The sequence below is a fragment of the Spirosoma oryzicola genome, assembly GCF_021233055.1.
Lineage (GTDB): Bacteria > Bacteroidota > Bacteroidia > Cytophagales > Spirosomataceae > Spirosoma > Spirosoma oryzicola.
In genome coordinates this window covers 57,672-115,342 of the sequence record NZ_CP089544.1, presented here as the reverse complement: position 1 = coordinate 115,342, position 57,671 = coordinate 57,672, and the positions used below count along the sequence as shown (strand labels likewise).

Here is a 57,671-nt window from a genome sequence, read left to right as displayed (position 1 = left end):
TTACAGTTAAAGAACATACTGATGATGATATTGTTGAGGCATTAAGGATAAATAAAAGGTTGATCTTGAAAATACACGGCAAAGTTGAAACTCCTAATAATCTCATTTTTACTAGAGAGTCTTATGCGCAGGCACGACAGAAATACAAGTCTATGTATGAGGTCTTAGATGCATTATTGATTACCCATACGTTCTTGTTTTTAGGTTGTGGTACAAATGATCCTGATATTAGATTACTTTTAGAGGATTACAGACACAGATTCAGAAATTCTGGAGATCATTATTTCGTATTATCAAAAACGAGTGCTTCTCCTTCAGTGAAGAATATTCTAGAGCAAACTTTGAAAATTAAATTATTGGAATACTCAACTATTGGAGGGGCCCATACAGTTTTGCTTAATTCATTAGTAAATTTAGCAGATCAAGTGGAGGCTACGCGTACTGAAATTGCTCTTACGCAAGGTTGGTAGTTATAAGTGATATATGTGTATAGTTTGCAAGTGTAGCTAAATAATTGATTAAATATTTTATTTAGTTGATTAAACCTAAAACTATTTAATTATAAGGCAGTTTAACTGCTTATTTTGATCTTATCTGCATTAATTTCCAAGTAAATATTTTCAATAATTTAAGTTAAATCTTTGAAAATACTATGAAATTTAATGCTGGGCTTAACTTGTTAGTTTCTCCTTTATTAACATACTTATATCAAGAAAGATCGCTTCAAATTAGCGTCTTGTTGAAATGCCTTCACAAAATCGCTAGTCATTGTTTAGAAGATGATTGGATGTTTTATCCTTCTATGCCAATCTGTCAGTCAAATTTTATATGATATTTATTCTCGTAACAAAGCCATGACGGACGTTATGGCTTTGTTACTTCTGCTTTTTTGTCTATTTTTAAGTAGATAAAAACAGCAACAAATTAATGAACTCAGATGAGGAAAGAAACGTGGTTCGGCTCCTGGCTTACCAGTGGGCCAAAGGTGATCTGCCTACCCGTCGGCTAACTTATAATGATTACGTTCGGGCCGTAGCCAGCTTGCAATCGATCACCGAGGATCCGGCTCGTACGGCCGTCATCGTCTCGGCCGTCTTAGATCAGGCGAAAGAATTTGGTTGTTCATCGGAATGGGTACAAGATGAGCTCAAGTTTGAGGCCCAGGTGGAAGCTACTGGTGACCGTGCCCACTGGCTGAACCTTGATGTAGCCGCTAATGATGCCAGTGATGAATCGCCGGATTTGTACAATTAACGCCTTTCCCGATTTGATAGCAATGGCTAAAAAAACAACGCCTCATCAGAGCCATTCGCTGGCCGATGAGAAAGTTAGCTCGAATGAACGAAAGTATGTGCTTTACTTTCGGGTGTCGACCAAAAAACAAGGTGAGTCAGGATTAGGACTGGAAGCCCAACGCGCCTATATCAATCACTTTTACAAAGACAAACCTATACTGGCTGAGTTTACCGACATACGATCAGGAAAAACGATTCACAAGCGGCCCGAGCTCCAAAAGGCAATCGCACTTTGTAAAAAGGAAGGGGCTACGTTAGTCGTAGCCAAGATTGACCGGCTGAGCCGTAATACGGAGAATGCTCTTCATATTTATAAGGAGCTCAATGAGCGATTGGAGAGTTGCGATATTCCTAACTTGGACAAGTTTACGCTGACCTTGTTTATGGCCATCGCGGATCGGGAGCGAGTCTTGATCAGTATCCGAACGCAACAGGCCGTTGAAGCTCGACGGGTTCGGCTTGGTGAATGGCGGAGGGGTGGCCCCAATCTTAAAAAAGCAGATGCTGGGTTAAGGGGAGCTCAACTATCCAGGGAGATTGCTGAAGAAAATGAAAATAGCCGTCGGGCATCGGCCTTAATCAGTATGCTTCGCTCAACTGGCAAAACCTACGAACAAATCGCTGAGCAACTGAATCTAGCTGGCTTCAGAACACCGCGTGGTTCGAATTTTCATAAAATGCAGGTTCAGCGGCTTGTCAAACGAATCGAGTCCAATAAAAACGGCCAACTCGTTGCTGAGTTAGCCGACAGTAGGATCGATTAAGGCAACTAACTGATGCTATGTACCTTTCTCGCGCTTCATATAGGTAGAGGCACTGGTGCCTCGTCGGGCTCCCATTTTATGCAGCTGTTGGGCATCAGCTTGTGATAGTAGTTAAAGAGCGGAATACTCGATCTTACCCGTAATCAAAGAAAAGCCCGCTACTCGTTGCGCTTGTGAACAATAGACACAGGTTTTGGCCGTTGGCAGGGCTTTCAAACGAGCTTTGGGAATCAAATTGCCACACTTAATACAGTACAAATAATGGGTATCTGGTCGCTAGTATTATAACCCTAAATCAAGCCTGAAAGTGCCAAATGTTTTGTCATTTAGTATACTATTCATACTAGTTATCTAATTGAATTACAGAATGTTGAGTCTTATGAAAAGTGCCTATTGTTATTGAGCCGGGTGGTACTTATATTTTTACCAGGGGCATCAAGTTTACGTTTATAGAAGAGAGTCACAGTCATATAATGTCTGATGTTCTAAACGTGCTGTACGTCAACGGCAGCCTTGCTTTTTTACAATTCTTAATACGTAAAAAAAACGAGCGTTTAGAAAATGTAAAATTGAATAGACCAACCGTTTGTTGCCTTTTGATGGACCGTTGGGAAAAACATGACGTATCGAAAAAAAGAGATTCCTAACAACGGATTACTTAGCGATTAGAAAACGCAGCCGTTCATTTTTTTGGTTGATCACTTTGTCGGTTGCGGTCGTCACTTCTCCAGTGAAGCCGCAATTTGTTGCCTCGTTGCACTTCCTACCAATAATGGCTTCATTTGTCGGTTCGTATCGATACGCTGCGGTCCGGCACTCCGGCGTGACAATGTGATTAAGTACTTTTTGCCGATTGGCAATTGGCTGACTAAACCCCCTAAAATGAAAGCACTTCTTATTTATTTGATCCTGTCCCTAACTGCTTTGCAGGCATCTGCACAGGCAAAGCAGGAGATTTTTTTTGCCGATGTGACCATCTATGTTGAAGGAGGCAACTATTATCTGACCGGTTCAAAAGGGGGGAACGGCGGGCCACAGGGTTTTGCCTTATTAGAGTCAAAGGACCTCAAAACATGGGCCGTGCCTGCCAAGGCAACTGATTCACTGGGGATGATCCTGACTAAAGGCGACCACACCTTCGGCACCAAAGGCTTCTGGGCGCCCCAAATTCTCAACGATAAGGGCACCTATTATCTTACGTATACGGCCGATGAGCAAACCGCATTGGCCCAGTCAACCTCGTTACTAGGTCCTTACCGACAAAAGGAGGTCAGGCCAATTGACGGCTCCCAGAAAAATATTGATTCCTATCTTTTTAAGGATACCGATGGTACATACTACCTCTACTGTGTACGCTTTAATAAGGGTAATTACCTGTATGTCGCCGAGTTTGATCTGAAAACCGGAACGATTAAGCCCCAAACCCTGAAACGATGTTTTGAGCAAACCCAGGCCTGGGAGGCAACACCTAACTATCAATCCGCCCCCATTATGGAGGGGCCTACGGTTATTAAATTGAGAAATAAATATTACCTGTTTTATTCAGCCAATCATTTCCAGAACATCGATTATGCGATTGGCTATGCCGTGGCTGATTCGCCCTACGGGCCTTGGGTAAAATATAACGGTAACCCCATCATTCATCGCTCGATCGTTGGCGAAAACGGATCAGGCCACGGTGACCTGTTTGAAGGGATCGACAAGCAATTATATTACGTCTACCACATTCACAACTCATCCGACAAAGTAGGCCCTCGCCGGACACGGATCGTACCGGTCGTCGAACAATGGGATGAAAAAGCGGGTGTTTATCGGTTTAGTGTAAAAGGGGATGAGGTCATTGTACCGGTAATGGCCAAAAAATAAGGCGTGTTGTTCATAGCTGATTGAAACCGGTTAAAACTCATTTTAGTGGTTAGCTGGTAACATGTTTTTGGAAATGACAGAATCGAGTCAGCTTACCAGTCGTAGCATTTTCGAAGGAGCGTTGTGAAAATGTTACGAAAATGGATAAATGAACCATAAGAGAATGTTGGGGTACTTATCAACTAGTGTAGTTGAAAGTTCATCAGTCAGGCCACTTCTCTAAACCGGCAGCAATCCGTATAGCTCGTTGGACATCTTCCCAATAGTAGCCACTGTCATAGCCGGTAGACAAGCGATCACAGATGCTCAAGAAATCTGTAGCATCTACCACCCGCTGCTTCTGGATCGCTATTAGATCATGCTGGGAGAGAGGTTGATCAGATAGGTTGTCAATATGGCAAAATTAAGCGTCCAAACGAAAAGCCCCATTGGTTCGACCAGTGGGGCTTAAGATATTTAACACATATAAAACGCTAGTTCGAGCGGTTTAGTGTGGGCTTGAAACAGGGAAGGGTTTATTTAGCAATTTTTAAACCTTGCTTTCAGCGAGTACCAGTTCAAATGACAGGCTCAATTACGGGTCGACAATTAATCAGGCCATGTGAGCGCAAATGGCCACAAAACGCCCCGATATTGTCGTGATTGCCCCTCCTGTTGGTAGATCACCCCGTTTACATTTGTGGAAACCCTAAACCCCTGGATACCCGCATGAGAACGGTAACCTTCGCCATGAATATTAGCCTGGATGGCTATTGCGATCACACGCTGTTCAATCCCAGTGAAGAGGTGCATGAGTATTTCACCAGCCTGCTGGAGGAGGTGGATCTGCTCTTTTTCGGCCGGATTATGTATCAGCTCATGTTTCCCTTTTGGTCTGATGTGGCCAAACACCAATCCGGTACATCCGATGAAAATCGCTTCGCCCAAAAACTGACGGCGATCGATCGAGTAGTGATATCACGAACCTTAGACCAGGTGGAGGAAAATACGCGCATTGTCCGGAGCAATCCAGTCCAAGAGCTGCTGAAGCTGAAGCAACAAGTGGGTAAAAAAATTTCTGTAGACAGTGTCAGTCTGCTGCCGGAATTGCTGGCAGCGGGCCTGATCGATGAATTTCATCTGGTTGTCCACCCGGTACTGGTGGGGAGAGGAAGACAATTAATTGAAGGGGGCAGCCTTCAGGAAAACCTTGATTTGAGGTTAGTTGACACAATCGTTTTCAAATCGGGCGTTGTGGCGCTTCACTACCTGAAACAGTGACGGAAGCTTAGCCGTCGTATTACCTAGATTCGTGTTCTTCTAGCCACCATAAGCGTAACTTCAATTGAAGGGTCGTTTAATAAATGTGAAATCTACCAATCGACATTCTACCTATTGTTATAAGGATAGGGAAGCTGACTAATTTACAATGTAGACTACTTTTCTACTAGTAGAAAAGTGGGAGGGGAGAGGCAGAATACGTTATAGTGAATGAGCATCAATCTGGCCACTTTTCTAAGCCAGCGGCAATGCGCAATGCTCGTTGCACATCCTCCCAGTAGTAGCCGCTGTCATAACCAGTCGATAGGCGATCACAGATGCTCAAGAAATCAGTAGCGTCCTCCACGCGTTGTTTCTGAATGACTATAGGATCGGGCTGGGAGGGAGGTTGATCAGATACGGGTTCCATATCAATAAAGGTAATCAAGATGCCAATAAAAAAGCCCCACCGGGTCTAGCGATGGGGCTTAAGAAGTATAACATATATAAAACGGCAATAGAAGAATTTTATTGTTCAGCTTGAAACAGGAGCGACCTTATTTATCAAATTTTTTCTAAAACGAATAGCTGAACACCGGTTAATCGTTTACAAAAAATTCTCACGAACTCATAGGGTGCTTACTAAAAGATACTTTGATTCAAGAGACGGCAATTTGAGACTCTTGTCTTAAATATGCTGATTCGTCTGATAATGTCGTTACATGGTATTTGGAAACCGGGCGTTTTATAAGATGACTTTTTGATCGAACATGTTGATCAAGCAAATCAGCGCAGGTGAAGGTCGAGTAGTTCCAACTCGCAAGTTTGACTCCTAACTCCCGATTCTAGTGAGAAATGCCGATGAGAGCCTTAACCGTCGAAACGAATCTGATCGAGCGCATCCGACAGCCCACCAGATTTGTTTCGACGATGCCTCAATCCATACTTCCTCGCCTGCTAGTTCGTGCTTACGCCGGTTCAATATGAATCAGCACGTCGTACACTGCGGGTTTTGCCTGTAAAATAGCGGCTTTAACCGTATGAGCAATACGGTGGCCCTGGCTCACCGATAAATCACCCGGAACTAGCACGTGTAAATCAACAAAGTACTCAAAGCCTGTTTTTCGTACCCGGTATTTGTCGATCCCTTTCACGCCGGGTACGCTAAGGGCAATCGTCGCTAATTCCTGCTGCCAGTCGCCCGTCGGTGCTTCGTCCATGATTTCACCGAACGATGGGCGGAAAATGTGATAGGCGTTAAAAATAATGAACCCCGATGCCAGCAGAGCCGCCCAGTCGTCGGCGCTTTCGTAACCAGGGCCACCGATGAGGGCAATTCCAATCCCCATAAAGGCGGTCAGCGACGTAATGGCGTCGCTACGGTGGTGCCAGGCATCGGCTTTAACGGCGCTGCTTTCCACCTCGGCACCGACCTGGGCTATTTTTCGAAAGAGTACTTCCTTAACCACGACGACCCCCGCCAACACGGCCAGTGTCCAGGCTTCGGGCACTTTATGCGGCACCCGGATATTCTGGATGCTTTCAACGGCGATAAGAATGGCAGCACCCACCAGCGCAAACGCCACGACAATGGCAGCCAGCGGTTCCGCCTTGCCGTGTCCATAGGGGTGGTTCTGATCGGGACGACGGGACGCTACCCGAAGGCCAAGCCAGACAAAAGTTGAGGTGATCACATCCGTTCCGGACTCGATGGCATCGGCGATCAGGGCGTACGAATGGCCCAGATAGCCAGCGGTGCCTTTAACCAGCAGCAGCACAATACTAACTCCAATGCCGATGAGCGTAGTTTGCTGCCCTCGCTCGGCCCGGCGTGGCCCGGCCTGGTGCGGTTTTAATGGTTGTTCCATGAGAAAACTAAGATGAATGCGTTACACCGAATTTTACTCGTCAGCTTCTGCGTTTTTGATCTTTAGTAACAGGGCATACGCGTTTTTGATAACCAGATTCGTCTGATTGGTAATTCCCTTCCCATCAATTTGCTGCCGACCCTGATTGACCAAACCCGGTCTCACTTCGGTCATGTGGAAGTCTCCATTGCCTTGATCGGTAAACACATAGGATTTGTTCTGCCAGCGAACAATAGCCCCTTCCGGTACGGTTAGGGCTTCTTTGTTATTGACGGCTACGTCGCCATTCATGAACGTGCCGGGTACCAGAGAGACATTATAATTCTTGAAATGACACTGTACTTCGGCCATCCGATCCTGATTCAGATTTTTGTTAATCAGGATGATTTCGCCGCCATATTTTTTGCTCGGATCGCTGTTGGTGTAGGCCGTGATGGACTGACCAATGGAGAGTTTCGCCAGGTCCTTTTCAAAGACAGTCAGGACCAGGTGAACATCGCGCAGATCGACCAGCTCAAACAGCATGTCCGTTGGCGATGTGTATTTCCCCACGTTGGCATTCACCTTGGCGACGATTCCATCAATGGGCGAATGAATAGCCACCCGGCGTGAGATATTATCGGCCTGCAGTCTGGATGGGTTGATGCCGATCACTTCCAGTTTCTGACCCAGCGCGTTCATCAGAATACGTTGTCCTTCCAGGTCGGCCTGCGCCTGTTGAAAGACCTTGTCGCTGCTGGCCTTGGTCGCGTTCAGGTCGCGCTGGCGGTTAAATTCGCTGACGGCTAGGCTAAAATGTTCTTTAGCCGTCAGGTAATCCTGCTGGAGCTGGATGAACTGCATGTCTTCCAAGTACGCTAAAACCTGCCCCTTTTTAACGCGCATCCCGGCCAGCATGTCCGTCGATTTCAGATACCCACCCAACGGGAAACTGACGCTGATAATGCCCTGGGGTGGTATGGAAACGGTTCCCTGAAGTTTCAAGATGCCACTAACGCTCTCGCGCTGGGGCTTCCCCACGTCTACTCCACTGCTTATGAGCTGCTGGGTGTTAAATGATACCGTTTGGCTGGTGGCTGTCGTGGCCACTTTCTGCGTTACGGGGGGCGTTTGGGTATCGGCTTTTTTCTCGCAGGATACCAGGGTCCATAGACTGATGATACTGATTATGACCTGTTTCATAGCTTACAGATTGTTCAATTGTAGGGATTGGATAACCGCCTGGTTGTAGCTGCTGAGCGCGTTGATGTACTCATTGCGGATGCTGATGGCCTGACCGACCAGAATAACCCATTGCAGGTAATCGATTTCTCCACCCTGGAACTGCTGATCGGCCGTACTAATGATAGTATCCGCGTTTCTCAGACCCTGGCTTTGGTAATAGGTCAGACTTTGGCGGTATTTATGGACCTGCTCAAGCGCGTTTCGGCGGTCGGTTTCCAGTTGGCGCTGAATATAATCGGCCTGTTGCTGACTGCGTTGCCAATCTAGTTTGGCCGCCGAAACACGGGCGTTTTGGGCTTTGAAAAAAAGGGGTATCGCCACCCCCGCACTGACGTAGCCAAAACGGGTACTGCCCGTATAGGTCAGCTCCTGCCCATTGACCAGCTGAGTTCCGATCAGACTTTGGTTATTGTAGCCCACGATTAAATCGGGTAATAGCCGGGATTTCTCAGTCTGGTAACGAAACTGAGCGGCCCGCTGCTGCTGGTTGGCCAGCTCCAGGATCGGCAGGCTATTCGTCGATGAATCAGCCAGGATGAGTCGCTCATCAATCTGGGGGCTGTCTACGCGGGGGGTATAGGTCTGCCCTCCCTGAAGCAGCTGACTAAATTCATTCCGCACAACAACCATGTCTCGGTTGAGCATGGTCAACTGATTAGAAATTTGCTGGCGCTGGGATTCAGCGGCTGTTTTTTCCAGTACGTTGGCGGCCCCCTTCTCGAACCGGGCCTGCGACTTGGCTTCAAACAGGCGAAACAGGGTATCGGCGTAGATCAGCAGCTGTCGGCGCTGAAGCAGGACAGCGTAGTCAAAGTAGGCTTGCCGCACCAGAGCCCGAATATCGGCTTCCGTCAGTTTACGTTGCGCCTGAGCGGCTAGATAGTTAGCCTCAAACTGTTTCCGCTGGTTGGCGTAGACCGACGGAAAACTAAACGCCTGACTCACCCCGATGCGCGTATCGTTACTAACGCTATTGAACTTACCATAGTCGGCACTGAAGACCGTCTTGGCAATGTCCACCGCACTCGCCTGCAGGCGTTCTCCGGCCTGCTCGCTCAGCCGTGCGCTCTGCACCTGTCCGTTCTTGACGAGTGCCAGCGTCATGGCTTGGTTCAGATCAATCGGGTTTATTTGGTCCTGCGCCTGGCTCACGCTTCCCAGTAGCAGGACCAAGAGCAACGCGGCTACTTCTTTGGGAACCACTCGTTTGGGTTTACACTCAACCAGGACATAAAGCGCGGGTAACACAAACAAGGTCAGCAGCGTAGCCGATATCAATCCGCCAATGACCACTGTAGCCAGGGGGCGCTGCACTTCGGCACCAGCCCCGTTGCTCAGCGCCATCGGCAAAAAGCCCAACGATGCTACGGCCGCCGTCATCAGAACCGGGCGAAGCCGGTTTAGGGTGCCGGTCATTACCAATTTCCCGATATCCGGAAGTCGTTCTTCTTCCTTGAGTCGGTTGAATTCCGAGATCAGCACGATACCATTCAGGACGGCCACCCCGAACAAGGCTATAAATCCAACTCCGGCCGAAATGCTGAACGGCATGTCCCGGAGGACCAGGGCAAACACCCCGCCAATCGCTGACAAGGGGATCGCCGTAAAGATCAATGCTCCTTCTTTGAGGGATGAAAAGGTGAAATACAGCAGACCGAAGATCAACAGCAGCGCCACCGGAACGGCTATACTCAAGCGGGCTTTGGCTTGTTGTAAATTCTCGAAAGCTCCCCCGTAGGTAATAGTGTAGCCTGGTTCGAACTGGATGTTAGCCGCTACCTTTTGTTGTAGTTCGTCAACGATGGACTGCACATCCCGACCCCGGACGTTGAACCCCACAATGATCCGTCGGCGGGTATTCTCACGCTGGATCTGGTTAGGCCCCTCAATTTCCCGGATCGTAGCTACCTGATAAAGCGGTATCTGCACCCCGGCGGGGGTAGATACCGGCAGATTCTGCACGTCGGTGATGTTTTTGCGGCCTTCATTCCCTACCCGAACGACTAGATCAAAGCGTTTTTCGCCTTCGTACATCTGGCCCGCCGTAGCCCCGGCAAACGCAGCGTTGATGGTGCGGTTCACGTCCTCAATCGTCAATCCATAACGGGCAATTTCGCTCCGGTTAAAGTCAATGACGATTTGCGGCATACCCGTCACGGTTTCGATGTACCAGTCGGCAGTTCCGTTTACCGTCTTGCTGATGTTGCCCAATTGCAGGGCGTAGGTCGCTAACTTGCTTAAGTCTTCGCCGTAAATTTTGCAGACCACGTCCTGCTTGGCACCGGTCATCAATTCATTGAAGCGCATCTGAACCGGAAACTGAAAGCCCGTCATCACGCCGGGCATGACGTCCTGGGCCGTGGCCGCCATTTTACTGGCCAGCTCAGGAAACGCATGCGCGCTACTCCACTGGGATTTGTCTTTTAGTACGACAATCATGTCCCCGCCTTCAATGGGCATGGGGTCTGTCGGAATCTCAGCGCTACCAATGCGGGAAACGACTTTCTCTACTTCGGGATATTTCGCTTTCAGCGTCTCCGAGATTCGGGTAATGGCATCGATGGTCGTGCTGAGGTTGGTACCAACCAGCAGCCGGGTTTCGACCGCAAAATCACCTTCTTCGAGCTGGGGAATAAATTCGCCCCCCATCCGGCTGAACAACAGAATCGCCACCGCCAGCAGGGCGAAAGCCGCGCCAACAATCAGCTTGCGAATACGTAACGCCCTGACCAGCAACCCCAGATACGCGTTCTCGATCCGGGCCATCGCCCGATCCGAAAGCGTGGGTTTAGGGGTGATTTTTTTGCTGATCAGCAGCGAACTGATCATGGGTACGTAGGTGATCGAGAGGATGAAAGCGCCCAGAATGGCAAAGGCCACGGTCTGGGCCATTGGTTTAAACATCTTGCCTTCAATACCCGACAGGGAAAGAATTGGCAGGTAGACGATCAGGATAATGATCTGGCCAAATACGGCTGCGTTCATCATGCGGGAGGCCGAATCGGTTACCTCCTGGTCCATGTCGTGCTGCGAAATCTGGTTGAGTGTCGCGTACTTTTTGGATGCGTGCAGGTGGTGCAGAATGGCTTCTACGATGATAACCGCGCCATCCACGATCAGACCGAAATCCAGCGCCCCCAGGCTCATCAGATTGCCGCTAACCCCAAATGAATTCATCATGGAGATGGCGAAGAGCATGGACAGAGGGATGACGGAAGCCACCAGCAGTCCCGCCCGCCAGTTGCCCAGGAATAATATCAGCACTAGCACCACGATTAGGGCTCCTTCCAGCAGATTATGTTCGACGGTGCCAATGGCGTTGTTGACCATCTTAGTCCGGTCGAGAAACGGTTCGATTTCCAGACCATCGGGTAACGTTTTCTGTATCTCGGCGATCCGTTTTTTGACGTTCTGGATCACGTCCGACGAATTGCCACCTTTGAGCATCATCACGATACCGCCCGTCAATTCACCCTGACCCGCCATTGTTAATGCCCCGTACCGAATAGCAGCTCCCAGGCGGATTTCAGCTACGTGAGAAATCAGGACGGGCGTTCCATTTGGTGTATTCTTGACCACAATCTGACCCAGGTCCTGCCTGGTTTTAGCCAGCCCGACGCTCCGGATATAGAGAACAGAAGGTCCTTTTTCGATGTAAGCCCCACCCGTATTCTGGTTGTTTCGGCTCAGGGCCGTGAACACATCACTGATCGTGAGGTTGAGCGCTTTCAGTCGGGCCGGATTGACGGCCACTTCGTATTGCTTGAGATCGCCCCCGAATGTAGCGACGTCGGCCACGCCTGGGGTTCCGAGAAGCCCCCGACGGATTACCCAATCCTGGGTCGTACGCAGGTCGGCCAGGGAATACTTTTTCTTAAATCCTTTTTTAGGCCTGACTACGTACTGGTAGATCTCACCAAGGCCCGTCGTCACCGGAGCCAGCTCGGGCTTGTTGGCGTTTTGATTGATATCCACCTGCGCCAGCCGCTCGGAAACCTGCTGACGAGCCCAGTAAACGTCGGCATTATCGTCAAAAACGATGGTGATCAGCGAGAGGCCAAACCGCGATAAACTGCGACTTTCTTTAAGCCCAGGAATGTTACTGATAGCTTGTTCGATAGGGAACGTAATCAGACGCTCGACATCTTCGGCCCCCAGCGACGGCGCCGTAGTAATGACCTGAACCTGGTTATTGGTGATATCGGGAACTGCATCAATGGGAAGCTGACCCATCTGATAGGCACCATAGGCGACCCATATGGCCATGAATACGCCAATGGCCAGCTTGTTCTGCACCGAGAACTGAATGATTTTATAAAGCATGATGGGGATAACTCGTTGAGAAAGAATAGCCGGCGAACCGAGCCACACGCGAAAGCGCATGCCCAGTCGGCAAGCCTACACCACAAAAACGGAGTTAGCCCAACTGCGGAGGCTGAAACAGAAACGAAATGTTGAGGAACGAATACAGGTTCTCGTACGAGAAATGAACCTGTGGCCAGGGGATCAACGACACCAATTCGGCCGGAATCCGCTGGGGCTGGAAGGGGGTTAATGTAAAGACGAAGCCCGCAGAAAGGTGATTATAGAGTGGGATCTTTACACCTTCGTGGGGTAGCTTGGCATGCTGGGAGGAGGCATTGTAATGCATGTCCAGAAACTGCCAGAAGTCAAAGCCACGCGGGGCCGTTTTCTTGTGCAGTTGATAATGCGCCAGCAAGCCGGGAATTTTATACACTTCCTCCACGTCTGTCTGGGGAAACAGACTGCCCACCAACAGCAGGATGCCTAGAAAGAGAGACGTGACGGATTTCATGGCGCAAAGATAGGACTGGATTTGAGAGAAAGCCAACAAACCAGGTGAATCTATCCTTTACTGACTTAATTGGAAGTTTGGTCGACTGGATGAGCTTTACGATTGAGCATACGCTGTGCAATTATCAAGTAGGCTTATGTAACAATATCTTAAGAAAACGCTCCTACCTAAGACATGTGGATATCTATAATTGGGGCGTTTTGGGATATAGTTATAGCGAGGACCTATACGGTGGTTCTTGTGTCGATCATAGCTTTTACAAGCTCTTGCCAATCAATCAGCCTCTAATCCGGTCTACCAGGCGGGTTTATCTGCCGCCTTGAACCGAAAGCGACTTCCTTGTTAGCAGCACGGCCCTCAGGCTTTTCCTGAGGTCCGGATCTAACTTGACTTATCGCTTCTCAGAAGTTTTTGTACCGGGCTGTAAATGCATTGACTTTGGTGGGGAGCATATCATAAAAGTTGGTTTGACTGCCTTCACTGCCCACCAAGTTACCTCGCTCATCATATGAATACGCATTATCACTGGCATAGATGGTACCCCGCTGTTCAGGCTTCAATCGGTCACTGACATAAGCATGCGTAAACTCCTCCCGATTGACCTTGTCCCATTTATTGAGATGCCATTTGGTAACCTTAATCGAGATCAGCTCCTCTTTAGGAAGCTGATCAAAATCGAATTGGGGTTGATCGATGCCCGCCTTGTTTTGCCAAAACGTATAAGCGGTGTTGACAATCAGCGTCTCCTCGCCTGCATAGGTGTAGGTGAGCACTTGCGGTGGCTGTTGGGTCCACTGGCCCGTAAACTGAAAAAACATGAAACTCATATCACCCCGCTCCTCATGCCGGTCAAAACGATAATCAATCAATCGCCCCATATCATAGCTGGGTTTGAAGGGTGTCATGACGGTCATATTGGTGACCCGCCGTATAATTCGCCCTTGGTTGTCATACGTATTGTTCTCAAACAACACCGAGTTTTTGATGCGTCGGCTCAAAATACGATGGCTGGTGTCGAATACATAGTCCCATTGACGGCTAACCACAGGTGCTCCATCAGCTGCGTATAGGGTTTCGGTTAACGGATTATCATACGGATCATAGCTCGCCTCATAAACCGGCTTAGTACCTAATTTTTCCTGAGTGAGCATGCCCGACTCGGTGAAGGTTCGGAAGCGCTCGGAAACAACGGATTTCTCACCCGTTTTGACATTGACGGTATAGGCAATCTCACGGGTGATATTGTTGGTGTTGCCCTGATACTCGTATTGGTTGATTAGTTGTCGGTCGGGGTCAGTGAAGGGTGCGCTTCCGGGACAACAGGATTGGTTACCCAGTTCATTAAAAATCTGGACCGTTTTTTTTACTCGTAGCCGAGCGTCGTATTCCAGCTTAACTGAACTGGTATAAGTACCGGTTGGCGTAACGCCAAATGGGTAAAAGACGGACACGTTGGCCCGTGTTGGTATGCCGTTGGCATCGTAATCGGTCACTTGGTAGGTGCCTGGGAAATTGGTTGTATAGGTTAACACACTTCGGTTCGCTGGGTTGATCTCTGGTGAAACCGATGGATCAGGTTCGTTTTTTTTACAGCTAGTTGTCGCTGCCAGGAAGGCCAATAAGATCAATGCATTTTTCATAAGCGCTTAGTTGAATTACTTCACCACCTTTATAGACCGAGCATAGGCACAAAAGCGTTGCATCGCGCAGGTGATGGACAATGAGCGACTTCTACCCTAAGATCCAATAGTATATAAAGTAACCGTGCATCTACCTTAAAAGCGTCAAATCGAGTAACATCTACTTATTCTCACGAAAGGCTCAATTTTTGGCTAACTGTTGTAAAACAACGGGTAAGGTATTGATACCCCAGTGTTCAATGTATTTCCCGTCGCGTAATCGTACCACGTCAATGACCTCGATACTCACTGACCGATCCGTTGGCGATATGCCCATCAAGCTTCCCGTATGGGTTCCAGTAATGGTTTTGCGCGTGGTCACTAAATCCCCTTCCGCAATTTGATCGTGAATAATTACCTGCATATCCGCCAGAGCGGGGCGAAGGATATTGTTGAAGGTATTGATCATGCCTTGCGGACCATTATCAGTGCCTAATGGGGCGGAATGGTTAATAAACTGGTCATCCATCAATTCGTTGAAACTGTTGATGTTGCCTTCGGCGATCACTTCTTGGTTGAAACGCCTGACCGCTTCTTTATTTAGTTGAGTCTGTAAATCCATTAGTTATACAAGAGTCTATAGGGTAGCCAAAGTACGAAACTGCAAGCTAATAGCCTTTGAAAGATCAGCCTCCTGGAAACGCTCCCAGTTTAGATCATGTAATCTTCATCAGCGGCCGGCTAAACCAGATGTGTACCAGCTACGCCTAATTTCAGACTAAAGAATGGTAGCCTGATGGTTGGGTGAACGGCAGCGGTCTACCCATCAATGCCCTCACCATCTCTAACCGATCCTGCTCTTCTCTCGCAGATACAGAAACAGTGGTAAGCCCGACGAAACGCCCGCTAAAAACAAGCCAACATAGGCTAGCCAATAGTGTTTAACGGGTTGTTTGCGCCATTCTTGTTGAATCAACACTAGGACGATCAGGGCGGAGATAAACACATCCCAGGCAAAAAACGAGGACACGTGATTGACGAAGAGTTGCTCAAAGAACGAACCGAAGTCAAGGCCGTACTCGGTGAGGAAGCCATAAAATTGGGCCAGGGGTAGCAGAGTTCCCAGAATAGCTAACCCCAAATAAATCGATTTCATTGGCTTACTGGCTTGTATGTTAATTAGGTCAGCCAATTTACTAAAAGTTAAGATTCTCAAAAACCGCTCTATTCTTGAACGGTATAAGCCGCTCTACCACGCAAGGACTGAAACCGGATGGTTCACTTAAGTTGACCGTCTTTGGCCCTTCTTAACCCGAGCGGCTTCTACCGCTGGCTTCTCAGCTTGTTTCTGTAATCGTTCATCGAACTCATGAGCCATCACGTCCACCACTTTTACTTGACTCATCAGCGGGTGCAAAGGATTGATCAGAATATTACGCGAAGGCGTGTTCCTGACAATCACCGACGGAATGGCAAAGGCCAAGGCGGGATAGCTAGGAATTAGCTTGGGCAGTAAAAATTGCGGTAGGATTTCAGGATACTTGAGCGCATCCCAACCTGGGGGCAATTCAGATAGTCGGATTTCCTCAATGGCCTCCGGTAGCTCGATGCTTACGCGAACAAACGGCGGCAAATCGCGTACGGGTGTACCATCTAAGTGCACTAGCGTTTCCAGTAAGGCCAACTCGGGTGTCATCGACGTGTAAACTAAGGGAGTACCCGGTGGATTCCAGCGACCACCGTTCAAACGAGCTCCTTCTCCCGTGAGCACTGACTCAATGAACTGCTTCTTTTGGATACGGTAGACTAGAGGCATTGCTTAACTGTAAACGCCATACTCAATGCGGCCTAAGATCTGATCTACTACCTGGAAGCCAGTAGCCGTGTCCAGCAGTTGTAGGGGGGATTGACCTTCCAGAATCTCCAGGGGCCGACGCAACCAGCGGTTGAATTTACCTTGATCTTCGAAAACGCGCAGGCCATGGGCCGATAGGGCTTTAAGCAGCAGCAGTCGTTCAGATTCCACCTTATTCAAGGAGCCACTCACTAAGCGACGAGCCATCGTCCGTTCGTTCATCGATAGCAGGATTGCTAACTCCCGAATCGTCAGCTCTAATAAAGAAGCCTGTTTTCGCACTTCGGCATGGGTTACCCCTGAGCGCGACTGGGCGATGAGCTCGAAAGGGCCGGTTCGCTCAGGTACGATGCGTACCACAACATTGGCTGCCATAAAGATCGGTTGTCGTGCGCTGTTGTCCTTAGCGCCCGGTCTAGCTTTGCGAGCTTTCTCGGTAGTTGCTTTCATGAATAACAATTTGTCAGCAATGTTACTGACATTTTACGTAGCTATAACTCGTACAATCAAAAAAAAGTTTGTAAGTTGTCTGGTATGGAGATTTCGGCGATACTGACCGCGCCACGGTGGCCAGCGGATTTCAGAATCAGCAACTTAATCATTATGCGCCTTGGTGAACACCGCCTGGCGATCAATCACCAAGGCGCGGCCTCGCCTAATTACCTTTCTAACAAGAAATTAATCATCTATTGAGCAGTGATCGAGGCCTCCGATAATTTTTTAGGTCTGCTTCTGAAATGTGACAATAGAAGATAGTTTTCCAAACGGACGCAACCAGCTTTCTATTAGTTGCATCTGTCCCAAAAACTGTAGTTAAGGCCATGGCTTATCAATCAGCCCTACCCTACTGATTGTCTTACGTAGTATATAGTTAGCCACTACTGGTTTAGACTCACTTCCTTTTTTGTATTAAAATAATAGTATGCTATTCGGCTACGCGCGCGTTTCTACTCAAGATCAAAATCTGAACTTGCAATTAGATGATCTCAAAAAAGCAGGTTGTCATAAAATTTTCCAGGAGAAGGTTTCCTCGGCTAAAGAACGACCCCAATTACGAAAGTTACTTGAGATTCTTCGAGAAGGTGATACGGTCATTGTTTGGAAGCTTGACCGGCTGGGCAGATCACTAAAAGAACTCTTCACGCTAGTCAACGAGTTTCAAACCAATGGCATTGGTTTCCGTAGCCTAAATGATGCTATCGATACCACCACTGCACAAGGTCGCTTGGTATTTAACCTGTTTGCATCGCTGGCCGAATTTGAAAGAGATTTAATCCGCGAGCGTACCCTAGCTGGTTTGGCCGCAGCGCGGGCTAGGGGACGAATAGGCGGCCGTCCAAAAGGACTCTCTGCCGAAGCCCAAGTAAAGGCCCGAGCTGTAAAGACGATGTATACTCTTAAAACCCATACGATTTTAGAGATTGGTCAGTTATTTCACCTAAGCCGAGCGACAGTTTACCGCTACTTAGCTTGGCGAGAAGCAAAATAACGGGTGCTTCATCAAATGGGCGTTTTGTAAACAACTTTTAGCCTGCATAATCGAACGGCTTCTGCCACTTAAGAAGGCGCTATAATCAAGCTAAGTCTGTAAAATTGATTTCGATGGATGTCCTGCGCTTAAAGGGCAAACCTAACTCAACGAATGGTAATCGCTACCCGGCGATTTTTGCTTCGTTCGCCTTCCGTTGTGTTGTCGCCAAGGGGCTGTGTACTGCCAAACCCCTCCGTGGTGATCCGCTCATCAAGAATACCCCGCCGGATCAAGTACGTAGCGACTACCTTTGCCCGCTGCTCCGATAAGGCCAGATTTAGCCGAGCATCCCCAACATTGTCGGTGTGGCCGGTAATATGGATGTGCCAGTGTGGATTGACTTTCAGGACTTGAATCAGTTTAGTCAGCTCCGTCGATGCCTCAGCCAGCAGTACGTAGCTGCTCTGCTCAAACTGCACCGTCCGTAAAATCAAGGTAGCGCCGGAGCTGATGGCCAGTGGCGGTTCGGCAGCCACGCGACGGATGAGTATGGTGTCGGCGGCTACCGTCTCCTGATCAGGCAGCCTTTTCGGTGTTTCCGGCGTGGGAATCGATTTCAGCTTAACTGTTTTTAGTTTGGGAGGATGTACCCGTTTAGGTAACGGCAAACGAACGGATCGCTTGGTAGCGGCTGGGCTAATTGGTTTAGGAACCATCTTACTTGGGGGCGCTTGCTGAAAAAAATAGTCGGCGGCTATAGGCTCGCCACTCTCAGAGAACGGATTCAAGGCGGAGTTGGGCGTTGGTGGTGGCTTCCAGTAGAGGTCAATTTCGCCCCACTCGATGGCGTTAAAATAATCGACTCGCAGATCGTAGTAGTGCTCTGCTTCCAGGACAATACTACCCGTATAGTGCTTGTAGGCGTTTAATTTCCAGGACTCTAGCACCAGCTTGTTGCCCACCCAAACTCGAATGCCGTCATTTACTTTGGCATAAAACTCATACACTCCCGTCGTGGGAGCCCGCAGTTTACCCCGCCAACGAATGGAATAATAGGAGCGGGAAAGACCCTTTCCCGGACTGCGTCGGTCCCAGTTGAAACTGATCGCCGGATCGATGCGGGAGAAAGCCTTCTGCTCAAAATTGGTGCCCACATAGTAATCGCCTATCAAGCCAGTCTGAGCCCTTACCGGTTGTGCCAGCAGAACGAGTAGCAGGTACCTATGAAGTACGGTTAGTCTCATAAATAGCTGTCTATAGCAACAGGATGAGTGGCTAGAGCATAAGTGAACGTGACCTTCTCGCTAACAAGTCGATTGGCGATGATTACCGGGTTTGGCCAAACCGTAGCATTTCCTGTTTCTCCAGTTGCTTTTGAATGGCGGGCTTCTCCAGCAAGGCTTCCCGAAGGCGCTTTTCGGACATGCGCTGCCAGTTGTCCCCGTTATGCGGATGACCCGGTTGGCTGGCGTTACCGTAACTGAGCGACACTAGAGCCCGGGGCTGCTCACCAAATTCGGTCACTGCTACGTACGTGTCGCCCGCCCAATCCGCTAATTGCACAAAGGCTTAATTAAGCCTAACGATACATGAACTAGACTGCGTTTCGTGAAGAGTCAAAAATACCTTGTTTTTCCAACATAGGCCGTCAATGGCATGGCAGGCCCTTCAAGTAGTTTACCGTTCTCAACTGGGTAGCTCATCAATCGATACGGTAGCGCTTATACCATCTGCCAAAGTATCCATGATGGACGCTTTACTTAAATTCATTTCCCCCGCCAGTCAGCTGTGTAGATACACAGTGATTCAGGTGATAACCATAGTGACTTCTCCTGGGTAAATGTGGTAGGAGACAAACTGGGGGTTAGCTCATCGTGGCGTTGCCACTGTTGATCCGCCGAATCAAATAGCTTCTGCCACTGACTCCCCTCGACGGGTAAGCAAACGCGTTGCGGAAAGCTGCTGAAATTCAGTAAGCATAGCACGTGTTGATCCTTATGCCAACGATGTAGTGTCAGCGTTCTCTGCGCTTCTTGCGCCGTTACAGCTAGTTGCTCACGATTCAGAGTACGTAGGGCGGGATGATGGAGACGGAGTTTAATCAGTGTCTGGTAATAACGCAGCATAGTTTGATGCGGCTTCTGGTGCAGCCGTTCCCATTGCAGGTGCGACTGCACATAAGTTATTTTGTCCTGCGGGTCGGGTACGGGGTCGTCCCCCTCGTCATGGAAGGCCGCAAACTCTTCCTGACGGCCCTGCCGAACGGCCTCGATGACCGTCTCGTCAGCATGACTCACAAAATACAGAAAAGGATTGGTCTCGCCCCACTCCTCACCCATGAACAGCAATGGTAGATACGGGCTCACTAACACCGCACCAGCCAATAGCTTTTGCATCCCGAAGCTATAGAGCTGGCTGGACCGCTCACCTAGTTTGCGGTTGCCGATCTGATCGTGGTTTTGCGAAAAAACAACAAATTGATGGCCGGGATTATGGGCCGCTTTTCGCCCGAAAAACCGTTGGCGAACAACCGAGTACTGCCCATCAAATATATAAGCATCTTGGTAGGATTTGACCAAATGATTGACGCCGTCATAATCCGCATAATAGCCCCGTTGCGGCTCCCCCGCCGTAACCCGCAGCGCGTGATGGAACTCATCCATCCACTGCGCATCCATACCATAGCCGCCTTCGGCTAGTGAATTGATGAACCGGGGATCATTGAGGTCATTCTCAATGATGAGGTAGTGACGCCGGCCGGTTCGTTCCATTAGTTGATCGACCTGCTGGCGAATCTCCTGCAGGATATGAACGGGACTACAGTCTTTGATGGCATGGACCGCATCCATCCGGAGCGCATCAATATGAAAATCACGCAGCCACATCAGTACGTTCTCGACGACGAATCGGCGCACACCGTCGCACCAGGCATCATCGAAGTTGACCGCTTCGCCCCAAGGCGTGCTGTATTTGCTAGTTAGATAGGGGCCAAACTCCTGAAGATTGTTACCTTCGGGACCAAAGTGGTTATAGACCACGTCCAGCACAACGGCAATGCCTCTCTGGTGGCAGGCATTCGTCAAATGCTGTAAACCAGCCGGGCCGCCATAGGTTGCCTGAGCGGCGAAAGGAAAAACACCGTCGTAGCCCCAGTTGCGGGAATCGCAGAACTGGGCGATCGGCATGAGTTCGATCGCATTGATACCCAATGCGACCAGATGATCTAACTTCTCCTCAATCGCGGCAAACGTTCCCTCTTTTGTAAACGTGCCCGTATGCAGTTCATAGATCAGGTATTGATCAAGATGGGGGTTTTGCCAATGCTGATCCGTCCAACAGAACAAGCCGGTTTCAACGGCTTCTGATGGGCCAAATACGCCCTGGGGCTGGAATAGAGAAGTGGGGTCTGGGTGTTCATTGTGTCCATTGAGGATAAACGTATATAGATCGCCTGGGCTAATTTGGTCGGTTACTAAAGACCAGTATCCGTATTGGTCACGGTTAAGGGGCAATGGGGCCAATTGTTTTTGAAGGTTAATAGCGACCTGGTTGGCCCTGGGCGCCCAGGTAATGATCGTTGCCTTACCGTCCTCGGTAAAGCTTACGCCCAGCGAGCGATGATCATTGGCTAAACGGTAGGAGTTGGCACTTGCTAAAGAAAGTTGGTTCATAGAAGATAGCTGGGGTCACCTAGACCCCGATGCTGTTTTAAGCCTAGTGGCGATTGCTGGAAGCGGTCTGATAGGTATACTGATGCGTTTCTAAGTAGGAACCAGACTCAAAAAGTCTCGTGCAGTCTAACTAATTCCTAGCTAAGAACAAGGTCAAATTACTTACGAAGGTGACTTTGGCATCACTGATGAGAGCAACGACTTATTTTGGATTTAGATTAACTCCTCAATTCGGTGCAATAAACCGGCCCCCTCCGGAACTGATATATCTTGGCCGGTAATCCGATCGCCGGTCAATAGTACCTGGGCGGGGGTACACAGACTAACTAACTGGTCAATGTAGGATTGCACCAGCGAGCGAGCAGGCCAGCCCGACAAAACGGCCACCACATACTTGGGTCGATAGCTTTGGAGCGCTTCAGGCGTGAGTTCCGCTGATTCATGAAGCACAGGTCGCGCAACCGCATAGCCTTGACTGAGCAGCAGATAATGAGCGATCTGGGGCAGTAGTTGAAATCCCCCCGGTTTGGCTTGTACAATCATATAACGTTCGGCCATGCGCCAAGGGGAGGGTAAGCGATCCGTACAGTCAACAAGATGCTGCTCCAGAATCACTCGGGACGACGCCCATTCTTCGACTGTCTCCAGGCCTGACCCCCATACATCTTCTAGGCGTTGCAGGAAGGGTAGTATAAGTTTACGCAAGGTCACAAGGCCTCCTACTCGGTGCCAGTTGGCTTGCAGGAGTTGTCGAAACCCATCCGCATCGTTGTCCACAATGGCCATCAGCAGTTCAACAACGTGATAAGTCAAGGGTTGACTAGCCGTTATGAGCAGACGCGTTCTTGCTTTTAAGTCCGACAAAGGCAGAGCGGCTAGCTGAGCGGTCAAAGAGTGGTGAAGAGTCAACAGGGACAAACAAAGCGCTCGTTGGATATCATCGGGTTCATAGAGCCGGTGCTGGCGGCCATTACGCTTGGGGGAAAAGGCTTTGTAACGTTGCTCCCATACGCGTAAGGTGTGACTTTTGATCTGGGTCCAACACTCGAGCTGTTGAATCGTGAAGGCAATCATACTGAAAGTAAGTTGATGAGCTAGTTTGGAGGAAAGGCAATGATTAAAAGAAAGGCAATATAGTATAGAAATGATATATATATGTTTTTCTTGTACGATTATTGATCGGCCTGTGTTTAAAAGACAACTAATTCTAGCGCATATCGCAAAATTGGACTTAGCCGATTGCTACCTGCTTTTCGATGCTGATTAGACTTCAGACGTTATACAGAGTGTCTGATAGCCTACACGGATTCTTACAAGAGCTTTGTCGCAATTGAGGGGGAGGGGGATGATCGCGAAATCACTCGCCTGACCGACGATCCTGTATTGGCTACTGTGATTAGTAAAGATGGCTGGCTATACATTGGCAAAGAAGCCTATTTGTTTGAGCGAGATAACTTCTATAAGATCAACAACTACAGCAAGGAACGCTTAACTCAAGTGAGCGCAGGAGCCAGAACAGGAGCTGATCTAGCGAAGTATACGATAACTAGAACCTCCACCGCAACGGCTAAAGGAAGGCGTGCCGCAGAGGTCAACTGTCTTCAAGAGTACTGGGTAGGCGGTAACAAGCGTTGGATGGCGGGGGTTATCGGCTCTACTAACTACCAAGGGTTTTACTCGATGGTCTATTGTGTTGCTAAACACCAAAGTCGTTCATTCGGTAGTATTTGGTCTACCTCAGACACGCCTGTTATCAGAACAAGTGGAACAGTGAATGTCGTTTATGAATCGCCATCGGGCGGGCCGGGTTGGAGTTACCAAGCTTCTTTTAATGAAGAAAGAGCGAACACTGGATGGGCCGAAGTATCGTTTCAGTCTGCTTACATTCAAAACGCAACACCTCCCAAGACTTGGAATTATGATCCGATCTATTGGGGAGTAGTCAATAACGCTTATGCTAAATGTACGGACAATGGCAATCCAGAACGTCAATGCACGACTAGCATATAACGTTATTCGTTGAATAGTTACTTGAAGTGCATACCATCAATAAGGGCTACGCGCTTTTGATTTGTTCGGCTTATACTCGATTCCGGCTTCAACTCACGGTTGGCCAGGCCTGAAATTTACAATCAGGTCGTTGGGTAAATAGTTGAACGATTAGTTGTTTGGCTTGGTAGACGTCTAACTTCTGTTTAGGAAAGGAAACAATATTCCCTCTTTCATCGAACCCTGAAATGGGCTTCCACGTCAAGGTATGGGGCAACTGAACGCGAACGGTATAGAGAGTCATAGCTTTGTTGTTTTATAGCGCAACTACCTGTACCCATAAAGGTTACTACGACCGTTTATTTTTATCGATAGGTGAATTAAGTCTCATTAAGACAAGACCGCTAGATCTTCTAGCGGCCAGTACCTGTTAACTAACATAAAATAAATCTTCCTTGTCAAAGCTACAACTTGTCGTCAACCAAGTCAAGTAAGCTTATAACCAAGCCATCGCACACACCCGCCTATCAGGAGTGGCTTTCTGACGGCTATCAAACTATTTCCTTCGTCAACCCGTTGCTTGCTTTATAAGAAGGTATTGATTTACTGTTTAGGTACTATGTTCGGCCTAAACACGCGTGGTTCAATTGCCAAAAGCTCGCTACGTGTTGATACTGAGATTTTTTCAGTATTCCTTTGTTAGCAACTCTATTAGCTGTAGAGCGGCTAATTTTTTCTTCAATGCCTGACTCGCTTTGCGGTTAGGCATTTTTCATGTAATCAATTATCCCCGGATGGGAACAACTTGCGTTCAGTCTTTCTGAACCAGTGCGGCTTAATCGGTTGGATGAACAGAATAGATCCTGAGGGCAAGGTAAATTATGAAACCACTAGTATCAGAATCAATTCTGCAGGCTTCACTAAGACAAAGCCGCCAGAAATCTCTAGCGGCCAGTACAGGAATTTAACCTAAAAAGACACACCCTTTCTGTCGAAAGGATATCCTCCACTTGAATTTATCGCCTTATACTGGATATGTCCAGTAAATTTGTAAGAAGGTATCAATTATCCAAGGGTTTTATAGGGAGACACTGGTTCAGCGAATAAGACACCACTGGCCAGGTGTAGTAACTGCATATCTCTTTGTAATGGATGGGCCGTTAGCCTGCCAGAATAGCTTCCCATTCCCTTTTTAGTTGGGCTAGGGGTTCAGAAAAGCGTTTTCCATCAAAAGCTTCTACTGGTAGGGGTATTAGCCGAGCGTCAACTGATAGCACTAGATGCATAAGTAGCCAGCCCTTTTCCACCAGTATAGACAGCGTATCAAAACACACTTCCATACTCTGGTTGCCAAAACTGACAATCTGCTTTTTGTTTTCACTATCAATTCCAACGATGTAAATAATGATCACTTTCCTATTAATTGACTGAACAACACGGTTAAAATCATCCGGCTTTACTTTGTGTTTTATTTTTCTAGGAAGCGACCCTTTGTGATTATCAACAGAAAGAGTCGTTCTGCAACGCAAAGCGACTCTAACCTTCTTGTAACACATCTAACAATTCACTCCGTGCCATCAAAACGGTTGGGATGTAAACACGTCGACCAGTAATCAATAATCGAGCGCAGTTCTTTCTCCACGGCCTGGATGTCAGGCTTCTTTTCGAAGAATCCTTGTATGGTTAGCTCATAGGCTTCTTCGACCAGGTGTTTATAAACCGGATGGGTAAAGAAGATAAACGGAATCGCTCGCTTGCGTAGGGCAGGGTCCTGCTCAATCTCCTTTCGCAGCTCTAGCCCGCTCATGCCACTTAGGGTCAACTCCGAGATAATTAAAAAGGGTTTCTCCTCCGTGGTTCGCAAATAATCGATTGCCTCTTGTCCGTTATCTAAAAATACGACCTTCCTGTCAGGAATTATCTGCTCAAAAAGAGGCCTATAAAGAAACTGATCATCGGGATCATCATCAATAAATAGAATAGGGCCGTGCTGTTGCATTACTCAGTACTCAGTCAGTTGTAATTACACCTAACATATAAAAACAGCCAATTGATTAGAATTCAATTAGAAAGGCATGTTTAGCAGGCTTTTTGTGTTGTCTACAAGGACTTCATCATACCTTCGTCAATGGCCGTAAAACACCTCATTTTGTTAATAGACGATGAACAAGAGATTGCCGATGTGCTCAACCGGGCGGCTAGTAGTGTATTCCCCGAAGCTGAATTTATGCATGTTACTAGCTTCGCTGAGGCGGTCAGCTACCTGACGGGTCTGGCTGGCAGGGGGCCTCGGTTGATTTTACTGGATAGAGATTTGCAGTCGGGTCTGGACGGCCTTGACTTTTTGGCCTTATTGCGTCAGCACCCCCAGGGGCGGTTAGTGCCGGTAATCATGTTATCCGCTAGCCGTAACGAGCAAGTGGCTCAGAAAGCCTATGAGCAGGGGGCAAATGCGTTTACCACTAAGCCCTTTAGCTACGCCGACTGGAAAGCTTATGTACAGCAACTGCGGGCATACTGGTTCCAAACGGCAACAATTCCACGATTGCACTTTCCCAAAAAAAGTGATAGTTAGTTGCACTATTTGCGTGTATTGTGTCATTAAAACACTTTTGCTGTACCACTGAGGAGATAAGCTACTATTTCTAGATAGAGTTACTTCCGATGCTAGTACTTTTGAATACGGGCCAAGTCCTATTGGCCTGTCTGTCTGGGCCGCGCCCTGCGGTTTAGATATGGTGTGGATAGAAGCGAAAAGCCTGGCTCGTGATGGAGCTAGGCTTTTTTGTCTTAGCAAGCCCTTATCAGATAAAGGATGACCATTTTGTTTAAGAGTAATTAAACGGACCAACCAACTAATATATATTATACTTAAACTAATATTAGGTAACATATAAATAACTATTTTTATCATATGATATTAACCTCTATCAATCTAATGACTACTCCATCTATTACCTCTACCTTAGTAAGCGTGCCAATGCGCTTGCTAACGGCTCCCTTATCATTTCAACGCTTCACCAACCAGCCTGGCTGCCCCCATTGTGGAAGTAAACGCGATAGCTATCGCGTTAGCCGACCTAATTTGCTAAAGAGCGTGCTATTCTTTGTCCCCCTCAAATCATATCGCTGCTTGCGCTGTCGAAAAAAACACCTTCGATTCTAAGTGCCAATCGCAATTAACTTAGCTATAAAGAAAAGCCTGATTCCACCCCGAGTCGGGCTTTTTAATGTCTTGACAGAGTAATCGTTGGCAATAGGCAAGAATCCCGCTGTTTACAGGTTGATAGACAAATGAACCTTTCCCTAAATAACGACTTCTTTTACGTTATTATAGTGCTATATAATATGATTAAAACAATATATTTGATTTAAACTAGTACATAATTTTCTATACTGATCAACTACTGGTAGAGTTTATTGACCCATTAGCAAGTACTATGGCTATTCAATACGCCAATAAATAGAGTCTGTTGATAAGCGTAGCTGCCACCGTACAAACGCCATATCGACTAATCACTTCTGTATTCATATACCTATCTATCCCTAGCCGATCAAGCGTAGTGAATGAACGGGACAATCTATCAAACTACCCCTATGGACAGCCGCTCTCAGGCGTACTAAGTGACTGGATTCAAGCCATCAAGCAATTTCGCTACTGGAATGGCTTGCTACAACGCGCCATTGACAATCAGCTAGCTACTGGTCTTCTAGATGACGATACGAGCCAATGGTTGAGTGAGCTTATTGGTTTGAAGTACCGAATCGCCGATGAGTTACACGAACTGGCAAAGGGATTAGGCGCGCTGGAGGAACCAGCAAGTTTGGCGCTTCAAACATTAAAAATAATTGAAGACACCCAACTCATACTTCACTGGTGTGTAGAGATCAAGCAGCAAATCAAGCGGTAAGCGCTGAAACTTTTTATACTGTAAGTAGCTTACCCGCAGAGAGACACACGATCTGTCCGCAATCTACCTTACCAACTTGGGAGTTTGCCACCCTGTACATTCCACTGCTTGATATAGATGAGCAGTCGCCGCTTATCAACTTAGTAGAACGACTGCATGCAAAGTCTTACTCACACAAAAATTTAGGAAGATGTCGTGATCGATCTGATTAGGGACTGGCTACTATAGCTCGGCTAGTTTAAAGCAGGCATAGTAGGAGGCACTAGGCAACAAAACGGTTTGGTGAATGTGTATTGTCAGGAATCACTGTGCGGTGCCCAAACCGTCTTTCTGCACGCAAACAAGTTTAGGAGCCCCCCCGGCAGGCCGGATCTACCCTCTAAACAATACGATGCTTCGCGTAGCATTAACCTACCTCACCCCACCAGTATTACCGCCACCAGGGCCAACGCCTGTGCCAGGTTTGGTTTGGAATGTTTGGAGATGTGCAGACAGGCCAGCGAGAAGCCTGCGAGCATGAAACAAAAGCCGTGTTGGGAGCCATTCGGTTGGAAAGGTTGTCAATCGCATGAGCTTGCAATTTTGGGGAAAAGAACCACCCTTGCAAATTCGGTCCCCTAGCCGGTTAGGTGTCTGACCAAGACTAGGAACCCAATCAGCACTGGTAGGCTGGTTAGAAGCTGGCCCAGCCGGTTGGACTTATCGTTGGTGTGAAGCAGTAACGAGGCACTGGCCGCCATAAAGAATAAGGCCATCAGGGGATGCATGGCTACCAGGCCGGGAATAGGTCGTTTGAAGAGGTTCTAATCAAATTGCCAGCCAATGCCGTCAGCTCAATGCTCTTGGATAACCATCGACTGATGGTTCTTAACCGAGCGTGCAATCGCATCGGATCGCTAACCGGTGGACTTGTCAAAACGTGCATACAAACGGGTTTGTGTCGAGAAAGCGCTGCGTAGTAGGCTACCAACAGCGTCGTCGTTTCTCATCACAAACTACTTCTTACTTAGAATTGAAAACAAAGATAAACTGATAAAAGATAGCTTTGTACCCTGCATTCTATCTTGTAATTCGTTCATCTATTGATAGGCAATCAGTTCGTGTGCTACGTATACAGGTTACAAGTAATTGTCTCAATAAATACTCCCACACGAGACGAACCAAACTTCATGTAAGGTGGCCTTATATGATTAGCCATTTTGTACATACTGCTTCTGGGAATCGCTAAAATAACGGCTATTAACTAAACTCACCTTTTGTCAGACAGCGCTTGTTTTTGTCTTCCATTCTGTAGTACTTAACTTATTTTAGATTATACAACTGTCTTTACTTATGACTTCTCTCATCAGAAGCACCGCCGACGACACTGCGTTCAAAACGCTTATTAGCCAATTAGATTACGATTTATTACAACGCTATGGGCCTAAACAGAGTCAATACGATCTACACAACACTGGTCTACAAGAAGCTAGGGTTGTTCTCGCTTTTAATGGAAATGAACCGGTAGGTTGTGCTTGCTACAAAATAGCTGAGCCAGCAGGTAGTGTCGAAATAAAACGAATGTACGTGCAGCCTGCTTACCGGCGTTTCGGAGTGGCTCAGCAACTCCTAGCTCAACTTGAGGCTTGGGCTAAGGAAGAAGGTCACCATATGGCTGTCTTACAAACTGCGATTAAACAGCCCGAAGCGATTGCGCTTTATCAACGATGCGGTTATAAATCAATTCCTTGCTACGGCGTGTATGTTGGCGATGATGACAGTGTGTGTATGGGAAAAGATCTGGCTTAAGTCACTAAGTAAATAGGTATGGATTAACATAATATTCACTTCTATAACAGAAATAGATTTGAGTTCAGGTAAGCTCTGATAGACGTTCTCTAGTACCGTCTTAGGAGCGTCACTGGTAGCAATACTAATAAGATTTTCCTCAAGTGAAGTAATAAAGGCGGCCAGTTCGAGTGAGTGATTAAACCAATAGGATGAACTAGTTTTCAATACGCTCATTAGCAGATCCCCCTCGCAGAAGTCACCTTCTGCAAGAATATTAACTTTCAATTTTTCTAAAGCCAAAGGAATTAACCAGGTCAGGCCAATATGCTGACCAATCATAATTCTCAAATCTTCAACCGAGTAGTTTTGTAGCTTCTTATCCCTTAATTTCCGGCAGGTTGCTATCAAGGAAGATTCAGTTAAGTTAGATTGTACTTCTGGCTCCAACTCATTTATAGACTTATCTAAGAAAGCGATCATACCTACAAAGTACTGGCATCTCAATTAGCTCACATAACATAATATGAGTTGTAAAACAGGTCTTGAAAAACTAAATTTAAGCGTGTACATTACCTATCTACAGTTTGCACTATTTTTGTGTACGATGAAAGAACGTCTCTTTATTGTTTTGACTTTTATTAGCATAAGCTTACCATGTTCTGGCCAAGGTACTAGTCTTACTAAACTCTATATTCATCAAGGACGAGCAACTGGCTATATTAAAGAACTTAGAACGACACTAAATCCGGATCTACCCATCAAAATAAGCAATGGAGTTAATGATGGCTATGTGTTAGTTGAAACAGATGCTGACAGTTTAGGTCTGGTACTACATAACGGTAAAATCGCTTATGTTCATTTTGAACTAGGCAAGGCTTATTTTTATCGTATTGTTAGTAGTTCAGGCATTGCTTACCCGACCATGAGTCAAGTGACAGAACAAGAATTTTGGTTAGGTGTGTATTTTACAAAAGCTAGGTACAAACATTATTTTCTTGGCAAAGAATCGAAATTAGATTTATTAGAAGAATCTAACTAACAGTTTATTGATAGTAAAGAGAGCACTATAATTATTTTATAGCTTTGTTATATAACTAACGTGGCTACGGTCGGCCGCGCGGTTGCAAAAGTCGCTCCTGATCGGCATCTCCTATTCTAGGGCTACTGATGAGCTTAGAAACGGCCCAAATCCAGTCGAAATAGCAGGTTTCAGACTTTTGCAACAGCCACCAACTTTATATTATGTGACTTTTTCTAAAAACAGCAAAGCCGTCTCGAATTAGGCGACTTTGAAAAACAATAGTCAACCAAGCTTTTTAATCAACTGAGCTTGACAAAGCAGGCGCTACTTTGGCCTGAATTATCTGCTCCAACTTGCTAGAATTAGCAACTACTTCCGTTAGCACTAGAGCACTGTTAGGAGGAAATAAGTCAGATTTGATATCGCCCTGTAAGTAATACTCTTTCCCCGGTTCTAGAGCTAGGGTTAAAGCAGGTTGAGGCCCTATACCTAGCAAAGGTGGCTTAGTTGTGAACCTAGTTTTGCCAGCGGGCAACGAGATCTGACAATGGCTATTTCGGCCTAATTTACAGATCAACTTTCCATCAGCGTAGACGCGGTACTTAGCCGAAAATAAGCCAAAGACTTTGCCTTGATAGAGATGCACTACTGCCGTTTGCTGAGATTGAGCAAAAAGCATAGTTTGACTGATACTAAAGAAGAGCAAGATTAAAGCAACTTTGTTTCTGTTCATGACACGTTAAATTTAGTTCATCAATTAGCTACTGTTACTAGTGTACTTATTTACTGCTCCAAAATTGTTGTATAAGTGAGGTAGCTGTTGCAGAAGTCAATGTGTAACTCTCAAAGTTCGGTTGATCCGTATTTTTAGCCATCTTATGTCAGGTATCTGACTTGTAAGACCGGCTCTCTGGTATCTACTCAGACTCTTACAACAGCCACTCACATTATGTTCATGAATTATTTCCAGAGCGTAGCTTAACTGCCTGGGTCATTACCCTGAGAATAATCTAGGTTTTCGTTGAATCGCAAGGCTAATCGCTATCTAAGCAAATAGGTGATTCCTATCTGAGGTAAGCCGATTGATTGGGTGTTATTCGATAGATAAATCCAGTCAAATCGATAACTAAAGTCAAGTCGTAAGGATTTTATTGCCTCTATACTTAGGCCAGGATTAAGTTGGGTTGCTTGCGTGGATATACTCGAATAGCTTGCTCTAGCCACATCGTGCGGACTTCGTCTGCCAATCTGATAAGAAACTTCGATAAATGGAGAGAACCAAGTATCTGTAAATTGGTACCGTATATAGGGTCCTGCTGAGAGATCTTTATAGCCAATGCCATCGGACCATTCATTAGACCAAGTTGCATTCAAGCCTACAGCTAGTTGCTTAATTAGAAAATAGCCTGCATGAATTTGAAAGCTGTTTCTATTGCTAAACAAATCTCCTCGACCATATCCGGCTTTTGCGCCTAATTGCCAACTGTGTGAGTGGAACGTAGTTTGAGGTTGACCAGAGGTCAGCTTTTGGGCGTAAGACTGTTGAAACTGAAGGCTTATCAAGAGGCCAAGAAGACAGAAGTATAGGCTAGTTTTCATCCGAAAAGTTCTCATTTTCTTGGAAACGCCTAACTGTGTTACTCAGTATTTGATTAACCGATCAATCAACTTATTTCTGTTGTATACGTGATGTGGCAACAGTCCGCCGCTTAGTCGGGCCGTTTTTGGCCCCATAAGCAGTCCTAAAAATAGGAGATGCCGATCAGGAGCGACTTTTGCAACCGCGCGGCCGACCGTAGCCACATAGATTATACAACAGAGAAAGGAGTTAGCGTTAAGCTGGTAAATCCCTGCACTGATGAATCAGCCTTTACGCTTTTTAATTGTTAGTGGGCTACTAATTAGTCTTTGGGCTTGTATAGAGATTCACTCGGTGTCTCCTCCGTCCGATTCATTGGGGCCTAGTACTCAACCACCAATCTTTACGCCTAGATGTCCCGAGCTGGAAAAGAAAATACTTGGGCCTTGGACATGCACAACCACTCGTTTGCTTAATCCTCGTGGAGGAAGTACAAACTACTCAGGGCGGATAACGCTCAACGCGGATAAGACCCTGGCAGATCCAGATACATTGTTAGGCTATAGGATTGAGGATGAGTTGGTTAATAAAAGAGGATACGAACTGATTGGTGACTCGCTTATACTTTTTGTGGCCGATCGGAGAGAAAGGCAGGTAGGTGCCATCTTGAGGCTCCAAACTAATCAGTGCGACAACCCAAAGTTTGTTTGGACTGGTAGCGGTGGCATTATCACCGAACTAATTCGGTAAGGAGCAGTTGCCAGCTGGATGACTATTTGTAAAATTACTCTCTTAACATACAGCCACTTATACCACAAGTATTGGATTGGACTGTAGTAGCTGGTTCAGACATTTGTCTCGGAGAGGAGTTTCTGGGTATTTTCTCTTAACTTCTCTTGTGTTAGCCCCCTATCAACTGGACAAATTTTCTGAAAAGGCGGCCGTCGCTGCGGTTGTGTCGTAAACTACCTGTGCTTCTTCCCATTTCTGTTGAGGTGTTATAAAGCCAATAGAACGATGAAGCCGATGATTATTGTAATGGGAAAAATAACGCTTCAATAGGTCTTTAGCTTCATAATAGCTGTCAAATACATTGCGCTCAATCACATCATGTTCAAGAATGCGGTGAAACGCTTCAATGTACGAATTCTCCTCAGGGGTGGCAACATGCGTGAATTCTTGCTTGATCTCTGAGCTTTTCAAAAAGTTGCGTACGGAGTGGGCTATGAATTGGCTACCGTTATCATTGCGTAGAATGACACCTTTCAGTTCATGACTCCGGTTAATTCGTCGAAAAAGGTTGATTAAGTCAATTTGACGAATACTGCCTTGGAACAGCCAATCCAGAATTTTACGGCTATATACATCAATGACACTCAACAGATAGTAATTCCGTCGTTCCCCTTCTACCGCACCGGCGGCCCGGCCAGACGTATTTGATATTCCAGCACAGGTATTCCAAGGATTTAATAGCTTCAATTCGTCGGAATTGAACGAACTCTCGCTTGCCTGTCGGCCGGATCGTTTTACCTAAAAATAAATCATGCTCCTGCATGAGCCGGTATACCTTTTTCTTATTGATGAGGTACTCTTTTTTCAACCGCTCGGCGGTCCGATCATAGGTAATGTACTCATAGCCAAGCGCATTGAATTCAACGTCCAGTAAGTGCCGTATACTCATGACTACTTGTTGATTATTTACCCATGATCCGTCCAACTTCATAGTCAACTGGCTGGGACGGGCTCCAGGCTTACCGGATTGGGGTTGGTAGTAATACACGCTGCGAGGCAGGCAAGCCACTGACATAACAGGGTGTGATTGGCGCGGTCTTCAAACTGTTTCATAAGGGCTAGCTTCTCCTGGGTTGAATAGGTGTTTTTTTTAGCAGCTCGCTCTTGATTTCCAATTCCAAAGCCTGTTTGGCTACAATCCGCTTTATGCGTTCATTTTCCTCCGCTCCGGCGGCCCGGTTCGAGTACTCGCAGTTGGGGATCGACACGTGAGTAGGAGTCTTTCAGGCCCTCTTTGCCTTTACTTAAATACTTCATTCGCCACTTACGCAGCAACGAAGGGGAAAGCGGGGTGGCCCGTGCCATTGTACTTGCGACACGTCTCAGCATGGCCGTCACAGATGGCTTCCTGGACGATGGAGTAGCGGTCTTCGGGAGTAAAACTTCGCCTGATTTTGCTCATGGTTTCTGAATGTAGTAGGACTAAACTATTTTTACAATTTTGTCCAGCCATTCAGGGGGTTAAGACACTCTCTCCTAAAGGTAATCTCAAATAAGGCTCCCTCTTGAGACTAATAGAGATTTGCCTCGCCGTAATTCGGGCGTTTCATGGTCCTCCGGCTAGCTCAATAAGGCCTGCCGCTCGGCCTTTACTCCTGGCGCGATGGGTTTACACTCAATGACGCTAATCGGTAGGAAAATCGGAGTAGTATTGTCCTCGAGTAGTTCGATCCGGGTCAGGGAGGGGGCCAGTTGGGCTGACTTATTGATTACCTGAAAGCTGTCCATTAAGCTGAACTCCCAAAGCTAAAACGGCGCACCTTTCCGGTGCGCCCGACACCCTCGACAAAAATCAATATCATCGTGTATTTCACGATCCCATTACTACTTAGCGGGCCTTCACGTTTGGTAAAGCGAGAAATCAACTGACAAACGGGGGCTTAGTTAGCCAGTTACCCCACGTTTCAAGTTCAGGCTGATCAACGGATTAACAGGTTGATCAGCCTGAGTCATATAGCACCATTTATTTTGTTGGTCAGCGAACAAAGAGCGTAAACAGGTAGTCAATAAACCGTTTATTCTAATTTGTTGACTACCTGATTTATATGACTTCATCACGAACCTATCAAACAGATCTCCCGGGTGCTTTCACCACCTGGGCGGCTTTTCAGGATTGGACAATCCAACAGGGGATGGGCGATCTTTCCGTGATCACCTACTTATTGCCCCTTCCCAGCCCGGAGCCCCGCTACAAGGCCCAGCTGCTGACCCCTCATTATTATCAGCGTAAGCTAGTTGATCGGCAAGTTAAAACCGAGCAGACTGCACGTAAATGAGCTAGCTACTCTTTGACAATTTAACGCGTTTGGCCGGTCGTCAGTAGTTGTTCCCACCACAATGAAGAAGGGTCATGAGTTAGAAACCGTTCTTTGAGAGAAAGCTCACCCGGCCCCTATTCGAGCAGCCGCTTTGTGGGCTCAGTTAGGGATCACATCCGGTAGGGGCTGACCTTGTTTAGAATCTACGCTGGCAAATCGAGCCGGCTGCTGCAACCGAAAAGCGGTTGCAGCAGCCGGTTGAACAAAATAGCCGTTGGCGGATCATGGCCACGGAGTCGAAACGGGCTAAACTACTATTCTCCAGCACATTCCGTTAAACGCTTAGTCTACATGACGACCTAACGCATCCGATGAACCAGCAAGGAAAACTACCAAAAATCAAGTAGGCGGAAGAGGGGTTGAATTCGGCTGCCGGCGACAATCCCACAATGAGTCAACGTCAACTCACGTCTATTCAGAAAAAAAGGTGTAGAGTTGATCAACCAACTCGTCAAAAGGTGTATATCTGCTACAAATTAAAGATGAAAAAGGCAACGAACAGATAGCAGTTAGCACAAATCCCCTCAACGTGATTTGTTAGCCAGGCCAGTAGCGGTCACTTGATTTGTTCTCTTATTAATTGGTAAATTAAAGTAGCCTATGGTCACTTCGTTCAACACTGATCTGCGCCGGGCCTTTGTACATCATTGGCCAAATTATGTAGCGGAAGCAATGGGGGTCTCATTATTTATGATCGGCTCGTGTTGTACGGCCGTTTTGTTACACCATCCGGATTCACCAGTTCGTCAATTTCTGGGTGAATCGAAATTATGGCGCCGAACGATTCAGGCCGTCATTATGGGGCTAGTGCTGCTAGTCATCAACCATAACCCAGCTGGAAAAAAATCGGGCTCACTCATTAATCCAGCGATTACGCTATCCTATCGCTATTCAGGCAAAATTTCAACTGTTGACACGGTCTGGTACATTTTATTTCAATGTACCAGCGCCGTTATTTGTGGATTCATAGTTTACCAGTTGCTGGAAAAGTGGTATTCTCATCCTGATGTTAATTACAATCTAAGTGCGCCAAGGCCTGAAACGGGCGGTTGGCCCGTTGCTTTCTTAGCCGAATTTATTATATCGAGTCTACTAATATTCGTCTCGCTGCTATCGCTGCACTCTAAAAAATTTCGCAAGCTCAGCAGTTCATTTGGCGTAGGCTTAATTATGCTTTACATCATTTTTGAAGCCCCCTTTTCGGGCATGAGTACGAATCCAGCCCGTTCTTTAGGCACGGCGGCTGGAGCCTTGGATTTCCACCACTACTGGATTTACGTGGTGGCCCCCTGTAGTGCGATGCTCTTGACCACGTTGGTTTTTCAGCGAGTCTGGAAGCCTAACCGTCCTCTTAGCTCTGCCAGTGAAAAAAGCTGGTTTAGAGTCGATGAAACTCCCCCCAATTTTCCAATCGTTGCTCCTGATTAGCTGGTGCTGTTTGATTCGCTGGGGTAACCTATAGCTCCCGCGGCACGCCCAAGTGGGAAAGCAGTCATGTTGGAGGCAGTTCTCCGGCACTGCTATGCCAAAGGGGCCTGCCCGATAACGTAGGGTATCAGCACGAGGTAACTTTGTGTAGAACGGCATGAAGTTAACCGCTCTTCAATAAGAATCGGATCACAAAAAGGCTCCTAGTTTAGACGATGAAGTGTTCATGTGTCTGTTTCCAGCAAAAACGGTATGCTACCAATCTAGTCTGCTCCCTGGTATTTCGTCACTCTCCCATCGCACTTCTCATACAGCTGCTCAAACTGACCACGCTTACCCGCCCCCGGTAAGCATACATTCATTCCCTCAGCATTCAACTTCTTACAGAACAAATCAGATTTCTTGTAGCCATAAGTCCAAAGGAGGGGTGGGTTCGAGTATGGTAATCTAAGAAATAAACTGGCGCTGTATCGCTATAAGGTAGCCGGACAACGAAACATTCTACTTTGACAAGGCGATAGATTAATCGAATGATAATTAGAAAATGAACTTGACTATTGTATGCAACAACCTACTTACCCGCAAGCGGAACAACTCCAGAGTGAAGTACAACCCTTCCCGGCTATACAGGCCAAAATGACCCCTGAGCCCGATAGCGACTTAGCGACTTACCAGGCAGCGGGCAAGCTTGCGGGCAAAGTGGCCATCATCACGGGTGGGGACTCCGGTATCGGCCGGGCAGTCGCCATTGCTTTTGCCAAAGAAGGGGCAAACGTCGTCATTACCTATCTGGCTGAAGAAGAGGTCGATGCTCAGGAAACCAAACGATTAGCCGAAGCCTTCGGCGGACAGTGTGTAACGCTAGCCTCCGACGTGCGCAGCAAAGCGATGTGTCAGCAGGTCGTTGAGCAGACGATTGCCCAGTTCGGTCAACTGAATATACTAGTTAACAACGCGGCTTACCAGCACATGGTTGAAAACATTGAGGACATTACCGAAGAACAGCTCCAGCGTACGTTTGAGACCAACATTTACGGTTATTTCTTTATGGTGCAGGCAGCCCTGCCTCATCTCAAGGAAAATGATGCTATCATCAATACGGGCAGTATTGTGGGGAAGATGGGCCAGCCTAAACTGGTAGATTATGCTTCCACCAAAGGTGCCATTCATGCGTTCACGATGTCGCTGGCTACTCAGCTAGGGGAGAAGAAAATACGGGTCAATGCCGTACTGCCGGGGCCAATTTACACCCCGTTTCTACCAGGGGCAGGCATGGGCCCTGATGGGGTTGTGGAAGCGGCTAGCAAAACTATCCTCCAACGGCCGGGTCAGCCCGAAGAGCTGGCTCCGGCTTACGTTTTGCTAGCATCGAGTGATGGTTCGTACATCACGGGTAGTCTGCTGGACGTTAACGGCGGCAACGCCTGACTTTGATCCATCAGCGACGCGTGCTGATGGATCAGTGCGCGTCCTGACTACAAATCGTTTTTGTCCGGACAAGTGGCATTCTCGCCGAGCAACCCCTACGGCAGTGCTGGCTTGTGCGGCTGAGGAGTAACGCAGCTTTGTCTCATGCCCTCAAAAGGGGTCAAACCGTTTTAGCTTAGATTGTCAGATTGTGGCCCCACGGGAGTAGGGTAAAATCGGCGGTTCAATGTTGTTCAGCAGCCGTTGCATCGACACCAGGAGTGACTTACCGATTTAGGGTCAAGACTGTTGGGTTAGTACGGTAAACGGCACATGTTATGTTACTAATTGAGCTGCTGGCGGACCACTGAATACATATTAAAAATTAGCTTAGTATCTTAAAAAAAGCAATCTCAAGAACTGCTCCCACCTGAGACGAAGGAATAGTCGCCATGAGTATGCATCTTTAGTAGGTCGTAGAATGAGACGGGGATTCTGTTATTAAAAAATACACATCGTAATATTGCGATTAATAATTGTTGTGCTACCTTTGTGGCATGGGTTTGACTAAAACAGAAATATTCACCGACCAGCAAAACCGCATCGCGGATTTGGCAAAAGCCTTTGCCCATCCTGCACGGGTGGCAATCCTGCAAATGCTGATCGAGAAGAAAGCCTGCGTTTGTGGTGATCTGGTGGGCGAATTGCATTTGGCCCAAGCAACCGTGTCCCAGCATCTAAAGGAATTGAAACGGATCGGCATCATTCAGGGCGACATCAATCCGCCCCGCGTGTGCTACTGCATCAATCCGCCTGTATGGGAAGAAGCGAAACAAACCTTCGGCGCATTGCTGGATGCAATGGTGGAAGTGCCCTGCTGCTGACAAAGAGCAGGCTTTTTTTTGCGCTTATTCATCGTAATATTACATTAAACTAATAAAGGAAAATCACATGGAAACCGCTGAACAAATCAAAGAAGTCGTGCGCCAGAAATACGGCGCGATTGCCGAACAACCTGACGTCAATGGCTGTTGCGGGCCTACTTCGTGCTGCGACCAATCCAGGCCGGGACCTGAAATCGAATCGAATGTGCCGATTGTGATGGCGCAGGATTACCAGGAGCTGAACGGCTACGTAGCCGATGCTGATTTGGGATTGGGTTGCGGCTTACCGACGCAATTCGCACAAATCAAGCCCGGAAATGTGGTGGTGGATTTGGGATCGGGTGCGGGCAATGATTGCTTTGTCGCCCGTGCGGAAACGGGCGAAACGGGCCAGGTGATCGGCCTGGACATGACCCCGCCCATGATCGACCGTGCCCGGAAGAATGCGAAAGCGTTGGGCTTCTCCAACGTCGAATTCGTCTATGGCGACATCGAGGACATGCCGTTGCCGGAGAACCTGGCGGATGTGGTGGTGAGCAATTGTGTGATGAACCTGGTCCCCGACAAGCACAAAGCCTTTTCAGAAACGTACCGCATTTTGAAGCCCGGTGGCCATTTCAGTATTTCCGACATTGTGCTCAAAGGAGAGCTGCCCGAAGGCTTGCGGCACGACGCGGAAATGTATGTTGGCTGCGTATCGGGCGCGATCCAGAAGGACGCCTATTTGCAGCTCGTGCAGGATGCCGGGTTTACCAACATTCAAGTTCAAAAGGAGCGGGAAATCACCCTGCCCGACGATGTGCTGCAAACCTACCTGTCAGCGGATGAAGTGGCCGACTACCGCCAGCAAGACAAAGGCATCTACAGCGTGACGGTATTCGCTCAAAAGCCAGTGCCCAGCACCGAGACCAAAATAGCCGCAGCCACTTGCTGCGGGCCAGATGGCTGTAATTAACCTACTAAACCAAAACGATCATGAAAAATATTCTAGTGCTTTGCACGGGTAATTCCGCCCGTTCACAGATGGCCGAGGGCTATTTGCAGTATTTCGCGGGCGACCGCGCTCAGGTCTATAGCGCGGGTGTTGCTCCCCACGGGGTCAATCCGTTGGCGATTCTGGTCATGGCCGAAGATGGCATTGATATATCCCACCATACTTCGAACCATGCTGACGAATATACCAGCCTGCCACTCGATTATGTGATTACCGTTTGCGACAATGCCCGCGAACAATGTCCCTATTTTCCATCTACGGCCAAGAAGGTGCATCACCGCTTCACCGACCCATCACACGCCCCTGATGGTGATAAGTTGGCGCAGTTCCGCGTAGTCCGCGATGAAATCAAAGCCTACAGCCAGCAATTCATTGAGGAGAACGTAACGAGCCAAGCCACCCATGCCTAGACTCTCGTTTCTGGACCGCTTTCTCACGCTGTGGATTTTCTTGGCCATGCTGATCGGCGTCGGCATCGGGCATTTCTTTCCGCAGTCGCAAACCTTCATCAACGGCTTTAATTCCGGTACGACGAACCTACCTCTGGCCATTGGCTTGGTGTTGATGATGTACCCACCACTAGCAAAGGTGCGTTACGAAGAATTACCGAAGGTGTTTGCCAACACCAAAATATTGGCCCTGTCGCTGATGCAAAACTGGATCGTCGGTCCGCTGTTGATGTTCGGATTAGCCGTGCTTTTTTTGCCTGATAAACCCGAATACATGACCGGCTTAATCATGATCGGCATTGCCCGCTGCATTGCAATGGTCATCGTCTGGAATGAGCTGGCCAAAGGCGACCGTCTTTATGCCGCTGGCCTGGTTGCCTTCAACAGCATTTTTCAAGTGCTGTTCTATTCAGTCTATGCGTACGTTTTTATCAGCGTGCTACCGCCTTTGTTTGGGCTGAAAGGCTATACGGTCAACATTACGATTAACGAAGTGGCCAAGAGTGTTTTCATCTATCTGGGTGTGCCGTTTCTGGCCGGATTGTTTTCCCGGATCATCCTCACTCGGGTTTTCAGCCGCCATTGGTACGAGGAACGTTATTTGCCAGCCATCAGCCCTATAACGCTCGTTGCGCTGTTATTTACCATCGTGGTTATGTTCAGCCTCAAAGGGCAGTTGATTGTCTCCATCCCGCTCGATGTGGTGCGCATCGCCATTCCGCTGACGATCTATTTTGCGATCATGTTTTTTTCGGCCTTCTATCTGTCGAAACGGGCTGGTGCGGATTACACCAAATCTACATCGTTGGCCTTCACCGCAGCGGGCAATAATTTCGAGCTGGGAATTGCCGTGGCCATCGCCGTTTTCGGCATCAATTCCGGTGCGGCCTTTGCCGCTGTCATCGGCCCGTTGATCGAAGTCCCGGCCCTGATTCTGCTGGTCAATTTTGCGCTGAAACAAGAGAAGAAGTTTGCCCCACACTACAAAAAAGCGTTTCAAAGGCAGATTTGATGATTTGCGCAGAAGGCCAAAAAAGGGCTTTCTATTTCTGTTTTTTGTCTACTAGTATACGGGCGTATGCTAGTAGACAGGATAGCTGATCGGCGAAGAACTCATAGATTCTCACAAATCGCTCCCACCTAAGACATGAGGATATCTATAATTGGGGCGTTTTAAAATACGGACAAGTGACACAGTTATATGACCATAACGCTATAATTCTTGGCTTAGAAGCACCTTATAGCCTGCAAATATTCGCTACGGATGCAGCGCAGCTAGCTATTACCTACTCTTTGGTTGGAGCAACTAACCGTAGATCACTACTAGTTGCTAACCCGATAGACTCCAGATGAATCAGTTATGAAGCTCACGGTTACTCAATTGCTCATGGTTGGGCTCCTCCTTGGCCGGCACCATCTAAGCGCGCAGCCAACCTATGACGTTAAGGAAAACTACATCAAAGCCGAAACCTACATTACCATGCGGGATGGCGTGAAGCTATTTACCGCTATTTACACCCCAAAACAAGCAACGCTAGCCCGGCCCTATCCAATCCTATTACAGCGGACCTGCTACAGCATTGCTCCATACGGAAGGCATAATTATCCCCAACGATTAGGCCCATCGACGACCATGATGCAGGAGGGTTATATTTTTGTTTATCAAGATGTCCGGGGTCGCTACAAAAGTGAAGGACAGTTCACGAATCTGACGCCCATAACCGTTCACAAGAGCAGTGCTGACGTAGACGAAAGCTCCGATACATTCGACACCATTGATTGGTTAGTCAGGAATGTACCCAACAACAATGGCCATGTAGGCCAATGGGGCATGTCCTACCCCGGCTTTTATACCGCAGCCGGTTTGCTAAGCAACCATCCTGCCCTGAAAGCATCCAGCCCGCAAGCACCCATTTCGGACTTCTTTTTCGATGACTTTCACCATAATGGGGCCTTCTTGCAGAGTTATTTTTTACTCTTTCCCTGGTTTGGCGTTCCAAAGAAAGACACCACCACCCTGGCTTGGTACGATAGTCAGCCGGTCAACACGGCTAAAGTGGTCCGGGATGGCTACCAACTCTACCTCGATCAAGGTCCGCTGACGTTTGCTGACACCTACTACAAAGACAACGTCTTGTGGCAGCAAATGGTGAACCACCCCAATTATGACGACTTCTGGAAAAAGAGAGCCATCCTTCAGCACTACCAGCCTAACCTGAAAACAGCCGTCATGACCGTAGGCGGTTGGTTTGATGCCGAAGACCTGTCGGGGCCCTTGAATCTCTACAAGACGATTGAGAAGAAGAGCCCCGGTACCTACAATACGCTAGTCATGGGGCCGTTTGGGCACGGGGGATGGGCCCATGAGACGGGCCATACCTTGCACAGTAACCTTTATTTTGGCGATAGCCTGGCCAGCTTCTATATGAACCAGATTGAAGCCAAATTTTTTCGCCATTTTTTAAAAGGCATAGGTACGACTACGGGTTTGCCCGAAGCGTATATGTTCGATACGGGGCTGAAAAAATGGAGTCGGTTTGATCAATGGCCTGCGGCCAGTATTCACAAGCAAAGACTTTACCTAAATGCATCGGGTAGGTTGGATGGGCAACCACCCCAAAAGATTCAGTCTCTGTCTTACCTCAGCGATCCCCTCAAGCCCGTTCCCCACACCGAGGATTTAACGTCGACGATGAACTTTACGCCCTTCAGCTACATGAGCGAAGATCAGCGTTTTGCTGGCCGTCGACCCGACGTACTGCTATTTCAAACTGGAGTTTTAGCGGATGATGTAACCCTGGGAGGTGAGATTAGGGCGTCTCTCAACATCGCCAGTACGGGTACGGATGCTGATTTTTTTGTCAAGCTGATCGACGTTTATCCCCTGGATGAACCGAATCATGCCTATATGCCCAACAAAAACGTCACCCTGAGCAATTACTGGCAGATGGTTCGTTCGGAAATGATGCCCGCCCGGTTTCGCAATAGCTTTGAAACCCCCCAGCCACTTCGTCCTGGTCAGAAAACAGCCGTTCGCTTTCCGTTGCAGGATGTGTTACATACCTTTAAAAAAGGCCATCGGATCATGATTCAGGTTCAAAGTACGGCCTTTCCTTTATTTGCGCGCAACCCCCAAACATTCGTGCGCAACCCCTACCAAGCGAAGGCCTCGGACTATGTGAAGGCGACACAGAGGGTTTTCAGCGATAGTTATATCGAGGTGGATCTGTTAACAGGAACCCTTGCCGAAAATAGTCAGCCGTCGGTCTGGAATTTCAACGACTACCGACCCAGCGTAATTGGCATGGCCCCCTTTGAGAATGGCTCGCAAGTAGTCAGTATGAGTAGGCCGGTGATTACTCTCCACTTCTCCCAGCAGATGGACACCCGCTACTACGGTTTTGGTAAAGGGGATTTGAAGATGGCCAGCATGCCTAAAGTAAAAAAGATACTGGGCTTTTCGGACGATAGGATGTCTTTCTGCTTCGAACTTGAGGTGACGCCCAATCAGCGTTATCAGTTGTTGATGGGTCCAAGTTTCCGGAATGAGCATGGCGATCGACTGAAGCCTTACCTAGTTGATTTTAGGACTAAAGAGTAGAGCTTGTTAAGCTGTAGGGAATAGAGTGAGCTATCCTGATGCCGTTCTTTGTTTCCGAAAAGTGCCTATTGGCGTAATAATAGAGGGATTCAGGACGATACAGACGAGGAGAAATAAAACACTACTTAGCTCACAAATCGCTCCCACCTGAGACAAAGCGAGATTGGCGTACCTGTTATTCGGGAGTATTAATGACCTCATCAAAATGTCCGATTTGTCCAATTGGTAAGGATGTACAAAGCCCAATTTTGTGGCATCATTTACAGACAAATCACATGAAACTCAACCATATCAACATCGTCCTCACGGACATTCCTGCGGCAATCAACTTGTTTGAAAAGCACTTAGGTTTTAACTGCATTCAGAATCGCAAAGATGCCATTGCGGTCTTAACCAATACCGATGAATTTGCTTTAGTACTCTGGTCATCAAGACTCAATAAAGAACACACCGTTCACTATCCTGAAAATTTCCACATTGGCTTTTATCAGCCCGATAAAGAAACGGTCATCGCAATGTATGAGAAGCTAAAGGCCGAAAATGTCGTATTTCAGAGTGAGCCTAAAAGCATACGAAACACGTTTGGTTTTTATTTCCACTTCGACTCTTTACTCATCGAAATTAGTGTCATTCCTGCCTCATTTGAGTGATCAGCCAACTTAGTCCTTGGTGTAGTGGCCTACTTGAACAAATCGGATAGCCCGTTGCTGATAGAGTTGTTTGGGCGTACGACCCGTATGCTTTTTGGTTTGTCGGATGAAATGCGACTGATCATAGTAGTACGCTTGGGGATAAAACTGACCCTGACTGATCTGGGGTAAGGAGGAAAAAAACTGAAGTTGTTCCAAATAACCCTTTAGTGGTAAGCCAAAGGTAGCGTTGAAATACCGGTTGATTTGGCGAGCGGCCCAACCGGTTTGACGGGCTAAATCGTGGACCGAAACGGCTCCTTTGGAGGTATATACGAGTTCTGACAGCTTCTGTTTTCTTGGGTCTACAATTGACCAATTGAGTTGGTGCTCTAGCCGTTCACTCAACAAATCGGCAAATCTATCCAACGGCGTTTCTGCCTGTAACTCCATCCCCCCCAAAGTTGCTGGCGGTTTCTGGATGGAATTGGTTGGTAAAGTAGTTTTTAGTAAGTATTCAGCCGCTAAGAGTTTAAAGCGAACACCAAACAAGACACCCCTCTTTGGGATGGTGATGTCAAGTATATGAGTGGATAGACCAAACAGGTCTATTTGATTTTGTCGTTGCGGCTGAAGGGAGACAATTAATTCAATACCCGCATCAGGCAGTATTGTATAATGGCAATCGGTGTCGGTGTTGTTGTGGGTCTTCCAAAAAGCAAAGACGAAATCGTTTAGGGTTTCACCGGGCAGTTGCTGAGCATAGTTGATGGTCATCAATGATTGTCATGAGGATTGAACAGAGTAAGGATAAATCACGCAGCTAACACAATATACGGCAAAAATTCTTTTCAGCTTTCTTTGCCCTCATCTCCATAAATCCTGCCGCTTGGGACAAAAAGAGATATCCTTTTGCTTCGATAAGACGGTATACCGATGCTGTCGAGGGCCAATTGAGTCGTTAAACCGGTTGCTTATTGACCAGCCATAAAAAAGATTGAGCATGCTATGACTTACCCAATTAGTCCACCCCATCCCATAATTCTTCACTAATGAGTATTGTCTGATATAGCGGAGCCCCATTGATCAAAACGGGACTATTTTGGCTACCGGAACTTTCGATCATACCCGCTTTTATCGAGGAACATCAAAGCATTGTCCAGTTCGATCATCTCCCTGATAGCTGCATTTTTATCTACCGATTGGTTGTAGTAGGCCTGCGCGATCTTGTAGCCCATTCGATAGCCCAGATCACCAGGCCGTTCTTTGCTGGTGGCTGCATTGAATAACCAATTTTTTACACTTGTACTGCATAGTTCGTTTTTTATTGCCTGCCATAGTTGCTTTTCGTTTTTTGTGGCATAGACTGCCGCTCGACTCGTTATTTCCTGAGTCCGCTCCATGACTAATGATTCCGCCATAAAGCTGGCTACTCCTTCTTTAAGGACTTGTTCGAGTAAAACACACTGGCAAGCGTCCTTACTAATTGCTTTCTGTTGGGTATGGATATACTCATGAGCGATGGTTTCTTTGACAAAATTCAGCACATCCCGTTGACCAGAGCGCACCAGAATATCACTTTTCAGGTTCTCGTTTGTGATCTCGGAAACATCACAGTTTTTGTCACCAGCCAGCATTTCAAGGCCAATCAGCACGTACTGATTCGATAAGGTTCCACCCGAGGACATGGGGCCAATAGTAATAGCAATCTTGGCTGGTGTTCCCTTCTCATATAAAGAACGTGTTTTGGCAATGACTGCCGATAGCTCTGCGGGATTTAAAAAAAGCATTGTATTTTCCCGTACACTCGCGTAGAACCTCCGGTACTTCTTTATCCTCTCAATATAAAACTCAGCCGCCAAATACCTCACCCGCTGAAATTCTTTCAATCCGTTCGTTGCCCGGTCCAGATAATGGGCTTGAATGACCTCTACACTGTCGACATAGGTTCTGCATTGTTTTAGCCTGTCATAAGCCTCCCAGAAATGCTGAACATCGATTGTGGTGACTGCTTTTGTATTTTCAACGGCGAGCTCTTGAGCAATTTGTTGTCGTCGCCTGATCTGGGCTTCACTCAAGGTGGTCACCTCTATTTTGATAAGTCCAGTGGGGACAGGTTTTGGTGAAACTGATTTGATGTTTAGCCTGTAAAGCCCACTTTGTTGGGCAACATATTCCAACTGGTCATACCCCTTGTTGCCATCAGCCAGGTCTGTTGAGCAGACTTTCTGACGACTAGTATCGTAAAGGTTGACTTCAACATCTATATCTTCCTGATAGACCTTTATCCGGTAGACGTTGTTTTGCTTGAGGGGCAAGTCATAGTTAAGTTCCCCTCTGCCATCAAACGAGATAGGTTTTTGATTGGTTATGGATGGGTTTTGCTGGGCGAAAGAAGTTAAGCAAACAAAGCACAGAGCGATCCCTATCAATTTGATCATACAGTTGAAACAGTGGTGAGTAAATCGATTCATTTAGGTAAAGACACCGATTCGGTTCTTTCGTTGCAACGCCAGCTAGGCAGGACTGTGAATGGCAAGCAAAGGAACGTGTCACGCGTAGTAATTACTAGCTAACGGCTAGCCAACGACAGATCTAGTGCACTGGAGCCCACTCGAACAGGAAACGGATAGTGGCTGGTATCTGATGAAGACAAGGCTAGCCATTGTAGTTTTTGGAAAAGGTAGGCTACTACCTGAGCCACGGTGGCGAATTACTAGACGTACATTAAAAAACGCTCCTGTTCGAGACAGCCGAGTATGACAGATTGCCGTATGCAAACTCCCCTCGACTGGATCAATGCCGCCATTACAATCACCCGGCTACTGACTGATCCAGTCGATGGCCGCTTGTAAGGCGCGATCTGTGCCTGATAAATAGTCAGCAGCACTGGGGGTTGCGTCTATATCAATGGGAACGCCGGGCCCCAGAATTAACTGCCTATCCAGCGTGTAAACACCCCGCCCACTAAAGCGGGTTTGATACCCACCCGGAAACGTCACATAGCTCACATCACCGTTGGCCCCAGCGGAGGGTGTGCCAATAATCTTGGCCTGGGGCGCTGTCCGCAGCGCCATGCACGTCGATTCCCCTGCACTTTGGGTTCGGCTGTTACAGAGAATGGCGACTTTGCCCCGGTAGTAATCCGGGTTTTTTCGCCCTACGTACTGCACCTCACTCCAGATAAACCGTCCGGGAGACGATAGATCGGGTTTGGTATAACGCGCAAACCCCTTGGGGGCCGGATTTAAATACTCACAAATTCGCTGAAAGGTCCCTTTGGGGTAAGACCGCACATCAAAAATAATGCCTTGTCGATTTCGGTACTGCTCCATGACCTGCTTTACTTCGCCCACAGAAAGCGTACCCAAGTCAACGTAGCCAATGGTTGGGGGCACGGTTTTGGTTGGGACAGGCAACGGGGGGCGATAGCCAAACCGCTCGAAGTGATACCGATGCATCGTTTTTTGAACGCGTTGGCCATCGCGGATCAGATCAATCTGGACCACGGGCTGTGAGCCGGTGAGCAGAACCGGCAACAGCTGACGAATCAGCGCCGAGCGATTCGAGCCCGAATAATCCGGCGCTTGATCATCGATGAGTTCAGTAATCGAGTGATCACCGATGCGAATCAGGCGATCCCCCCGGCGAATATCATCGAGTTGGCTGAGCGAGTCATGGAGGTACCCCGTCACTAATAGCGAGTCAGTCAACAACCGATAATCAAAGGGGGGAAACAGGGCCGGTTTGGTCCAGGAAAGTCGATACGCTGGGGGGATGACCAACTCGGCATGACCGTCGTGGGTCGCACTAATAAGCTGCTGCAAGACGCGTTGATATCGTAGCGTGTCGATCGCTTGTTGGAAGCGGGGGATGAACTGGGGCAACACCTGCGACCAAGGTTGAGTCATGGCGTATTTGGCGGGATGGAAATATTCAATGATGTTCCAGTAGCGAAACAGTCCCAACAGCCGGTAGGATGCACTAGGCAAGGCCATGGCGGTATACTCGGCTTCAGAAAAGGTTAATCGGTTGCGAAAAGGGTCCCAGCGTACATACTGATTAGTCCGCTGGTTTCGATTAGCGGCAATAAAGGTCAACTGCCGGCTAAGCGCTGGATTAAACAGGGACGAATCGGCCAGCCAGCTTAAGTCTAGGTTTCGGCTAAAGCTCGCGGAGTCGGGCTGTGCACAACGTAAACAAGGTTTAACCGGGCCTAGTTGGCCGATCAAGCTTAGGAGTCGGGCGGACAAGTCAGCCTTAGACTGGATGGTAGGGGCTTCCTCAATGAGTCGAACGAGTTGGCCGTCCCAATCAACTTTATCAGTCGCTAGCTGTGGGTGATAGTATTTGAGAAACCCCCAAACTTTACCAATGGCCGCTAAGGTCTGGGCCTGGGTGATGGGCTGAGCGAGTGCGGATGATGATAGCAGGAGTAAGACGAAAAGATACCGCATAGGCTGGAGTTTGGCTATAGCCCCAAACTTATGAACCGTGACTTATTAATGCGATGTAATCGGGGTTAAAGTATGTTAAACGAAGTCATATTTGGCCTTGCTAAACCAGCTGTCGCCTGCTCATTGTTCAGCTTCAAAATGATGATATCATCGTGAATTATAAGTTCTCATAATACCCCTCCCAATTGAGACGAGGGAAGATTCGCCAAGAATATGAGTCATAAATGGGGCGTTTAACAAGATAAATAACCTCCTACCTCTTTACTTCCTCCCAACCGTTAGCACCCCAGTCAACTAAAGCACCTAATATACCCTTCAACGTCTTATTGTAAATTCTTCAGCTCGATCACCCTTTGACACTAAAAAAATACCGCTCTTACTAATATGTATAACATACTACCATGCTATGCATATACTCGCTCGACTATTGATCTTTTATACTTATGCATGTCTTTCGAAAATTTTTAGTTGTAATTCCTTTCTTGTTGATAGGCCAGCTCAGTCTGTTTGCCCAAGTCAACTCCGTAGATAGCTTAGTACAGGCTTATGTAAAAGAGCATCAATTCAGCGGCACCTTAATGGTGCAATGGAAAGGAAGACTTATTTATCAGAACTCATTTGGCCTAGCAAATCGCTCATTTGACATTCCTATTCACCAACATACTGCGTTTAAGATCGCTTCCATCACTAAGCTGTTCACTTCGGTTATCGTCATGCAACTCTATCAAGAGGGCAAACTAGACTTAAACCAGCCAATCCATACCTATTTGCCTAGCCTGACGGATGAAAAGTCATTCCAGATTAAGGTCCACCATCTGCTGAATCACACCTACGGTATCGACAACATTGAGAACCGGGGGATTGAGAACATACAAAATCCCTACACCACTGACGAGTTACTCTTGAAATATTATAACAATCCATTAAAATTTAGCCCAGGTACTCACTTTGAATATAACAACGGAGACTTCCTAATGCTGGGAAAGATTATTGAGCACGTTTGTCATCAATCTTATTCCGAAGTATTAGCCGAGCGAATTTTTATCCCACTTCAGTTGAAAGAAACCGGAATTTTGATCGATCAGCGAGTCATTAAACAGTTAGCCAGCACCTATTCGCTAAACCCTAAAACCAATCAGCTCTATAATGATATACCCTATTATATCGAAAACTTTTTCACCGCCGGAGCGATGTATTCAACGGTGAACGATGTATTGACGTTTGCGAATGCCCTGTTTGCCAATAAGCTGTTGAAACCAGCTACTTTGGCCTTGCTCTTAACGGCCTCCCCGAAACTCGATAGTTATGGGTATGGGTTGTGGGTTAGATAGTATACGGTTGATGGTAAGACCTATACCGTAGCCGAACGACCCGGACGCATCGCTGGCGCGAATGCCTTATTATCCCATCTGCAAGAGGAGGATCTTACGATTGTGAGCCTGAGTAACACCAATTCGACTAATCATGAACATTTCCACAATGAAATTAGGAAATCATTGGGCATACGAGTCTGGTAGTAAGTGACCGTAGGCGACTACCTAGCATCGGCAATCGGTAAAAAAACAATTGTCCCATAAAAGGCTCCTATGTGAGATGAAGGAAACTACCCACTTTTCGTATTTGCCTAGGAAGTACGAAAATAAAGCCATTACAAAAGCACTATTATTATGCTTTTAGGGGTGGAAAGGTCAAAAGAGTACCGACTTTCGTACTTAAGAATAGTACGAAAGCTAGATCATGATTATGTATCCTTGAACAGAACGATAAATTACAACTGTGGTATCTTTGGGCTGATTAGCGAATTGCTGTTTGAATTTGGGCTGTCTTCATTCTTTTTGTCGAATGCTTTGGCAATTTTCTTTAGAATAAAGTTGACACCGATTCCATCAAAGAGCCAAAAAAGCCATTTGGCGAGTACTTCAAGTAGGTCCATAGCTAGTAGAGTAAGTAGATTAGAAAATTACCAAATCCTTTGTTGAAAGTAAGTGCTGGCAACCGTTCTTTTACTCTATTAGTTGGAATTAATGTATTCCAATATTAGCTGTGCGATAGATACAAATGGTTAGTTACTCGTATCAAAAAAGGCTCCTACCTGAGACAAGAAGCGAATAGAGTCTTATGAATCTGCTTATTAATAAGTAGTTAACCTTGTGTCTTGTACTTTAGTTAACAGAGCGCCACTTATACGACACAAAAAGATCTGCGCAGTTAAGGATGTTATACTCCCTTAAATTAAATCAGCCATGAAAATCCTGCTCGTTTTAGCTGGCTTCGTAATGATGATCAACTCCTCTTGTCAACAAGCCGATGTAGTTGCTGATTCTGGCGTTGACGTACGCGATCAACGGATCGGTGTCTACGTGTGTGAGGTCAAACTTAAGAATTATACTACTCAGCAAGTCTCTTCCTCTTATGTTGATACATTAGAGATTTCCAAACAGGGGACTACCGAACTACTAATTAAAAGTAAAAAAGGTGTTCAAATACCGGCACTCAAATCGTTGGATGCAATTGGCCATGCGTATGGGGGGTCGGCTACTGTTTTAAGTTTTCGCCAAGGCCAGTCAATCCAAACTGACGGCGGAGAGCTACTGATGAGTAGTGGTCCAGACTCTGACTTTTACGAATATAAGGGTGTTAAAATCAAGTAGTTTCTAAGGAGACGTATGCTACTGACCGGCGTTGACGGGTATTGAAAAAATCACTGTCTCACAAATCGCTCCCCCTTGAGACGAGGGAGCGTTCGTGTCGCGGGCAATCTAACGCAATCGTAGGCCAAAATCGTGACGCTTATCTACTACGCGCTTAATGAGTCCAAGCTGGCCACAGTGGTACATGGTGTGCTGGATGTTCCAATCAATAGCCTCTCCTTTTGTAGTGGCAATGGGGTGAGCGGTCGGGGTTGGCTCTAACGGATCATCGAGTTCCGAAGCCTGCACCGTCGCCAAAATAGCCAATGACTTTTGCTGCATGAGGAGCAAATCCGCTGTCAGTTTAGCGGAATCTACTTTGCCTACTGATAAAGAAGGGGCAGCAACGGTGAACCACTCACTGTATTGCCGAATGGGAAGCTGCTGGAGAATGTCCATTTGGTGGCCCCGAATAACCAGAATAGAATGGAAGTAATGACTGATTAGCAAATGGCCCAGTTGCCAATCGATACTGGATTCTAGGGTCGGTGGAATAATAGTCCACTTGTCACGCGGCACGGTCTCCACCAGCTTATTAATCCATTGATAGGCATTGGCTGTTTGGTTAACCAGCATTTGGGTTTCAGTCATCAGTAGCGAGCGAGTTTAATGTTGCCGAAAAGCCATTATGTTCAAAGGGGCTAAGGTAGGGTAACTCACTCAAAAAGATAGCGTGTGTGCGCTTGGCGATAAGCTTTTTGCAGGATTAGCATGAAAAGTCTGTCAACCATCCCAGATTATCTCCTCAGACCGTTCTTTTCCATTGATTTCCGTGCTGGATAACTTGCGTTTCCTCACCGAACCGGACGGCTTGAACCAGCCATAAAACAGGTATGCTAGCGCTTCTTCTGACTAAACAGCCACTCGAAAAGACCGCCCTCGGCGTAGGTCTGCTGGACAATGTTGTGGCCAGCTCCGCGATATTCAGTATAGCGGGGACTACCCCCGTGCTGGCGTAGGGCCGCAACCATCAGCCGGGAATATTCCGCTCGGTTGACGCTGTCGGCCGAGCCGTGAAACAGCCACACCGGGATTGCCTGAATCGATTTTGCCCGAGCCGTGTCGGCAACGGAGCACACGGGGATGGCCGCCGTAAACAGCGTCGGCCGACGCGTCAGCAGATCAAGACTACCTTCTCCCCCACTCGAATAACCAGTGATGTACACTCGGTCGGTATCGATGGCTAGCTGATCAATCAATTCATCAATCAGCGACAAGGTTAGCTGAGCGGGCCGAGTTGGCTGATCCGACGTGCGTAGACTCCTAGGAAAGTTGGGAAAGTCAACCCATACTTGCTGGGTAGGGCATTGGGGAACCAACATAAAGCAGGAATAGCGTTGGCGACCCGTGTCACTGGTCAGCGCAGCCGGCACCCGCAACAGTGGTCTTTGGTTGTCATTGCCCCGCTCCCCATTGCCGTGCAGATAGATAAGGAGCGGGTATTTCTTACGGGCATTATAGTCGAGTGGGTATAACAGGCGGTAGCGTAGTGTATCGCCCACCTCCACGTAAGTGCGTGGGACAAATTGTTGATGGTCCAGCCCAACAGGCGCTGGCTGGGCTATGCTGGTTTCATTTACATAAAGTAACAGAGCGAGTGTCACAAGGAGGCAGGTACGCATCGAAGGCTGTTTGCTTGGAACAGCGAAATAAAGCGGTTGTGCCTAACGACCCAAGAAAACTTTCCATTTAGCTTGGTCTACTGTTACTTAAGAAAAACAGTCGTTTAAGAGAAAGCACCAGAAACATATTGAGTGGTTAAACACTGATTCACTCTCTAGGACAATAGGCTGTTCGGTTAACATAGGGCGTTTGCTGATAGAGGAATTAGTTTGCCGACGCTGGTGAACCTGCCTCCAGAAGAACGGCAACGGGCAAAATTGCCAACAACGTGTTTTGGCCGGACTTATCTATAATTTTAGCCGGCTTCGCTAGTGGCTTCTGTCGACTGTAAGCCTAAACGATCAGTTTTCTTTGGTGTCACTCCGACGCTTTTCATCGTTAGCCGCAGAGCTGGTTTTTATTTTGGCCACCTGGCCACCGAAGTTATAGATGACATTTAGTCTAACGGTTGTTGTCTCGTATTGGTTGTCCCAGCGCTGACGCAGTAAAATCGATTCCTGGATATACCGGCTTTTGTAGGTGTGAAACACATCAGTCACATTCAGCGAAACAGTGGCCCGTTTGCCAAACAGGGTTTGTCGTAAACCCGTCGTCAAGGTGAAATACGCATCGGTTGTGATGTTACGTTCCTGGGCCTTTCCCCGGTACCGAAAAAGAACAAGCCAGGAAAGCTGTTTGGTAATCGAGAAGCTATTGTAGGTATCAATATTAACGGTACCAATGCCTACTACTTTCGGTTCATCCCTGACCAACTGATACGCTAATTTCCGCAGATTGATACTGGTGCTCGTATACCACCACGGTTTGATCTGACTGTTGTAAGCAGTAAGCAGGCTATAGGTCTGGGTATAACGGTTATTGATGGGTCGAATCGTCGTACTGTCTCTAGTTAGATTTTGAAACGCTACGTACGTGAAGTCGCCAACGTCAACGCTGTAGCCAGCCGTGACAAAGAGAGCGTTACGATAGGCATAGGTAGCCGAACCGGTGTACGACGACACGGGGCGCAGAGCTGGATTGCCCTGTACGAAGTTATTGGCATTAACAATCCGCAGCAGCGGATTCATATTCTCATAGGTCGGTCGGTTGATCTTTTTGTCCACGCTGACCATAAAACCATGCTTGTCGTTGATTTTGTAATCAAGAAAGACTGTCGGGAAAAGCTGTACATACTGTTGCCCGAAAGACTGGTTAGCCTGGAGTTGCCGGCCCCGGTTATGGGTCATTTCAGCACGAAGCCCGAGCTGATACGATAGTTTTTTTCGTTCCTGACGAAACGTCGTGTACAGCGCATGAATGGTTTCCGAATACTGATAGGTGTCTTCCTGGGAATCGTTTCGCACGAGGGCTACACTCTCGCCATCATAAAGTACATTTCGGTTATTTGTCGCCACATAGCTGGACTTGAAACCCGTTTCCAACTGCACTTTGTTTTTGAAGGGAACGGCCAGATCAGCCTTAGCCGAATAGACATCGAACGCGTTGCTTTGATCGAAGAATGTACGCCTTATCGTATCAAAAGGCTGATCAAAAAACCGTTCAGTAGTATACTGATTCGAATTACTCGTGTTTCGGTAGTAATCCACGTCAACGGTCAGTTCCTTGCCAAGCGTATCCAACTGGTGAAGCAAATGGAAGCCCGATGAAAACGTGTTCGTTGTCGTTTTTACCTGATTGTCGGAATTTTCTTTAGCCATTGGCTCTTCGATTCTCCGGATCTGGGAATAGGCTGTCTTTCTGAACAGTTGTAGTGCATTGGTTACGGCCAGGGAAAGCGTCGTTTTTTTGGTCAGGTAGTAATCAAGCCCTAGATTGGGGGTTATGTTATTGGTTTGCCGAATGCTCCTGATTGTTGATTCAGTAGCACCAGCAGAGGAGTTCAGCGGCTTAACAGGGATTGACTGAATAGAATTGTCAACGTAGTACATATTGACATTGTAATCGGTATTGATGAGCAAATTATACTTGCCCGTTTTAAGGTTCAGATTAAATCCGCCGTTGGCTTTTGGGTAACGTCCAATGCCACCCCCCCCGTACAGATTACCTCTAAGCCCCTCTCGAGTGCCCCGTTTTCGGACGATATTAATTACACCGCCATTCGCAGATGCGTCGTATTTAGACGAAGGGCGGACAATCAATTCAATTTTTTCAATGGATGTCGAAGACATGCCTCGTAACAGACCCGCCAGGGCATCGGCCGATAGTGGGGTAGCCTTGCCATCGATGTAAACCTGTACGTTACGCCCATTTAAACTAATTTGGTTATCCAAGTTTACCTGCACACCCGGCAGGCGATCCATCACATCCATCAGCGACGATCCGCCAGTTAGTTGATCGGTAAGGTTAACGACTAGTTTGTCCGCGCGCCGTTCGATAAATGGTTTTTGGCCCGAAACCGTAACGGCGGATAACATTTTTGCCAATGGAGTCAGTTGGAGTGTTCCCACCGGTAGGTTACCACCGGCCTGTCCAACGTCAATCTCTTTTCGGATCGATTCGTAACCAAGCATACTCGTTTCGAGAATGAATGTCCCTGCTGATACACCTACTAGTTTGAACGTACCGTCCAGCTCACTGACTGTCGTCTTGATAATCGCTGAGTCAGCTTTGGCTTTGAGTATAATGGCCACAAAAGGCAGTGGAATTTTTGCTTCATTCATTACTACACCCGACAGGCTCATCGGTGCACGCTGCTGAGCTAGTCCATCATTGGCAAGATAGAAAAGGAGTAAAATAGACAAACAAGCCGGGCCGCTTGAACTTAGTACTGTTCTCATGACATAGTTGATTGAACCACCACATATTGGATTGAGCAAATATATAACTAAATTATTAGTTATATAACTATGACTTAAGTTTTACTGCCTTAGAGGGTCGCTAACTTGAATTTTCGACTAGTACTTTTGGCACCACTAAGCTATAGATGCAGTTTCGATCTTTGTTTTAATCATCCATAGCCAGGCGACTTTAAACTACAGGGCCCATGTTCTAAGCCCTAACCACCCGTTGCTTAGTAGGAAAACGGTAATGATCATAAGTGATAACGCTGTTGCCAGTAGATACCAAGAAAGAAACCGGTTTCGAGACGCGTTAAAATAAGATAGGCTATACACAAAGTTGACAACGGATAGCAGGCCAAAAAATAGTGTTCCGGCAAATATCAACACAGACGAGGTCGTCACAGTAGCAAGCTTATATAACAGATGCGAACTGCTATAGACCGTCCCGAAAGCCAGCATAGCCATAGCCAGGCATACGGTTGCTAAGACGGGCAAACCACTCATCAGTCGCTCCTGACGGCTGTACTTTCGTTTCCTTACACAGGTCACAAAGGCAGGAATGAAGGAAAGCGTAACCAGCAAACAGGAGATTAACAAGATAGATCGGCTGATCAGCGCCCAGGCTCCTGACACTTGCTCACAGTAACGGCCATTCATGACTAATACCCGCTTGTTTTTGTTTCTAAAAAAAGCAATGTTCGGTGTGTTTAAAGCGCTATTGGTGAAGGTCAATTGTCCGGTGGGCAGGACCTTGAATTTCTTCACAAGCATATTAAATTGTAGCCTATCGTTACGCTGTTCGACCTTCAGCAAGAGCAGCCTGTCGATAAAACCCAATAGTTTGAAGCGCGGATTTTCTACCTGGTAGTAGCCTAAATAAGGCGCGATGGCCTTTTTGTCAAGCGTGGTAGTCTTTCCTTTTTTTGGCGATTGGCCCTGTGACAAAAACGCAGTGATTAAATTCTCGATTGATGCCAGCCCATTGCCGTTTGAACAGACTACAAAACCCAGCCCCAGTTCTCGGTTGTATCGGTAACACGATCTGAACGTCCCCAACATCCCACTGTGTCCCCGAAAACCGTCAAAATTCTCAATACCAGCGCCATAGCCACCTAAAATACCAGCTCTGGATGACAACGAACTTTGCGATTGTTCCATTTTTTCGATGGATGATTGCTTGATAACGCCATGCGTATTCCCCAGAAAGCATTGAACTAACCGGACCATGTCTTCGGAATCAGCCCACAATGCCCCAGCCGGGCCGATTAGAAACGTAGCGGAAGGAACCTGTTGGAGCTTCCCGTCCTGCATCGTGTATTCTTTCGCATCCCGCAAGGGGTATTTGCTGTACAAATTGAAGTTAGAGTGGACCATACCCAACGGGCGCATGACAGCCTCTGTCAAATACCGGTCATAACTGAGACCAGTACGTTTTGCAATGAGATACCCCAAAATGGCATAATTTACATTGTTGTAGCTGAATCGCTCCGAGGGTCTCCACCGACAAATCATTGAGGGGGTTTGCAGGAGCATCATTTGCTTGGTATCAAAATCAGTACGCGCAAGCGAGTACATTCGATTAAGCTTGAAATCATCAAAACCGGTTGTATGGTCCAGCAAGTTGACTACCCGGACAGGATCTGTGCTTTCCCAAGGGTTAT

At 47.3% G+C, this 57,671-nt stretch carries 55 protein-coding genes (2 of these 55 cut by a window edge); 23 read left to right on the top strand and 32 right to left on the bottom strand.

Annotated features, from left to right (window positions below; genetic code table 11):
* From LQ777_RS29145 to LQ777_RS29135, 3 genes are all read left to right on the top strand, one after another.
* Positions 1–470, top strand: the 3' portion of a protein-coding gene (locus LQ777_RS29145) for an SIR2 family protein (protein ID WP_232563835.1). It extends 406 nt beyond the left edge of the window; 470 of the gene's 876 nt are visible here — the last part of the coding sequence; the start codon falls outside the window, past its left edge; its stop codon occupies positions 468–470.
* Positions 471–927: 457 nt separating this feature from the next.
* Positions 928–1,254 carry a hypothetical protein gene (locus tag LQ777_RS29140; RefSeq protein ID WP_232563834.1) on the top strand — a complete coding sequence of 109 codons (327 nt, stop codon included), beginning with the start codon at positions 928–930 and terminating at the stop codon, positions 1,252–1,254.
* Between the two features lie 22 nt (positions 1,255–1,276).
* Positions 1,277–2,059, top strand: coding sequence for a recombinase family protein (locus LQ777_RS29135; RefSeq protein ID WP_232563833.1), 783 nt, complete (start codon positions 1,277–1,279; stop codon positions 2,057–2,059).
* A gap of 111 nt (positions 2,060–2,170) precedes the next feature.
* On the opposite strand, the gene LQ777_RS29130 is transcribed toward LQ777_RS29135, so the two are convergent.
* Complete coding sequence (locus tag LQ777_RS29130; RefSeq protein WP_232563832.1) at positions 2,171–2,293, bottom strand: hypothetical protein; 123 nt, start codon at positions 2,291–2,293, stop codon at positions 2,171–2,173.
* Between the two features lie 648 nt (positions 2,294–2,941).
* Here LQ777_RS29130 and LQ777_RS29125 point away from each other — a divergent pair.
* Both LQ777_RS29125 and LQ777_RS29120 read left to right on the top strand, forming a co-directional pair.
* A complete protein-coding gene (locus tag LQ777_RS29125; RefSeq protein WP_232563831.1) occupies positions 2,942–3,925 on the top strand; it encodes a glycoside hydrolase family 43 protein in 984 nt (327 codons plus the stop codon).
* Between the two features lie 708 nt (positions 3,926–4,633).
* Positions 4,634–5,185, top strand: a complete 552-nt coding sequence (locus LQ777_RS29120) for a dihydrofolate reductase family protein (RefSeq protein WP_232563830.1) — start codon at positions 4,634–4,636, stop codon at positions 5,183–5,185.
* 217 nt (positions 5,186–5,402) lie between these two features.
* Here the strand turns inward: LQ777_RS29120 and LQ777_RS29115 are convergent, their stop codons facing one another.
* The 10 genes from LQ777_RS29115 to parS all read right to left on the bottom strand — a co-directional run bounded on the left by LQ777_RS29115 (position 5,403) and on the right by parS (position 16,996).
* Positions 5,403–5,594, bottom strand: a complete 192-nt coding sequence (locus LQ777_RS29115) for a hypothetical protein (RefSeq protein ID WP_232563829.1) — start codon at positions 5,592–5,594, stop codon at positions 5,403–5,405.
* Positions 5,595–6,132: 538 nt separating this feature from the next.
* Positions 6,133–7,032: a cation diffusion facilitator family transporter gene (locus LQ777_RS29110; RefSeq protein ID WP_232563828.1), complete on the bottom strand. Its 900-nt coding sequence runs from the start codon at positions 7,030–7,032 to the stop codon at positions 6,133–6,135.
* 33 nt (positions 7,033–7,065) lie between these two features.
* Positions 7,066–8,214, bottom strand: coding sequence for an efflux RND transporter periplasmic adaptor subunit (locus LQ777_RS29105; protein ID WP_232563827.1), 1,149 nt, complete (start codon positions 8,212–8,214; stop codon positions 7,066–7,068).
* Between the two features lie 3 nt (positions 8,215–8,217).
* On the bottom strand, positions 8,218–12,579 hold the full coding sequence (locus tag LQ777_RS29100) for a CusA/CzcA family heavy metal efflux RND transporter (protein WP_232563951.1): 4,362 nt from the start codon (positions 12,577–12,579) through the stop codon (positions 8,218–8,220).
* A 94-nt stretch (positions 12,580–12,673) separates the two neighbouring features.
* The gene (locus LQ777_RS29095; protein ID WP_232563826.1) at positions 12,674–13,072 is read right to left on the bottom strand and encodes a hypothetical protein; all 399 of its coding nucleotides are present in this window, start codon (positions 13,070–13,072) and stop codon (positions 12,674–12,676) included.
* A 401-nt stretch (positions 13,073–13,473) separates the two neighbouring features.
* A complete protein-coding gene (locus tag LQ777_RS29090) occupies positions 13,474–14,712 on the bottom strand; it encodes a hypothetical protein (protein WP_232563825.1) in 1,239 nt (412 codons plus the stop codon).
* 181 nt (positions 14,713–14,893) lie between these two features.
* On the bottom strand, positions 14,894–15,313 hold the full coding sequence (locus LQ777_RS29085) for an ester cyclase (RefSeq protein ID WP_232563824.1): 420 nt from the start codon (positions 15,311–15,313) through the stop codon (positions 14,894–14,896).
* 222 nt (positions 15,314–15,535) lie between these two features.
* Positions 15,536–15,847 (bottom strand): DUF2834 domain-containing protein, encoded by a 312-nt coding sequence (locus tag LQ777_RS29080; RefSeq protein WP_232563823.1) that lies wholly within the window; start codon positions 15,845–15,847, stop codon positions 15,536–15,538.
* A 126-nt stretch (positions 15,848–15,973) separates the two neighbouring features.
* A complete protein-coding gene (locus LQ777_RS29075; RefSeq protein ID WP_232563822.1) occupies positions 15,974–16,507 on the bottom strand; it encodes an RES family NAD+ phosphorylase in 534 nt (177 codons plus the stop codon).
* Between the two features lie 3 nt (positions 16,508–16,510).
* Positions 16,511–16,996: a type II RES/Xre toxin-antitoxin system antitoxin gene (gene parS / locus LQ777_RS29070; protein WP_232563821.1), complete on the bottom strand. Its 486-nt coding sequence runs from the start codon at positions 16,994–16,996 to the stop codon at positions 16,511–16,513.
* 472 nt (positions 16,997–17,468) lie between these two features.
* On the opposite strand from parS, the gene LQ777_RS29065 reads away from it, so the two are divergent.
* Positions 17,469–18,035, top strand: coding sequence for a recombinase family protein (locus LQ777_RS29065; RefSeq protein WP_232563820.1), 567 nt, complete (start codon positions 17,469–17,471; stop codon positions 18,033–18,035).
* A 146-nt stretch (positions 18,036–18,181) separates the two neighbouring features.
* Here the strand turns inward: LQ777_RS29065 and LQ777_RS29060 are convergent, their stop codons facing one another.
* The 4 genes from LQ777_RS29060 to LQ777_RS29045 form a co-directional block, all read right to left on the bottom strand.
* Complete coding sequence (locus LQ777_RS29060; protein ID WP_232563819.1) at positions 18,182–19,261, bottom strand: PA14 domain-containing protein; 1,080 nt, start codon at positions 19,259–19,261, stop codon at positions 18,182–18,184.
* An 82-nt stretch (positions 19,262–19,343) separates the two neighbouring features.
* Entirely contained in the window at positions 19,344–19,580 is a 237-nt protein-coding gene (locus LQ777_RS29055; protein WP_232563818.1) for a penicillin acylase family protein, read from the bottom strand.
* A 203-nt stretch (positions 19,581–19,783) separates the two neighbouring features.
* Positions 19,784–21,688, bottom strand: coding sequence for a malto-oligosyltrehalose trehalohydrolase (gene treZ, locus LQ777_RS29050; RefSeq protein ID WP_232563817.1), 1,905 nt, complete (start codon positions 21,686–21,688; stop codon positions 19,784–19,786).
* A gap of 213 nt (positions 21,689–21,901) precedes the next feature.
* Positions 21,902–22,762, bottom strand: a complete 861-nt coding sequence (locus tag LQ777_RS29045; protein ID WP_232563816.1) for a MerR family transcriptional regulator — start codon at positions 22,760–22,762, stop codon at positions 21,902–21,904.
* 318 nt (positions 22,763–23,080) lie between these two features.
* Between LQ777_RS29045 and LQ777_RS29040 the strand changes: the two genes are divergently transcribed.
* Positions 23,081–23,698 carry a hypothetical protein gene (locus LQ777_RS29040; RefSeq protein ID WP_232563815.1) on the top strand — a complete coding sequence of 206 codons (618 nt, stop codon included), beginning with the start codon at positions 23,081–23,083 and terminating at the stop codon, positions 23,696–23,698.
* A 1,139-nt stretch (positions 23,699–24,837) separates the two neighbouring features.
* Here the strand turns inward: LQ777_RS29040 and LQ777_RS29035 are convergent.
* Positions 24,838–25,233, bottom strand: coding sequence for a hypothetical protein (locus LQ777_RS29035; RefSeq protein ID WP_232563814.1), 396 nt, complete (start codon positions 25,231–25,233; stop codon positions 24,838–24,840).
* An 8-nt stretch (positions 25,234–25,241) separates the two neighbouring features.
* The gene (locus LQ777_RS29030; RefSeq protein ID WP_232563813.1) at positions 25,242–25,676 is read right to left on the bottom strand and encodes a response regulator; all 435 of its coding nucleotides are present in this window, start codon (positions 25,674–25,676) and stop codon (positions 25,242–25,244) included.
* A 129-nt stretch (positions 25,677–25,805) separates the two neighbouring features.
* Here LQ777_RS29030 and LQ777_RS29025 point away from each other — a divergent pair, with 129 nt between their 5' ends.
* The 3 genes from LQ777_RS29025 (at position 25,806) to LQ777_RS29020 (ending at position 27,588) form a co-directional block, all read left to right on the top strand.
* Positions 25,806–26,252 carry a response regulator gene (locus LQ777_RS29025; RefSeq protein WP_232563812.1) on the top strand — a complete coding sequence of 149 codons (447 nt, stop codon included), beginning with the start codon at positions 25,806–25,808 and terminating at the stop codon, positions 26,250–26,252.
* Between the two features lie 339 nt (positions 26,253–26,591).
* On the top strand, positions 26,592–26,843 hold the full coding sequence (locus LQ777_RS30715; protein WP_425276971.1) for a transposase: 252 nt from the start codon (positions 26,592–26,594) through the stop codon (positions 26,841–26,843).
* A 397-nt stretch (positions 26,844–27,240) separates the two neighbouring features.
* Positions 27,241–27,588 (top strand): hypothetical protein, encoded by a 348-nt coding sequence (locus LQ777_RS29020; RefSeq protein ID WP_232563811.1) that lies wholly within the window; start codon positions 27,241–27,243, stop codon positions 27,586–27,588.
* Positions 27,589–28,205: 617 nt separating this feature from the next.
* On the opposite strand, the gene LQ777_RS29015 is transcribed toward LQ777_RS29020, so the two are convergent.
* On the bottom strand, positions 28,206–28,355 hold the full coding sequence (locus LQ777_RS29015; RefSeq protein WP_232563810.1) for a hypothetical protein: 150 nt from the start codon (positions 28,353–28,355) through the stop codon (positions 28,206–28,208).
* 565 nt (positions 28,356–28,920) lie between these two features.
* Between LQ777_RS29015 and LQ777_RS29010 the strand changes: the two genes are divergently transcribed.
* Positions 28,921–29,376 carry a GNAT family N-acetyltransferase gene (locus LQ777_RS29010; protein WP_232563809.1) on the top strand — a complete coding sequence of 152 codons (456 nt, stop codon included), beginning with the start codon at positions 28,921–28,923 and terminating at the stop codon, positions 29,374–29,376.
* On the opposite strand, the gene LQ777_RS29005 is transcribed toward LQ777_RS29010, so the two are convergent.
* Positions 29,308–29,838: a contact-dependent growth inhibition system immunity protein gene (locus tag LQ777_RS29005; protein ID WP_232563808.1), complete on the bottom strand. Its 531-nt coding sequence runs from the start codon at positions 29,836–29,838 to the stop codon at positions 29,308–29,310. The genes LQ777_RS29010 and LQ777_RS29005 overlap by 69 nt on opposite strands.
* A gap of 124 nt (positions 29,839–29,962) precedes the next feature.
* Here LQ777_RS29005 and LQ777_RS29000 point away from each other — a divergent pair, with 124 nt between their 5' ends.
* Positions 29,963–30,397 (top strand): hypothetical protein, encoded by a 435-nt coding sequence (locus LQ777_RS29000; protein WP_232563807.1) that lies wholly within the window; start codon positions 29,963–29,965, stop codon positions 30,395–30,397.
* Positions 30,398–30,674: 277 nt separating this feature from the next.
* Here LQ777_RS29000 and LQ777_RS28995 read toward each other — a convergent pair whose 3' ends face one another.
* The 5 genes from LQ777_RS28995 to LQ777_RS28975 form a co-directional block, all read right to left on the bottom strand.
* Positions 30,675–31,112, bottom strand: coding sequence for a DUF2846 domain-containing protein (locus LQ777_RS28995; protein WP_232563806.1), 438 nt, complete (start codon positions 31,110–31,112; stop codon positions 30,675–30,677).
* 1,758 nt (positions 31,113–32,870) lie between these two features.
* Positions 32,871–33,338 (bottom strand): integrase core domain-containing protein, encoded by a 468-nt coding sequence (locus tag LQ777_RS28990; RefSeq protein ID WP_232563948.1) that lies wholly within the window; start codon positions 33,336–33,338, stop codon positions 32,871–32,873.
* The gene (locus tag LQ777_RS28985) at positions 33,325–33,639 is read right to left on the bottom strand and encodes a hypothetical protein (protein WP_232563947.1); all 315 of its coding nucleotides are present in this window, start codon (positions 33,637–33,639) and stop codon (positions 33,325–33,327) included. The genes LQ777_RS28990 and LQ777_RS28985 overlap by 14 nt, the downstream gene beginning before the upstream one ends.
* A 375-nt stretch (positions 33,640–34,014) precedes the next feature.
* The gene (locus tag LQ777_RS28980; protein WP_232563946.1) at positions 34,015–34,152 is read right to left on the bottom strand and encodes a hypothetical protein; all 138 of its coding nucleotides are present in this window, start codon (positions 34,150–34,152) and stop codon (positions 34,015–34,017) included.
* 158 nt (positions 34,153–34,310) lie between these two features.
* Positions 34,311–34,478 (bottom strand): hypothetical protein, encoded by a 168-nt coding sequence (locus LQ777_RS28975; RefSeq protein ID WP_232563945.1) that lies wholly within the window; start codon positions 34,476–34,478, stop codon positions 34,311–34,313.
* 317 nt (positions 34,479–34,795) lie between these two features.
* Between LQ777_RS28975 and LQ777_RS28970 the strand changes: the two genes are divergently transcribed.
* The 9 genes from LQ777_RS28970 to LQ777_RS28930 all read left to right on the top strand — a co-directional run bounded on the left by LQ777_RS28970 (position 34,796) and on the right by LQ777_RS28930 (position 44,481).
* The gene (locus LQ777_RS28970; protein WP_232563944.1) at positions 34,796–35,026 is read left to right on the top strand and encodes a hypothetical protein; all 231 of its coding nucleotides are present in this window, start codon (positions 34,796–34,798) and stop codon (positions 35,024–35,026) included.
* A 642-nt stretch (positions 35,027–35,668) separates the two neighbouring features.
* Positions 35,669–36,496: an MIP/aquaporin family protein gene (locus LQ777_RS28965; protein ID WP_232563943.1), complete on the top strand. Its 828-nt coding sequence runs from the start codon at positions 35,669–35,671 to the stop codon at positions 36,494–36,496.
* Between the two features lie 561 nt (positions 36,497–37,057).
* On the top strand, positions 37,058–37,924 hold the full coding sequence (locus LQ777_RS28960) for an SDR family oxidoreductase (protein ID WP_232563942.1): 867 nt from the start codon (positions 37,058–37,060) through the stop codon (positions 37,922–37,924).
* Positions 37,925–38,460: 536 nt separating this feature from the next.
* A complete protein-coding gene (locus LQ777_RS28955; RefSeq protein ID WP_232563941.1) occupies positions 38,461–38,787 on the top strand; it encodes an ArsR/SmtB family transcription factor in 327 nt (108 codons plus the stop codon).
* Positions 38,788–38,854: 67 nt separating this feature from the next.
* Positions 38,855–39,742: an arsenite methyltransferase gene (locus LQ777_RS28950; RefSeq protein ID WP_232563940.1), complete on the top strand. Its 888-nt coding sequence runs from the start codon at positions 38,855–38,857 to the stop codon at positions 39,740–39,742.
* 20 nt (positions 39,743–39,762) lie between these two features.
* Positions 39,763–40,191: an arsenate reductase ArsC gene (locus LQ777_RS28945; protein ID WP_232563939.1), complete on the top strand. Its 429-nt coding sequence runs from the start codon at positions 39,763–39,765 to the stop codon at positions 40,189–40,191.
* Positions 40,184–41,242, top strand: coding sequence for an ACR3 family arsenite efflux transporter (gene arsB, locus LQ777_RS28940; protein WP_232563938.1), 1,059 nt, complete (start codon positions 40,184–40,186; stop codon positions 41,240–41,242). The genes LQ777_RS28945 and arsB overlap by 8 nt, the downstream gene beginning before the upstream one ends.
* Before the next feature lie 348 nt (positions 41,243–41,590).
* On the top strand, positions 41,591–43,831 hold the full coding sequence (locus LQ777_RS28935; protein ID WP_341871395.1) for a CocE/NonD family hydrolase: 2,241 nt from the start codon (positions 41,591–41,593) through the stop codon (positions 43,829–43,831).
* Positions 43,832–44,106: 275 nt separating this feature from the next.
* On the top strand, positions 44,107–44,481 hold the full coding sequence (locus LQ777_RS28930; protein ID WP_232563937.1) for a VOC family protein: 375 nt from the start codon (positions 44,107–44,109) through the stop codon (positions 44,479–44,481).
* Positions 44,482–44,490: 9 nt separating this feature from the next.
* Here LQ777_RS28930 and LQ777_RS28925 read toward each other — a convergent pair whose 3' ends face one another.
* From LQ777_RS28925 to LQ777_RS28915, 3 genes are all read right to left on the bottom strand, one after another.
* Positions 44,491–45,237 carry a helix-turn-helix domain-containing protein gene (locus tag LQ777_RS28925; protein WP_232563936.1) on the bottom strand — a complete coding sequence of 249 codons (747 nt, stop codon included), beginning with the start codon at positions 45,235–45,237 and terminating at the stop codon, positions 44,491–44,493.
* Between the two features lie 329 nt (positions 45,238–45,566).
* Positions 45,567–46,901, bottom strand: a complete 1,335-nt coding sequence (locus tag LQ777_RS28920) for a DUF2268 domain-containing putative Zn-dependent protease (protein WP_232563935.1) — start codon at positions 46,899–46,901, stop codon at positions 45,567–45,569.
* Positions 46,902–47,282: 381 nt separating this feature from the next.
* Positions 47,283–48,917, bottom strand: coding sequence for a S41 family peptidase (locus LQ777_RS28915; RefSeq protein WP_232563934.1), 1,635 nt, complete (start codon positions 48,915–48,917; stop codon positions 47,283–47,285).
* Between the two features lie 443 nt (positions 48,918–49,360).
* Between LQ777_RS28915 and LQ777_RS28910 the strand changes: the two genes are divergently transcribed.
* Positions 49,361–50,248, top strand: a complete 888-nt coding sequence (locus tag LQ777_RS28910; RefSeq protein ID WP_232563933.1) for a serine hydrolase domain-containing protein — start codon at positions 49,361–49,363, stop codon at positions 50,246–50,248.
* A 437-nt stretch (positions 50,249–50,685) separates the two neighbouring features.
* Here the strand turns inward: LQ777_RS28910 and LQ777_RS28905 are convergent, their stop codons facing one another.
* Positions 50,686–50,850: a hypothetical protein gene (locus LQ777_RS28905; RefSeq protein WP_232563932.1), complete on the bottom strand. Its 165-nt coding sequence runs from the start codon at positions 50,848–50,850 to the stop codon at positions 50,686–50,688.
* Between the two features lie 310 nt (positions 50,851–51,160).
* Between LQ777_RS28905 and LQ777_RS28900 the strand changes: the two genes are divergently transcribed.
* Positions 51,161–51,568 (top strand): hypothetical protein, encoded by a 408-nt coding sequence (locus LQ777_RS28900; RefSeq protein WP_232563931.1) that lies wholly within the window; start codon positions 51,161–51,163, stop codon positions 51,566–51,568.
* 108 nt (positions 51,569–51,676) lie between these two features.
* On the opposite strand, the gene LQ777_RS28895 is transcribed toward LQ777_RS28900, so the two are convergent.
* The 4 genes from LQ777_RS28895 to LQ777_RS28880 all read right to left on the bottom strand — a co-directional run.
* The gene (locus LQ777_RS28895; protein WP_232563930.1) at positions 51,677–52,198 is read right to left on the bottom strand and encodes a DinB family protein; all 522 of its coding nucleotides are present in this window, start codon (positions 52,196–52,198) and stop codon (positions 51,677–51,679) included.
* Between the two features lie 245 nt (positions 52,199–52,443).
* A complete protein-coding gene (locus tag LQ777_RS28890) occupies positions 52,444–53,229 on the bottom strand; it encodes a carboxylesterase family protein (protein WP_232563929.1) in 786 nt (261 codons plus the stop codon).
* A 342-nt stretch (positions 53,230–53,571) separates the two neighbouring features.
* Entirely contained in the window at positions 53,572–56,007 is a 2,436-nt protein-coding gene (locus tag LQ777_RS28885) for an outer membrane beta-barrel family protein (protein WP_232563928.1), read from the bottom strand.
* A 195-nt stretch (positions 56,008–56,202) separates the two neighbouring features.
* Positions 56,203–57,671: the 3' portion of a serine hydrolase domain-containing protein gene (locus tag LQ777_RS28880; protein WP_232563927.1), read on the bottom strand. It continues 352 nt past the right edge of the window; 1,469 of the gene's 1,821 nt are visible here — the last part of the coding sequence; its start codon lies beyond the right edge, outside the window — the gene reads right to left on this strand; its stop codon occupies positions 56,203–56,205.

Excerpts from the sequence above, each read along its gene's own strand:
- LQ777_RS29140 (WP_232563834.1), top strand. The coding sequence starts at position 928 with ATGAACTCAGATGAGGAAAGAAACGTGGTTCGGCTCCTGGCTTACCAG.
- LQ777_RS29135 (WP_232563833.1), top strand. The coding sequence starts at position 1,277 with ATGGCTAAAAAAACAACGCCTCATCAGAGCCATTCGCTGGCCGATGAG.
- LQ777_RS29125 (WP_232563831.1), top strand. The coding sequence starts at position 2,942 with ATGAAAGCACTTCTTATTTATTTGATCCTGTCCCTAACTGCTTTGCAG.
- LQ777_RS29120 (WP_232563830.1), top strand. The coding sequence starts at position 4,634 with ATGAGAACGGTAACCTTCGCCATGAATATTAGCCTGGATGGCTATTGC.
- LQ777_RS29115 (WP_232563829.1), bottom strand. The coding sequence starts at position 5,594 with ATGGAACCCGTATCTGATCAACCTCCCTCCCAGCCCGATCCTATAGTC.
- LQ777_RS29110 (WP_232563828.1), bottom strand. The coding sequence starts at position 7,032 with ATGGAACAACCATTAAAACCGCACCAGGCCGGGCCACGCCGGGCCGAG.
- LQ777_RS29105 (WP_232563827.1), bottom strand. The coding sequence starts at position 8,214 with ATGAAACAGGTCATAATCAGTATCATCAGTCTATGGACCCTGGTATCC.
- LQ777_RS29100 (WP_232563951.1), bottom strand. The coding sequence starts at position 12,579 with ATGCTTTATAAAATCATTCAGTTCTCGGTGCAGAACAAGCTGGCCATT.
- LQ777_RS29095 (WP_232563826.1), bottom strand. The coding sequence starts at position 13,072 with ATGAAATCCGTCACGTCTCTCTTTCTAGGCATCCTGCTGTTGGTGGGC.
- LQ777_RS29090 (WP_232563825.1), bottom strand. The coding sequence starts at position 14,712 with ATGAAAAATGCATTGATCTTATTGGCCTTCCTGGCAGCGACAACTAGC.
- LQ777_RS29085 (WP_232563824.1), bottom strand. The coding sequence starts at position 15,313 with ATGGATTTACAGACTCAACTAAATAAAGAAGCGGTCAGGCGTTTCAAC.
- LQ777_RS29080 (WP_232563823.1), bottom strand. The coding sequence starts at position 15,847 with ATGAAATCGATTTATTTGGGGTTAGCTATTCTGGGAACTCTGCTACCC.
- LQ777_RS29075 (WP_232563822.1), bottom strand. The coding sequence starts at position 16,507 with ATGCCTCTAGTCTACCGTATCCAAAAGAAGCAGTTCATTGAGTCAGTG.
- parS (WP_232563821.1), bottom strand. The coding sequence starts at position 16,996 with ATGAAAGCAACTACCGAGAAAGCTCGCAAAGCTAGACCGGGCGCTAAG.
- LQ777_RS29065 (WP_232563820.1), top strand. The coding sequence starts at position 17,469 with ATGCTATTCGGCTACGCGCGCGTTTCTACTCAAGATCAAAATCTGAAC.
- LQ777_RS29060 (WP_232563819.1), bottom strand. The coding sequence starts at position 19,261 with ATGAGACTAACCGTACTTCATAGGTACCTGCTACTCGTTCTGCTGGCA.
- treZ (WP_232563817.1), bottom strand. The coding sequence starts at position 21,688 with ATGAACCAACTTTCTTTAGCAAGTGCCAACTCCTACCGTTTAGCCAAT.
- LQ777_RS29045 (WP_232563816.1), bottom strand. The coding sequence starts at position 22,762 with ATGATTGCCTTCACGATTCAACAGCTCGAGTGTTGGACCCAGATCAAA.
- LQ777_RS29035 (WP_232563814.1), bottom strand. The coding sequence starts at position 25,233 with ATGTGTTACAAGAAGGTTAGAGTCGCTTTGCGTTGCAGAACGACTCTT.
- LQ777_RS29030 (WP_232563813.1), bottom strand. The coding sequence starts at position 25,676 with ATGCAACAGCACGGCCCTATTCTATTTATTGATGATGATCCCGATGAT.
- LQ777_RS29025 (WP_232563812.1), top strand. The coding sequence starts at position 25,806 with ATGGCCGTAAAACACCTCATTTTGTTAATAGACGATGAACAAGAGATT.
- LQ777_RS30715 (WP_425276971.1), top strand. The coding sequence starts at position 26,592 with ATGATATTAACCTCTATCAATCTAATGACTACTCCATCTATTACCTCT.
- LQ777_RS29015 (WP_232563810.1), bottom strand. The coding sequence starts at position 28,355 with ATGCATCCCCTGATGGCCTTATTCTTTATGGCGGCCAGTGCCTCGTTA.
- LQ777_RS29010 (WP_232563809.1), top strand. The coding sequence starts at position 28,921 with ATGACTTCTCTCATCAGAAGCACCGCCGACGACACTGCGTTCAAAACG.
- LQ777_RS29005 (WP_232563808.1), bottom strand. The coding sequence starts at position 29,838 with ATGATCGCTTTCTTAGATAAGTCTATAAATGAGTTGGAGCCAGAAGTA.
- LQ777_RS29000 (WP_232563807.1), top strand. The coding sequence starts at position 29,963 with ATGAAAGAACGTCTCTTTATTGTTTTGACTTTTATTAGCATAAGCTTA.
- LQ777_RS28995 (WP_232563806.1), bottom strand. The coding sequence starts at position 31,112 with ATGAACAGAAACAAAGTTGCTTTAATCTTGCTCTTCTTTAGTATCAGT.
- LQ777_RS28985 (WP_232563947.1), bottom strand. The coding sequence starts at position 33,639 with ATGAGTATACGGCACTTACTGGACGTTGAATTCAATGCGCTTGGCTAT.
- LQ777_RS28980 (WP_232563946.1), bottom strand. The coding sequence starts at position 34,152 with ATGAGCAAAATCAGGCGAAGTTTTACTCCCGAAGACCGCTACTCCATC.
- LQ777_RS28975 (WP_232563945.1), bottom strand. The coding sequence starts at position 34,478 with ATGGACAGCTTTCAGGTAATCAATAAGTCAGCCCAACTGGCCCCCTCC.
- LQ777_RS28970 (WP_232563944.1), top strand. The coding sequence starts at position 34,796 with ATGACTTCATCACGAACCTATCAAACAGATCTCCCGGGTGCTTTCACC.
- LQ777_RS28965 (WP_232563943.1), top strand. The coding sequence starts at position 35,669 with ATGGTCACTTCGTTCAACACTGATCTGCGCCGGGCCTTTGTACATCAT.
- LQ777_RS28960 (WP_232563942.1), top strand. The coding sequence starts at position 37,058 with ATGCAACAACCTACTTACCCGCAAGCGGAACAACTCCAGAGTGAAGTA.
- LQ777_RS28955 (WP_232563941.1), top strand. The coding sequence starts at position 38,461 with ATGGGTTTGACTAAAACAGAAATATTCACCGACCAGCAAAACCGCATC.
- LQ777_RS28950 (WP_232563940.1), top strand. The coding sequence starts at position 38,855 with ATGGAAACCGCTGAACAAATCAAAGAAGTCGTGCGCCAGAAATACGGC.
- LQ777_RS28945 (WP_232563939.1), top strand. The coding sequence starts at position 39,763 with ATGAAAAATATTCTAGTGCTTTGCACGGGTAATTCCGCCCGTTCACAG.
- arsB (WP_232563938.1), top strand. The coding sequence starts at position 40,184 with ATGCCTAGACTCTCGTTTCTGGACCGCTTTCTCACGCTGTGGATTTTC.
- LQ777_RS28935 (WP_341871395.1), top strand. The coding sequence starts at position 41,591 with ATGAAGCTCACGGTTACTCAATTGCTCATGGTTGGGCTCCTCCTTGGC.
- LQ777_RS28930 (WP_232563937.1), top strand. The coding sequence starts at position 44,107 with ATGAAACTCAACCATATCAACATCGTCCTCACGGACATTCCTGCGGCA.
- LQ777_RS28925 (WP_232563936.1), bottom strand. The coding sequence starts at position 45,237 with ATGACCATCAACTATGCTCAGCAACTGCCCGGTGAAACCCTAAACGAT.
- LQ777_RS28920 (WP_232563935.1), bottom strand. The coding sequence starts at position 46,901 with ATGATCAAATTGATAGGGATCGCTCTGTGCTTTGTTTGCTTAACTTCT.
- LQ777_RS28915 (WP_232563934.1), bottom strand. The coding sequence starts at position 48,917 with ATGCGGTATCTTTTCGTCTTACTCCTGCTATCATCATCCGCACTCGCT.
- LQ777_RS28910 (WP_232563933.1), top strand. The coding sequence starts at position 49,361 with ATGCATGTCTTTCGAAAATTTTTAGTTGTAATTCCTTTCTTGTTGATA.
- LQ777_RS28905 (WP_232563932.1), bottom strand. The coding sequence starts at position 50,850 with ATGGACCTACTTGAAGTACTCGCCAAATGGCTTTTTTGGCTCTTTGAT.
- LQ777_RS28900 (WP_232563931.1), top strand. The coding sequence starts at position 51,161 with ATGAAAATCCTGCTCGTTTTAGCTGGCTTCGTAATGATGATCAACTCC.
- LQ777_RS28895 (WP_232563930.1), bottom strand. The coding sequence starts at position 52,198 with ATGACTGAAACCCAAATGCTGGTTAACCAAACAGCCAATGCCTATCAA.
- LQ777_RS28890 (WP_232563929.1), bottom strand. The coding sequence starts at position 53,229 with ATGCGTACCTGCCTCCTTGTGACACTCGCTCTGTTACTTTATGTAAAT.
- LQ777_RS28885 (WP_232563928.1), bottom strand. The coding sequence starts at position 56,007 with ATGAGAACAGTACTAAGTTCAAGCGGCCCGGCTTGTTTGTCTATTTTA.